Annotated in this window: 56 protein-coding genes (2 of these 56 running past the window's edge); 26 read left to right on the top strand and 30 right to left on the bottom strand. The window is 59.1% G+C overall.

Annotated features, from left to right (window positions below; genetic code table 11):
* From C8N31_RS13285 to guaA, 3 genes are all read right to left on the bottom strand, one after another.
* Positions 1–447 carry the start of a DMT family transporter gene (locus tag C8N31_RS13285; RefSeq protein WP_025046178.1) on the bottom strand. Its footprint begins 468 nt before the window's first position, so the window shows 447 of its 915 coding nt (coding positions 1–447); it begins with the start codon at positions 445–447; its stop codon lies beyond the left edge, outside the window.
* 54 nt (positions 448–501) lie between these two features.
* Positions 502–1335, bottom strand: coding sequence for a DMT family transporter (locus tag C8N31_RS13280; RefSeq protein ID WP_025046179.1), 834 nt, complete (start codon positions 1333–1335; stop codon positions 502–504).
* A gap of 61 nt (positions 1336–1396) precedes the next feature.
* Positions 1397–2971 carry a glutamine-hydrolyzing GMP synthase gene (guaA, locus tag C8N31_RS13275; protein ID WP_025046180.1) on the bottom strand — a complete coding sequence of 525 codons (1575 nt, stop codon included), beginning with the start codon at positions 2969–2971 and terminating at the stop codon, positions 1397–1399.
* A gap of 203 nt (positions 2972–3174) precedes the next feature.
* On the opposite strand from guaA, the gene C8N31_RS13270 reads away from it, so the two are divergent.
* On the top strand, positions 3175–4719 hold the full coding sequence (locus C8N31_RS13270) for a trimethylamine methyltransferase family protein (RefSeq protein WP_025046181.1): 1545 nt from the start codon (positions 3175–3177) through the stop codon (positions 4717–4719).
* Here C8N31_RS13270 and C8N31_RS13265 read toward each other — a convergent pair.
* Positions 4674–5033, bottom strand: a complete 360-nt coding sequence (locus C8N31_RS13265) for a DUF6477 family protein (protein WP_025046182.1) — start codon at positions 5031–5033, stop codon at positions 4674–4676. The two genes, C8N31_RS13270 and C8N31_RS13265, sit on opposite strands and share 46 nt — an antisense overlap.
* Before the next feature lie 242 nt (positions 5034–5275).
* Here C8N31_RS13265 and C8N31_RS13260 point away from each other — a divergent pair, with 242 nt between their 5' ends.
* Positions 5276–6412, top strand: a complete 1137-nt coding sequence (locus C8N31_RS13260; protein ID WP_231476646.1) for a DUF6456 domain-containing protein — start codon at positions 5276–5278, stop codon at positions 6410–6412.
* 11 nt (positions 6413–6423) lie between these two features.
* Here C8N31_RS13260 and C8N31_RS13255 read toward each other — a convergent pair whose 3' ends face one another.
* On the bottom strand, positions 6424–6861 hold the full coding sequence (locus C8N31_RS13255) for an ABA4-like family protein (protein ID WP_025046184.1): 438 nt from the start codon (positions 6859–6861) through the stop codon (positions 6424–6426).
* Positions 6862–6945: 84 nt separating this feature from the next.
* Here C8N31_RS13255 and C8N31_RS13250 point away from each other — a divergent pair, with 84 nt between their 5' ends.
* From C8N31_RS13250 to lipA, 3 genes are all read left to right on the top strand, one after another.
* Positions 6946–7392 carry a MarR family winged helix-turn-helix transcriptional regulator gene (locus C8N31_RS13250; protein ID WP_025046185.1) on the top strand — a complete coding sequence of 149 codons (447 nt, stop codon included), beginning with the start codon at positions 6946–6948 and terminating at the stop codon, positions 7390–7392.
* A gap of 90 nt (positions 7393–7482) precedes the next feature.
* Positions 7483–7938: a hypothetical protein gene (locus C8N31_RS13245; RefSeq protein ID WP_025046186.1), complete on the top strand. Its 456-nt coding sequence runs from the start codon at positions 7483–7485 to the stop codon at positions 7936–7938.
* 101 nt (positions 7939–8039) lie between these two features.
* Entirely contained in the window at positions 8040–8993 is a 954-nt protein-coding gene (gene lipA, locus C8N31_RS13240) for a lipoyl synthase (RefSeq protein WP_025046187.1), read from the top strand.
* Here the strand turns inward: lipA and C8N31_RS13235 are convergent.
* The 4 genes from C8N31_RS13235 to hpt all read right to left on the bottom strand — a co-directional run bounded on the left by C8N31_RS13235 (position 8990) and on the right by hpt (position 11152).
* Positions 8990–9880 carry a c-type cytochrome gene (locus tag C8N31_RS13235; RefSeq protein ID WP_025046188.1) on the bottom strand — a complete coding sequence of 297 codons (891 nt, stop codon included), beginning with the start codon at positions 9878–9880 and terminating at the stop codon, positions 8990–8992. The genes lipA and C8N31_RS13235 overlap by 4 nt on opposite strands.
* Positions 9881–9884: 4 nt before the next feature.
* A complete protein-coding gene (locus tag C8N31_RS13230; protein ID WP_025046189.1) occupies positions 9885–10361 on the bottom strand; it encodes a c-type cytochrome in 477 nt (158 codons plus the stop codon).
* A gap of 84 nt (positions 10362–10445) precedes the next feature.
* Positions 10446–10595 (bottom strand): hypothetical protein, encoded by a 150-nt coding sequence (locus C8N31_RS20380; protein ID WP_037907582.1) that lies wholly within the window; start codon positions 10593–10595, stop codon positions 10446–10448.
* Between the two features lie 20 nt (positions 10596–10615).
* Positions 10616–11152 carry a hypoxanthine phosphoribosyltransferase gene (hpt, locus tag C8N31_RS13225; protein ID WP_025046190.1) on the bottom strand — a complete coding sequence of 179 codons (537 nt, stop codon included), beginning with the start codon at positions 11150–11152 and terminating at the stop codon, positions 10616–10618.
* 67 nt (positions 11153–11219) lie between these two features.
* Here hpt and C8N31_RS13220 point away from each other — a divergent pair, with 67 nt between their 5' ends.
* Both C8N31_RS13220 and C8N31_RS13215 read left to right on the top strand, forming a co-directional pair.
* Positions 11220–11672, top strand: a complete 453-nt coding sequence (locus C8N31_RS13220) for a type II toxin-antitoxin system RatA family toxin (protein ID WP_025046191.1) — start codon at positions 11220–11222, stop codon at positions 11670–11672.
* Positions 11672–12952 carry an MmgE/PrpD family protein gene (locus C8N31_RS13215; protein ID WP_025046192.1) on the top strand — a complete coding sequence of 427 codons (1281 nt, stop codon included), beginning with the start codon at positions 11672–11674 and terminating at the stop codon, positions 12950–12952. Before C8N31_RS13220 ends, C8N31_RS13215 begins: the two co-directional genes overlap by 1 nt.
* On the opposite strand, the gene C8N31_RS13210 is transcribed toward C8N31_RS13215, so the two are convergent.
* From C8N31_RS13210 to C8N31_RS13195, 4 genes are all read right to left on the bottom strand, one after another.
* Positions 12934–14115 carry an ammonium transporter gene (locus C8N31_RS13210; protein ID WP_025046193.1) on the bottom strand — a complete coding sequence of 394 codons (1182 nt, stop codon included), beginning with the start codon at positions 14113–14115 and terminating at the stop codon, positions 12934–12936. The two genes, C8N31_RS13215 and C8N31_RS13210, sit on opposite strands and share 19 nt — an antisense overlap.
* 136 nt (positions 14116–14251) lie before the next feature.
* Entirely contained in the window at positions 14252–14731 is a 480-nt protein-coding gene (locus C8N31_RS13205) for a CinA family protein (RefSeq protein WP_025046194.1), read from the bottom strand.
* Positions 14732–15223 carry a phosphatidylglycerophosphatase A family protein gene (locus C8N31_RS13200; RefSeq protein WP_025046195.1) on the bottom strand — a complete coding sequence of 164 codons (492 nt, stop codon included), beginning with the start codon at positions 15221–15223 and terminating at the stop codon, positions 14732–14734.
* Positions 15220–16350 (bottom strand): bifunctional 2-C-methyl-D-erythritol 4-phosphate cytidylyltransferase/2-C-methyl-D-erythritol 2,4-cyclodiphosphate synthase, encoded by a 1131-nt coding sequence (locus tag C8N31_RS13195; protein WP_025046196.1) that lies wholly within the window; start codon positions 16348–16350, stop codon positions 15220–15222. Before C8N31_RS13195 ends, C8N31_RS13200 begins: the two co-directional genes overlap by 4 nt.
* 178 nt (positions 16351–16528) lie before the next feature.
* Between C8N31_RS13195 and dusB the strand changes: the two genes are divergently transcribed.
* From dusB to ntrX, 5 genes are all read left to right on the top strand, one after another.
* Positions 16529–17515, top strand: a complete 987-nt coding sequence (gene dusB / locus C8N31_RS13190; protein ID WP_025046197.1) for a tRNA dihydrouridine synthase DusB — start codon at positions 16529–16531, stop codon at positions 17513–17515.
* Entirely contained in the window at positions 17512–18585 is a 1074-nt protein-coding gene (locus C8N31_RS13185; RefSeq protein ID WP_025046198.1) for a two-component system sensor histidine kinase NtrB, read from the top strand. Before dusB ends, C8N31_RS13185 begins: the two co-directional genes overlap by 4 nt.
* Before the next feature lie 2 nt (positions 18586–18587).
* Positions 18588–19961, top strand: coding sequence for a sigma-54-dependent Fis family transcriptional regulator (locus C8N31_RS13180; RefSeq protein WP_025046199.1), 1374 nt, complete (start codon positions 18588–18590; stop codon positions 19959–19961).
* Positions 19962–20116: 155 nt separating this feature from the next.
* On the top strand, positions 20117–22315 hold the full coding sequence (locus C8N31_RS13175; RefSeq protein WP_037917380.1) for a sensor histidine kinase NtrY-like: 2199 nt from the start codon (positions 20117–20119) through the stop codon (positions 22313–22315).
* Positions 22308–23720: a nitrogen assimilation response regulator NtrX gene (gene ntrX / locus C8N31_RS13170; protein ID WP_025046201.1), complete on the top strand. Its 1413-nt coding sequence runs from the start codon at positions 22308–22310 to the stop codon at positions 23718–23720. The genes C8N31_RS13175 and ntrX overlap by 8 nt, the downstream gene beginning before the upstream one ends.
* Positions 23721–23809: 89 nt before the next feature.
* Here ntrX and C8N31_RS13165 read toward each other — a convergent pair whose 3' ends face one another.
* Positions 23810–24283 (bottom strand): hypothetical protein, encoded by a 474-nt coding sequence (locus tag C8N31_RS13165; protein ID WP_037917423.1) that lies wholly within the window; start codon positions 24281–24283, stop codon positions 23810–23812.
* Between the two features lie 129 nt (positions 24284–24412).
* Here C8N31_RS13165 and trkA point away from each other — a divergent pair, with 129 nt between their 5' ends.
* The 4 genes from trkA (at position 24413) to hflX (ending at position 29035) form a co-directional block, all read left to right on the top strand.
* A complete protein-coding gene (trkA, locus tag C8N31_RS13160; protein WP_025046203.1) occupies positions 24413–25789 on the top strand; it encodes a Trk system potassium transporter TrkA in 1377 nt (458 codons plus the stop codon).
* A 21-nt stretch (positions 25790–25810) separates the two neighbouring features.
* A complete protein-coding gene (locus C8N31_RS13155) occupies positions 25811–27349 on the top strand; it encodes a TrkH family potassium uptake protein (RefSeq protein ID WP_025046204.1) in 1539 nt (512 codons plus the stop codon).
* A gap of 151 nt (positions 27350–27500) precedes the next feature.
* Positions 27501–27740, top strand: coding sequence for an RNA chaperone Hfq (gene hfq / locus C8N31_RS13150; protein WP_007119530.1), 240 nt, complete (start codon positions 27501–27503; stop codon positions 27738–27740).
* The gene (hflX, locus tag C8N31_RS13145; RefSeq protein WP_037917383.1) at positions 27737–29035 is read left to right on the top strand and encodes a GTPase HflX; all 1299 of its coding nucleotides are present in this window, start codon (positions 27737–27739) and stop codon (positions 29033–29035) included. The genes hfq and hflX overlap by 4 nt, the downstream gene beginning before the upstream one ends.
* Positions 29036–29185: 150 nt before the next feature.
* Here the strand turns inward: hflX and C8N31_RS13140 are convergent, their stop codons facing one another.
* Positions 29186–29749, bottom strand: coding sequence for a pseudouridine synthase (locus C8N31_RS13140; RefSeq protein ID WP_025046206.1), 564 nt, complete (start codon positions 29747–29749; stop codon positions 29186–29188).
* Positions 29746–32214, bottom strand: a complete 2469-nt coding sequence (locus C8N31_RS13135; RefSeq protein WP_025046207.1) for a penicillin acylase family protein — start codon at positions 32212–32214, stop codon at positions 29746–29748. The genes C8N31_RS13140 and C8N31_RS13135 overlap by 4 nt, the downstream gene beginning before the upstream one ends.
* Between C8N31_RS13135 and C8N31_RS13130 the strand changes: the two genes are divergently transcribed.
* Positions 32168–33196, top strand: a complete 1029-nt coding sequence (locus tag C8N31_RS13130) for an NAD(P)-dependent oxidoreductase (protein ID WP_269146517.1) — start codon at positions 32168–32170, stop codon at positions 33194–33196. The two genes, C8N31_RS13135 and C8N31_RS13130, sit on opposite strands and share 47 nt — an antisense overlap.
* 52 nt (positions 33197–33248) lie before the next feature.
* Positions 33249–34487, top strand: a complete 1239-nt coding sequence (locus C8N31_RS13125; RefSeq protein ID WP_025046209.1) for a PAS domain-containing protein — start codon at positions 33249–33251, stop codon at positions 34485–34487.
* Positions 34488–34525: 38 nt separating this feature from the next.
* Here the strand turns inward: C8N31_RS13125 and C8N31_RS13120 are convergent, their stop codons facing one another.
* Positions 34526–35092: a lipid-binding SYLF domain-containing protein gene (locus tag C8N31_RS13120; RefSeq protein ID WP_025046210.1), complete on the bottom strand. Its 567-nt coding sequence runs from the start codon at positions 35090–35092 to the stop codon at positions 34526–34528.
* 192 nt (positions 35093–35284) lie between these two features.
* Here C8N31_RS13120 and C8N31_RS13115 point away from each other — a divergent pair, with 192 nt between their 5' ends.
* Positions 35285–36130 carry a DMT family transporter gene (locus C8N31_RS13115; protein WP_025046211.1) on the top strand — a complete coding sequence of 282 codons (846 nt, stop codon included), beginning with the start codon at positions 35285–35287 and terminating at the stop codon, positions 36128–36130.
* 30 nt (positions 36131–36160) lie between these two features.
* Here C8N31_RS13115 and hemB read toward each other — a convergent pair whose 3' ends face one another.
* Positions 36161–37162 (bottom strand): porphobilinogen synthase, encoded by a 1002-nt coding sequence (gene hemB, locus C8N31_RS13110; RefSeq protein WP_025046212.1) that lies wholly within the window; start codon positions 37160–37162, stop codon positions 36161–36163.
* 120 nt (positions 37163–37282) lie between these two features.
* Here hemB and C8N31_RS13105 point away from each other — a divergent pair, with 120 nt between their 5' ends.
* Positions 37283–37810, top strand: coding sequence for a hypothetical protein (locus C8N31_RS13105; protein WP_025046213.1), 528 nt, complete (start codon positions 37283–37285; stop codon positions 37808–37810).
* A gap of 31 nt (positions 37811–37841) precedes the next feature.
* Positions 37842–41306: a transcription-repair coupling factor gene (gene mfd, locus C8N31_RS13100; protein ID WP_025046214.1), complete on the top strand. Its 3465-nt coding sequence runs from the start codon at positions 37842–37844 to the stop codon at positions 41304–41306.
* A 12-nt stretch (positions 41307–41318) separates the two neighbouring features.
* On the opposite strand, the gene C8N31_RS13095 is transcribed toward mfd, so the two are convergent.
* The 5 genes from C8N31_RS13095 to C8N31_RS13080 form a co-directional block, all read right to left on the bottom strand.
* Positions 41319–42548: an MFS transporter gene (locus tag C8N31_RS13095; RefSeq protein ID WP_025046215.1), complete on the bottom strand. Its 1230-nt coding sequence runs from the start codon at positions 42546–42548 to the stop codon at positions 41319–41321.
* An 88-nt stretch (positions 42549–42636) separates the two neighbouring features.
* Positions 42637–43044 carry a nucleotidyl transferase family protein gene (locus C8N31_RS13090; RefSeq protein WP_025046216.1) on the bottom strand — a complete coding sequence of 136 codons (408 nt, stop codon included), beginning with the start codon at positions 43042–43044 and terminating at the stop codon, positions 42637–42639.
* Positions 43041–43208 (bottom strand): hypothetical protein, encoded by a 168-nt coding sequence (locus tag C8N31_RS20375; protein WP_156026828.1) that lies wholly within the window; start codon positions 43206–43208, stop codon positions 43041–43043. The genes C8N31_RS13090 and C8N31_RS20375 overlap by 4 nt, the downstream gene beginning before the upstream one ends.
* 120 nt (positions 43209–43328) lie before the next feature.
* Positions 43329–43976 carry a DsbA family oxidoreductase gene (locus tag C8N31_RS13085; protein ID WP_025046217.1) on the bottom strand — a complete coding sequence of 216 codons (648 nt, stop codon included), beginning with the start codon at positions 43974–43976 and terminating at the stop codon, positions 43329–43331.
* A complete protein-coding gene (locus C8N31_RS13080) occupies positions 43969–45489 on the bottom strand; it encodes a class I adenylate-forming enzyme family protein (protein ID WP_025046218.1) in 1521 nt (506 codons plus the stop codon). Before C8N31_RS13080 ends, C8N31_RS13085 begins: the two co-directional genes overlap by 8 nt.
* A gap of 65 nt (positions 45490–45554) precedes the next feature.
* Between C8N31_RS13080 and C8N31_RS13075 the strand changes: the two genes are divergently transcribed.
* Positions 45555–46178 (top strand): helix-turn-helix domain-containing protein, encoded by a 624-nt coding sequence (locus tag C8N31_RS13075; RefSeq protein ID WP_025046219.1) that lies wholly within the window; start codon positions 45555–45557, stop codon positions 46176–46178.
* Between the two features lie 3 nt (positions 46179–46181).
* On the opposite strand, the gene C8N31_RS13070 is transcribed toward C8N31_RS13075, so the two are convergent.
* Both C8N31_RS13070 and C8N31_RS13065 read right to left on the bottom strand, forming a co-directional pair.
* Positions 46182–46658, bottom strand: coding sequence for an arsenate reductase ArsC (locus C8N31_RS13070; protein WP_025046220.1), 477 nt, complete (start codon positions 46656–46658; stop codon positions 46182–46184).
* A gap of 47 nt (positions 46659–46705) precedes the next feature.
* Positions 46706–48529, bottom strand: a complete 1824-nt coding sequence (locus C8N31_RS13065; RefSeq protein WP_420834940.1) for an extracellular solute-binding protein — start codon at positions 48527–48529, stop codon at positions 46706–46708.
* Between the two features lie 309 nt (positions 48530–48838).
* Between C8N31_RS13065 and C8N31_RS13060 the strand changes: the two genes are divergently transcribed.
* On the top strand, positions 48839–49624 hold the full coding sequence (locus C8N31_RS13060; RefSeq protein WP_025046222.1) for a 3-hydroxybutyrate dehydrogenase: 786 nt from the start codon (positions 48839–48841) through the stop codon (positions 49622–49624).
* Between the two features lie 3 nt (positions 49625–49627).
* The gene (locus C8N31_RS13055) at positions 49628–50659 is read left to right on the top strand and encodes a patatin-like phospholipase family protein (RefSeq protein ID WP_025046223.1); all 1032 of its coding nucleotides are present in this window, start codon (positions 49628–49630) and stop codon (positions 50657–50659) included.
* Between the two features lie 2 nt (positions 50660–50661).
* Here the strand turns inward: C8N31_RS13055 and C8N31_RS13050 are convergent, their stop codons facing one another.
* From C8N31_RS13050 to C8N31_RS13035, 4 genes are all read right to left on the bottom strand, one after another.
* Positions 50662–51405: a DUF502 domain-containing protein gene (locus C8N31_RS13050; protein WP_025046224.1), complete on the bottom strand. Its 744-nt coding sequence runs from the start codon at positions 51403–51405 to the stop codon at positions 50662–50664.
* 104 nt (positions 51406–51509) lie between these two features.
* Complete coding sequence (locus C8N31_RS13045; RefSeq protein ID WP_037917386.1) at positions 51510–52430, bottom strand: pseudouridine-5'-phosphate glycosidase; 921 nt, start codon at positions 52428–52430, stop codon at positions 51510–51512.
* A complete protein-coding gene (locus C8N31_RS13040) occupies positions 52427–53323 on the bottom strand; it encodes a PfkB family carbohydrate kinase (protein ID WP_025046226.1) in 897 nt (298 codons plus the stop codon). Before C8N31_RS13040 ends, C8N31_RS13045 begins: the two co-directional genes overlap by 4 nt.
* 66 nt (positions 53324–53389) lie before the next feature.
* A complete protein-coding gene (locus C8N31_RS13035; RefSeq protein WP_025046227.1) occupies positions 53390–54202 on the bottom strand; it encodes a DUF4198 domain-containing protein in 813 nt (270 codons plus the stop codon).
* Between C8N31_RS13035 and C8N31_RS13030 the strand changes: the two genes are divergently transcribed.
* Entirely contained in the window at positions 54201–55343 is a 1143-nt protein-coding gene (locus C8N31_RS13030; RefSeq protein WP_025046228.1) for a HupE/UreJ family protein, read from the top strand. The two genes, C8N31_RS13035 and C8N31_RS13030, sit on opposite strands and share 2 nt — an antisense overlap.
* A 31-nt stretch (positions 55344–55374) precedes the next feature.
* Here C8N31_RS13030 and C8N31_RS13025 read toward each other — a convergent pair whose 3' ends face one another.
* A complete protein-coding gene (locus C8N31_RS13025) occupies positions 55375–55995 on the bottom strand; it encodes a thiamine phosphate synthase (RefSeq protein ID WP_025046229.1) in 621 nt (206 codons plus the stop codon).
* 139 nt (positions 55996–56134) lie between these two features.
* Between C8N31_RS13025 and C8N31_RS13020 the strand changes: the two genes are divergently transcribed.
* A protein-coding gene (locus C8N31_RS13020) for an RNA methyltransferase (RefSeq protein ID WP_025046230.1) crosses the window boundary here: on the top strand, positions 56135–56558 show its 5' portion. Its footprint extends 329 nt past the window's final position; the window shows 424 of its 753 coding nt (coding positions 1–424); the start codon lies at positions 56135–56137; its stop codon lies off the right edge, out of view.

Here is a 56558-nt window from a genome sequence, read left to right as displayed (position 1 = left end):
AAAGTTGTCCAATCCGATCGCCGTGGCCACCCCGGCAAAGCCAAGACCGACCCCGACCAGCTTGCGCAGGCTCAGCCGTTCATCGGCAAAGAACAGCGCCGCGGCCAGAACCCCAAAGATCGCTGTGGCCGCATTCAGGATCGAGGTCAGCCCGCTTTCGATGTGCAATTGCCCCCAAGCCATCAGGCCAAAGGGGATCACATTGTTCAAAAGCCCCATCATCAAAAAGGCACCCCAAACACGTGGATCCCGGGGGATCTTCAGCCTCATCACAATGACTGCCACCCAAAGGGCCAAGGCGGCCCAGCCCACACGGTGCGCCACCGATGTCAGCGGGCCGACCTCATCCAGCGCGATGCGGATAGAGACAAAGGACGCACCCCAGATGGCGGCCAGCAAAAGCATTTCCGCCCATGCACGTGACGAGACTGTTTTTTGTTCATTCATGGCTTTGATCTAGCCCGCCTGCGTGACTGTCATCGACCCGAAACCTGCGCATTGTCACGCGGTTTTGCGGGTCTCGTGCCAGATGTTGAAATAATTGCCCGCAAAAATGATCACAGCCCCGACAAATACCCAGATATCCAAGGCCTCGCCATAAAACAGCATAGCAACAATTGCGATGATCGGCAGGCGGGCAAAATCAATCGGCACCACGACGGTCGCTGGCGCGATGGTCAGCGCCTTGGTGATACAGAAATGCGCCACCAGACCGCAGATCCCGATCAACACCAAAAGCGGCATGTTGGACCAGCCGGGCAGGGCGATATCGCCGTCATATCCGGCGCAAATGATGCCAAAAACCAGTTGCATAACAGTGAGATAGAACAGGATGCAGGTGATGGATTGGCTGCGGGTCAGACGTTTGGTTAACATCGCCACGAGGGCAAAGAAGATCGCGCAACTGGCGGCGGCGATCATGCCGCTGTTGATCCCGTCCATATCAGGCCGCGCGACGATCAAAATACCAATGAACCCCATCACAGCGGCGGTCACACGCACCCGCGTCATCCGTTCGCCAAGGATAAAGGGCGCCAGAACAATCACCCAAAGCGGGCTGGTAAACTCAAGCGCAAAAAGCTGCGCCATGGGGATCACTGTGACCGCGTAGAACCACAGGTTTTGCCCCGCAAAATGCGCAATGTTGCGGATGAAATGCAGGCCAAGAGCGTCCGTTTTGATCTCGCGCCATGTGCCGCTGCCAAAGGCGAGCGCCACCACGATAATCACGCCAAAAAACGAGCGATACATCATGATTTCAAAAGTATCTAGGACAGGACCAAGCTCGCGCCCCGCAACCGCCATGGCCGAAAACGATCCGATAGCGCCCAGCATCCACAGGGCCGCACCCAATACGCGGGTTGGCGGGGCAGATGCGGCCAGTGTCACGGGGTGATCATTCCCATTCGATGGTGCCCGGAGGTTTGGACGTGATGTCATAGGTGACGCGGTTGATACCCGGCACTTCGTTAATGATCCGAGTTGCGGTTTCGCCCAAAAACTCATGGCTAAAGGGGTAATAATCCGCTGTCATCCCATCAACCGAGGTCACTGCTCGCAATGCGCAGGCAAAATCATAGGTACGGCCATCGCCCATCACGCCAACGGTGCGCACAGGAAGAATCGCCACAAAGGCCTGCCAGATTTCATCATAAAGACCGTGCTTGCGGATCTGGTCGATATAGACCGCATCGGCCTCGCGCAGGATCTCAAGCTTTTCGCGGGTGATCTCACCGGGGCAACGGATCGCCAGACCCGGACCGGGGAAAGGATGGCGGCCAATAAAGCTGTCTGGCAGACCCAACTCGCGGCCCAATGCACGGACCTCGTCCTTGAACAATTCGCGCAGCGGCTCGACCAGTTTGAGACCCATCTTTTCAGGCAGCCCGCCAACATTATGGTGGCTTTTGATCGTCACCGAAGGACCGCCGGAAAAGGACACCGATTCAATAACATCCGGGTAAAGCGTGCCTTGGGCAAGGAATTCCGCGCCTTCAATCTCATTGGCGTATTTCTGGAACACGTCAATGAACAGACGACCGATAATCTTGCGCTTGGTTTCAGGGTCTGATTGCCCATCCAATTCGCCCAAAAACAATTCGACTTCATCGGCGTGGATCACATGCAGGTTCATGTGATCGCGGAACATGGTGACGACCTCTTGGGCCTCGTTCTTGCGCAACAGCCCGTGATCGACAAACACGCAGGTCAGCTGATCGCCGATGGCCTCGTGCAGCAGCGCGGCGGCCACAGAGGAATCAACACCGCCGGACAGCCCGCAGATCACCTTTTTGTCGCCAACCTGTTCTCGGATCGCGGCCACGGCCTCTTCGCGGTAGGCACGCATGGTCCAATCGCCCTCAAACCCGGCGAGTTTCACAAAGTTCTCATAGAGCTTTGCGCCATTGGGTGTGTGATGCACCTCGGGATGGAATTGCACCGCATAAAAGTTGCGGCTGGTGTCAGCGGTGATCGCAAAAGGCGCATTCGGCGATGTGCCAAAAACCTCAAATCCGGGCGCGATGCGGCTGACGTGATCGCCATGGCTCATCCAGACCTGTTCGCGGTCGTCTTCGAACCAACCCTCCAGCAGCGCCAGCTTTTCCGCGCCGGGGGTCACATAGGCGCGGCCAAACTCGGCGGTCCCGTGGCCACGCTCAACCTTGCCGCCCAACACTTCCATCATCACCTGTTGGCCGTAACAAATGCCCAGGATCGGCACGTCCAGTTCGAACACTTTGGATGGGGGGCGCGGAGAGCCGTCGTCAATCACCGAGGATGGCCCGCCCGAAAGGATCACGGCCTTGGGTTTGAACTCTGCCAGAAAGGCGTCATCAACGCTGTTGAACGGGTGAATTTCGCAAAACACGTTCAGCTCGCGCAGGCGCCGGGCGATCAACTGGGTTACCTGGCTGCCAAAATCAATGATCAGCAGGCGGTCATGGTCGGTGGGGGATACGATCTCTGTCATAGCGCCTGATTAGGCGCGGTTGATCTGCGTGGCAAGGGCGGATGGGGGCCAGCCCCCAAACCCCCGGAATATTTTGGGCCAAAAAGGGGCGCGGAGAGACAGGCAGATGTCGTTTTTTGCCCGAGCGGGACGTTATCTGCGCGAGGGTCCTGTCGGGAATCCGATAGGCACTGTTTCAACAATCGTTGTGAAGGATAAAATCAATGGCGGAACAAGCACGGCGCGGACGGACACGTGGGGGCGGCGGCGCAGCACGGCGGGCAGAGCGCAGCGCGGTTTCTTTTGAGACAGCACGGTATATCGAGCGCAACATTCCCAACTTCGAAGTGCTGACCGAAGAGGCGCTTGAGATCATCGAACAGAACGCAGAGACCATTCTGGAAGAGGTCGGCGTGAACTTCCTCGACAATCCGGCGGCCTTGCAACGCTGGCGTGATGCAGGTGCAGACGTAGACGGGGAGCGCGTGCGCATCCCGCGCGGTCTGGCCCGGAAATTGTGCGCAACAGCACCGTCGCAGTTTACCCAGCATGCTCGCAATCCTGAGCGGTCTGTCGTGGTTGGCGGGCGTAATCTGGTGCTTGCCCCGGTTTATGGCCCCCCCTTCGTGCGCGATGCCGCGGGCGGGCGCCGCTATGCGACGATGGCGGATTTCAACAAGTTTGTGAAACTGGCCTATATGTCCAAGTGGTTGCACCATTCGGGCGGCACGGTTTGTGAGCCAACAGATGTGCCAGTCAACAAGCGCCATCTGGACATGTTGTTTGCCCATATGACGCTAAGCGACAAGCCGTTTATGGGGTCGGTGACAGAACCAAGCCGCGCACAGGATTCGGTGGATATGGCCGGACTGTTGTTTGGCAAGGATTTTGTCCAAGACAACACCGTGATGACCTCGCTGATCAACATCAACTCTCCGATGACCTTTGATGATGTGATGATGGGGGCGCTCGAGGTTTACGCGCAGAACAATCAGGCCTGTATCATTTCGCCCTTTATCGTGGGCGGCGCGATGGCGCCGGTCTCTGTGGCGGGCACGCTGACGCAGGTTCTGGCCGAAACACTGGCCGGCATTGCCTATAGCCAGCTGATCCGTGCGGGCGCCCCGGTGATCATGGGGGCCTTTGTGACCTCGATTGATATGAACTCCGGCGCACCGACATTCGGCACGCCCGAGGCTGCGCATATCACCTATGGTGCGGGCCAATTGGCGCGGCGTCTGGGCTTGCCTTACCGATCAGCGGGGTCGTTCTGCGGCTCCAAGCTGCCGGATGCGCAGGCGGCCTATGAGACCTCGAACAGCCTGAACATGGGTCTGCTGTCCGGTGTGAACTTTATGCTGCACTCTTGTGGTTGGCTCGAAGGCGGGCTTGTCAGCTCATTCGAGAAGTTTGTCATGGATGCCGATCAGCTTGGCACATTGCACCATTTGGCCAAAGGCGTGTCGGTAGATGACAATGCCCAGGCGATGGACGCCATTCGTGAAGTGGGGCCGGGCGGCCATTATCTTGGCTGTGACCACACCCAACAGAACTTCAAATCGGCATTCTGGAAATCAGATTTGCTCGATTACAAACCGTTCGAGACATGGGAAGATGAAGGCGCACGGGACACCCAAGCCCTTGCCAGCCTGCGGGTCGAAAAGATGCTGGCCGACTACCAGCAGCCTGCGCTTGACCCTGCGATCCGCGAATCCCTTGAGGCCTATGTCGCGGAAAAGAAAGCAGCGGAGCCTGACAGCTTTATGTGATCCGGGTCCGGCTTTTGGGCCGCTGAACGATCAAGTGAGGCGCGCAAGATTTGCGCCTCACCCACCACGGCGATCAACACGTCTATATGGCGCAGTAAGTGATAGCCGGCATCGGATGTTTTCCGGTATTCATCCAGTTCTGCCTCCAGCTCAATCAGTTTAAAAAGCGCCGCCCCATGGCGCGGCAACGCCCCGTAGCCCAGCAATCGGGGCAGGTGGATCTGGCGTTTGTAATCTTGCGCACCAATCCGCGCCGCCCGCATCAATAGGGCCGGGCGGTGCAATGTGGCCAGGATGGATAGGGGATCTCTCATTCTTAATGTCCTCCGGGATCGGCGCAGCTGACAATCAGGCCCGCGCGGGGCGCATATTGACGGCAAAACCCATGTGTTGCGCGGGTTTGACCAGCGCCGGACGGGGCGTTTCCAATTGTTTACGATTTGGAGACAATCCTTAACAAACGGGCAGATTTTAACGATCGTGTAACCAATGCACTTTTAAGTTGTGTGGATAACACTGTGGATATCTGCTGCCAGAGATCATGGAGGGGGATGGCATGAGTGCATCAAACGAGATGGGCAATCTGCGGGTTTCACGGAAACTGCCAGAGTGGGTGCCAATCGGCGCACGTAACTATCTGGCCCATACCGAAGAGGGCGCCCCGATCCGCGTTTTGGCGCGTGAGGCGGGCTGCCATGCTTCGACCATTTTGCGCCGCATTCGCAAGATCGAGATGCGCCGCGATGACCCCCTCATTGATGCGGCTCTTTGCAGGCTTGGCGCTGTGCGTGCCAAGCGCCCGACGACCAGACCCAGACAAAAGGATACAACCGCAATGGCGCAACCGCAGATGACCCCAATTCCTGATCAACCAACCTTGCAGCGTGAGGCGTTGCGGGTGCTCCGGCGATTGGCGGAGACGGGTGCGGTGTTGGCGGTGGCACCCGAGATGGAAAAGGCTGTTGTGGTGCGCGATATCGCAGGGGGTGGCAGTACCCGCACTGCGGTGGTCGATAGCGGTGTGGCGCAGGCAATGGCGCTGAAAAACTGGATCACATCGATCAGCACGGGGCGCGTTACGCGGTATCAGATCACCCGCGCCGGACGGGCCAAGCTGACCGCGATGCTGAAACATCCGCCCAAGGCCGCCAACGGTTTGGCCGAGGCGCAGGCCCCGTTCGAACATGCCGGTCCCGGCTGGCAAGACAGCCATGATCCCGAGCAAGACGCCCCACGCCGCCAACGCATCCGGTATTGTCTGGCTGAAAGCCCGCTGTCGGCCCTATCGCGGCGCAAAGACAAAGACGGACAACCGTTTTTGAGCGAGCCCTTGGTACAGGCCGGAGAGCGCCTGCGCGAGGATTTTGAGCTGGCGCAGATGGACAGCAAAGTCACCCAGAACTGGGAGGGGTTCTTGACCGCTGGAACATCGACCAGCCGCAGCGCCCCTCAGGGCGGCGACGGTGCCCCCCATGAGGCCCGCGCCCGTGTGTCGGCGGCACTGGCGCATTTGGGGCCCGGACTGTCAGATGTTGTTTTGCGCTGCTGTTGCTACCTCGAAGGGTTGGAGACCACCGAAAAACGTCTTGGGTGGTCCGCGCGGTCGGGGAAAGTGGTGTTGCGGATCGCCTTGATCCGCCTGCGCAGGCATTATGACGAAACGATTGGGGCAGGCGGCCCTATGATCGGCTAGGCGAGAGAGCCCTACAATGAATGTGCCGCCCTCGGTTTGCCCCGCACAATGAGGCGCAACAGCAAGAACGCCAGGAATCCGGCCGGACCGAACAGAAAAGTCAGCGGCAGGCAGGGGATAACAAACCAAAATCGGATGTTCTCCTGTCTGGCGGTTTTGCAGATCCACGCGCCGATAAGAAGATCGAAGGCAAGATAGTGGATCCAGCCTGCCAACAATGCGCTCGGCTGGGAGAACAGGGCGCTGACCTCGGCAAGGCTATTGAACCCGCCATTGCCTTGTGAGGGAAAGAAGACGGCCAGCACGACATATCCCACAGACAACAAAGCCGGAATGATCAGCCCGGCGATGCGATCCGACCAAACCGGAATAAGCGGCGACACCAGCAATATGGCCCAGCCCGCCATGGCCAGCACGCCAGCCAGCGAAAAAATGAGTTCCAGATCCATCGCGCGCGTCCTTCACATTATAATCATTGGCCCGATCTATTGCAAACAACTTGCATGCGCAAGCGATTCGGATACAATTGGAACATGGAAGATTTATGCCTCAAGAACACCCTGCGCCTTTTACAATCGGCAGATCAGATCAAAGCCCGCCTTTCAGGTGATTTTTCATCGGTCCACGGCTTGTCCGTGAACGAGGTCTTTTTGCTGATGCATCTGGAGCAGGCACCGCTGCACCGTCTGTCGCGGGTCGAACTTGCAAAACGTATGCATGTCAGCGCCTCTACCGTCACAAGAATGGCCGCGCCTTTGGAAAAAATTGGCGTTGTGGCGCGTCAGGCGGACAGCAGGGATGCACGCTTGGCCTTTGTTGTGTTGACCCAAACGGGCCTTGAAAGGGTGGCCGAGGCGCGTATGACCTTTGCAAAACAAGCGGGCTATGTGTTCCGCGACCGCTGGACGGATGAGGACCTTTGCCAGCTTTCTGACCTGCTGCACCGCTTGATCGCGGATGCGCCGGGTGATCTGACATAGGGTCCGGACATTACTTAATGTGATTTCCCAAAACCGCGTAGAATTGTAGGGTGTGGCCGTGGAAATTGAACTTCTTGCAGGAACCTTGGCATGACATCACAAGACCGGCGCGACGCCGCCGCACTGTTGGTTCTGCGCCTTGGACTGGCGTGGTTCATGTTTCTGTGGGCCGCGCATAAACTGATCACACCCAAGCAATATCAACAGCTTGCCAAACACTTTGACGGGGTGACGGTAGAGATCAGCCAGATCTATCTGGCAGGATCGGTTCAAATATTGCTGTGCCTCTTGGCGGCCTTGGGGATCTTTCGCTTTGCCAGCTATGGCGCATTGGCGGTGATGCATTTCTACACCATCACCCGCCGTTGGGAGGGGTTCTTTGACCCCTTTGCCCTGAACGGCAAAGGGTTTCCGATCCACCGCAATCAGGTGATTGATCTGGCGGTGATGGGGGCTTTTGTTGCGCTTTTGTTGATGATCGCCCGAGATCATTGGTCCCTGGGCGGTTGGTTGCGCCGCCGGATGGGGCCGCGTTGGTGGCAATAATTGCGCCATCATGACGCGCCGCGTGCATGGCAGCCTTGCAGCGGGTGGGGTTTTGCACGCCCAATTTTCTGTTACATAAGGCAAAATGCCCGGAGGACATCATGCGTGATCTGAAGATACCCGAACAGCGCCACCCCGAAAAAGCGCGCAAGCCTGACAATGCCCAGCCCAAGAAACCGGCTTGGATCAGGGTCAAGGCACCGGGCGGCAAAGGCTATGCCGACACCGCAAAGATCATGCGCGACAACAAGTTGGTCACGGTCTGCGAAGAGGCCGGATGCCCGAACGTGGGCGAATGCTGGTCCCAAGGTCACGCCACGATGATGATCATGGGCGAGGTCTGTACCCGCGCCTGTACCTTCTGCAACATCGCAACCGGCAAACCGCCCGAGGCGCTGGATAGCTTTGAGCCGGGGCGCGTTGCCGATGCTGTTGCCAAGCTTGGGCTCAATCACGTGGTGATCACCTCCGTGGACCGCGACGATATCGAGGATGGCGGCGCCGAACATTTCGCCCAGACCATCCGCGCCGTGCGCCATCGCAGCCCCGACACCACAATCGAAATTCTGACGCCTGATTTCATCCGCTGTGATCCGAAAGTTCTGGAACAAGTGGTTGAGGCGCGGCCTGATGTGTTCAACCACAACCTTGAGACCGTGCCGGGCCTGTACCCGGAAGTCCGCCCCGGTGCGCGATATTTCCATTCGCTGCGCCTGTTGCAGCGGGTCAAGGAAATGGACCCCTCGATGTTTACCAAATCCGGCATCATGGTGGGACTGGGCGAAGATCGTCAGTCGGTCATTCAGGTGATGGAAGACATGCGGGCCGCCGACATAGATTTCCTGACCATCGGCCAATATCTGCAGCCAACCCCGAAACACCACCGGGTGGATCGTTTTGTGCATCCTGATGAATTTGCCGCCTATGAAAAGGCGGCCTATGGCAAGGGTTTCCTGATGGTTTCGGCCACACCGCTGACCCGTTCCAGCTATCACGCAGGCGATGATTTTGCGAAGCTGCGTGACGCACGCAACGCAAAGCTGGCAAAGGCCTAAGGGATCGCAGGCACTGCCTTGAGATAGGCTGCGATGGCTTCGCGGTCGCTTTGCGGCAATTGGGCAAGGTTGCTGACCACTTCGGCCATCTCGCCGCCCGCGCTGTCATAATCTGGGGTGAAACCGGTTGCGAAATAGGCGACCAGATCACTTTCGGACCAGTCAAGCTTGCCCGGTGTGATGTTGGGAATGCGCCCCTTGCCCGAGGGATTGGGCGCGCCTGCCAGCCATTGCGACCGGTCTAAACCGCCCAAGGCGTTGCGCGGCGTGTGGCATTCGCCGCAATGGGCCAGCCCTTCGGCCAGGTATCGCCCGCGTGTCATTTCGGTCGAATGATTCCCGGACAGCACAAATTCATCCTTCATAAACAACAGCTTCCATCCGCCCAAAGACCGGCGAATGTTGAACGGAAAACCGACGTCATGCGCCTTGCTGGGCGTCGGATCAGCAGGCAGCGTTTGCATATAGGCAAACAGGTTCACAACGTCCTGATCCTGCATGTGTTGGTAGGCCGCGTAGGGAAAGGCGGGGTAATAATGCTGTCCCTCGGGAGATACGCCGCGGGTCACGGCACGGGCAAAACCGGGCAGGGACCATGCACCAATACCGGCATTGGGATCTGGCGAAATGTTGGGCGCATAGAATGTCCCAAAATCACTAGCAAAGGCCAATCCACCGGCAAGCACTTGTTTATCATCACCTTCCGCGCCCGGCGCCGCATGACAAGAGACGCAGCCACCTGCCGCAAACACCAATGCGCCCGCCTCTGGGTCGGCTGTCAGCCTTGCCCCGAAAGCGGGATCAAGCGGATCAGGTGCGGTTAGGAACCAACCCAACCCCGCGCCAATCACGGCGCAGGCCCCAAGAATTTTTACCAACCCCCGCAAAAGTTTAGTTTTTCGGACCGCGATAGGTCTCATGGCAGGCTTTGCACGCACCGCCAATACCGCCCATGCCAGCGCCAACGGCGGCGGCATCACTCGCGTTCATCATCTCCATGCTGGCCTTTTCAAGCGCGGCAAACTTGGCGGCAAAGCCTGCCGCATCGGTCCAGATTTCCGCCTTGGCGCGAGAACCGTCTACCTCACCTTGCGCGGTGCCTTCGAGCCAAAGCGTGGATCCATCCATCTTGGCCAACGCATTTAGATTGCCAGCGGCCGCCTTGACCGTGGCGGCATCAAATTCCGCCTCACCCTTGGCAATCGCGCCCAGAACGCCAGTGTGATAGCCGATCATCTGCATCTGGGCATGCCGCGCCGCGACTGCCTTGTTGCTTGATTTCGCCGCGTGACTGGCGGCATATCCCGCCGTTGCGATCAAAGCGGCGCTCAAACCTAGAACAAGTGTTTGTTTTTTAAGCGATTTCATGGTGTTCTCCCTTATACAAAAACAGCGTAACACAGCACCCGTCAGACGTGTCTAAAGTTTTTGTGAACAGGCAGAAACCCGCAGTTAAAATTTGCGTGGAATACGCTCTGCCGTGGCCCAATCCGGCCAGTATCCCAGCCATTCAATACCCCAGATCACAAACGCCAATGCGATGATACCAAATACCAGTTTGACCCGCTTGGCCGAGGGCGGATTGCGCGCCCATCTGGACATGCGAAACAGCCAATTTGGGTTCACACGAACCGCACTTTCCCGATAAACGGCAAGTTCCGGTTGCGTTGGGCAAAATCAATACCGTAGCCCACAACAAATTCATCCGGAATTTCAAAGCCGGTCCAATCGGCCTTGAGATCAACCTCGCGGCGGCTGGGTTTGTCGAGCAATGCAATCGACTTCAGCCGCCCCGGCTCGCGGGACTTTAGCAATGCGGTGACGTGATGAAGCGTGTGCCCGGTATCAACAATATCTTCAACAACCAACACATCGCGCCCTTCAATTGCGCCGCGCAAGTCTTTGAGAATGCGTACTTCTCTGCTGCTTTCCATGCCGTCGCCATAGCTGGAGGCCTCCAGAAAATCGACCTCGATCGGCAGGTCCAATTCACGCACCAAATCGGCAATAAACACAAAAGATCCGCGCAGCAGCCCCACAACCACCAGTTTATCGGTGCCTTTGAACTCTTTCTGGATTTCTTTGCACAAATCCTCGATCCGCGCCGCGATCGATTTGGCAGAGATCATTTCATCAATCACATAGCGACGATCTGTCATGGCTTCGCCCTTGAATTTACAGCCTCAAGCAGAGACATAGGGCTAACGTGACAAGACCCGGATAGCAATGCCAACCCATTCTGAAACCCGCCAATTGCCCTATAGCGCCCAGCAGATGTACAATCTGGTGGCAGATGTGGCGAAATATCCAGAATTTCTGCCCTGGACTGCCGCCGCGCGGATCCGGTCCAACGAGGATCGCGGCGATCACTGGGTGATGGACGCCGATCTGGTGATCAGTTTCAAAGTGTTCCGCGAACGATTCACCAGCCGCGTTGTGCTGTGGCCCGCGCAGCACAAGATCGACACCGAATATTTGGATGGGCCGTTCAAATACATGCATTCCAACTGGAAATTTGAAGACATTGAGGGCGGTTGTGCCGTTCAGTTCCATGTCGATTTCGAGTTTCGCAATGCGATCCTGCAAAAGATCATCGGCGTGGTGTTTAATGAGGCCATGCAACGGGTTGTGCGGGCTTTCGAACAACGGGCAGAGGCGCTTTATGGGGTGCAGGGGTGATGGACAAGACCATCACGGACCAGCTGTTGAAGTTTCGCAAGGCCACCGTTCCTGATGACGCATTGGCGATGATGCGTCTTTCACTTTTCGACTGGGCCGCCTGCGGGATCGCGGGGGCGAAGGAGCCGGAATTTGGCGATTTTGTGAAGATGCAGAAACGGCTTGGCACGGGCCAAAGCTCGGTTCTTGGAGGCGGTCATGCCCCTGCGGCGACAGCTGCGCTGATCAACGGCACGCTCAGCCATGCGCTGGATTATGACGACACGCATTTTGCCCATATCGGCCATCCCTCCGTGGCGGTTCTGCCGGCGGTCATTGCCTTGGCCGAAGACGTCGGCGCACCGCTGGATGTCGCCGTGGATGCCGCGGCAATTGGTGTAGAAAGCTCCATCTTAACAGGGCTTTGGCTGGGTCGGTCCCATTATCAAATCGGCTACCACCAAACCGCAACAGCAGGGTCATTTGGGGCCACAATGGGGGCTGCGCGGCTGCTTGGGCTGGACAAGGATGAATTGCGACATGCGCTTGGCCTGTGCGCGAGCATGGCCTCTGGTATCAAGGCGCAATTTGGCACGATGGGCAAACCCTTGAACGCCGGATTGGCCGCCCGCAGCGGGGTTGAGGCCGCGCTTTGGGCGCAGGGGGGCATGACCGCCGCGCAGGACGGATTGGCCGGACCGCTTGGGTTTGGCGCCACGCATCATGGCGAGGCGGCAGAGATCAAACCGGGCAAAGGCACTTGGCATTTGCTGAGCATCAGTCACAAGTTTCATGCATGCTGTCATGGCCTTCACGCGATGCTTGAGGCGCTTGGCACATCCGAACTGGCCCCAGATCAAATCGCATCGGTGCATATCCGCACCCATCCGCGCTGGATGTCGGTGTGCAACATTGCCGAGCCGACCACCGGTCTTGCCGCCAAGTTCAGCTATGCCCAAACCGCCGCGATGGCACTGCTTGGCCATGCGACGGGCGCTATTTCAAATTTTACAGACGAGATTACCAAAGACCCACAAGTGGTTGAACTGCGGTCTAAAATAAGGATCAGCGAAGAAGAACGGCTGAGCGAAACCCAGACAGAAATTTCCGTCAGCCTCACGGGCGGTGGGATGCGGCGGCTGCGTCATGACCTGATGGCACCGATGAGTTTCGAAGACCGCAGTGCCAAATTGCAAAAGAAAACCGCGGACCTGCTGGGGCAGGACCGCGGCGAGATGTTGTGGAAGGCGGCGCAGGGTGATGACCTGCGCGCGCTTTGTGATCAACTGGTGATGTCGTAGGCGCGTTCGCCATGAACGCTGAGATCAAGACCATTGGTTTCGGTTTCCAGATCGACGCGGATGGGCAAGATCGCTTTGCAAACGTAGATCAGAACCACGGTTACCACGGTGGTGAACACCCCAACAATCGCCAGTGATCCGAGCTGCGCCGCCCAAGAGCCTGCGCCCAAAGCCGCGATCATGATCGTCCCGAAGATCCCGCCAACCCCGTGTACGGCAAAGACATCCAATGTATCGTCGATTTTTACCCGGTTGCGGATCAAAACCACGGCCTCTTGGCACAGGATACCAGCCACCGCACCGATCAAAAGCGCCGCCCAAGGACCAACAAAACCGGACGCTGGCGTGATCGAGGCAAGTCCCGCAATGGTGCCTGTGACGATACCAACCAGTGAGGCTTTGCCAAATTTGATCCGCTCCCAAAGCGCCCAAGACAGCGATGCCGTGGCGGCAGAGATATGGGTCACAGTGATTGCCATCGCCGCGCCGCCGTCAGCCGCCAATTGCGAGCCGCCATTAAATCCGAACCAGCCAACCCACAGCATCGCAGCACCAATCATCACCATGCCGGGGTTATGCGGCGGTGTCGTTTGATGCTTGCGCGGGCCAAGCACGACCGCAAGAATCAGCGCGGCCAGACCCGCGGTTTCATGCACCACAATGCCGCCCGCAAAGTCCTTGACCCCTGTTTCGCCAAAGATCCCGCCATCGGCCAGCATCCCGCCACCCCAGACCCAATGCACCACAGGGGCGTAACAGATCAGCATCCAAAGAGCCGAAAACAATAGCATAAAGCCAAAGCCGATACGCTCGACATAGGCGCCCACGATCAGCGCCGGTGTGATGATCGCAAAGGTCATCTGAAAGGCAAAGAACAGAACCTCGGGCAGGGTGCCAGAGAGGCTTTCAGCGGAGACACCGGCCAGACCGACCTTAGCCAGCCCGCCCCAGAGACCGCTTTCACCGGGGCCAAAGGCAATGGAATAGCCGACAAAGAACCACAGCACCGACATCAGACAAGCAATGGCATAACAATGCATAAACACGCTCAGCACATTGCGCGATCGGACGAGCCCGCCATAAAACAGGGCCAGCCCCGGCAGGGTCATAAACAATACAAGGGCGGTGGCGGTCATGATCCAGGCGGAATCAGCGGCGTTCATCGGGCTCTCCAACAGAAATTTCAGCTCTGCCCGCAGATTGCGCAGCCCCGCCGCCCAGAACAGCGCTGGCTGCGGAAAATTCGGTCAGTTTTGGTTTTTGATGAGGATTTGAGCGCGCCGCCGGGGCAATTGCCCATTAATCGGGCAGTTTTTGAAGTTCTTCGAGCAACAAGGCCAAAGCATGGTCCCGCGCTGCACGCCGCACGGCGTCGCGGCCCTGCGGTCCAAACTCAATGGTTTGTGTTGCGGTGCGGCGGCGGCTTGCCACGCCAAAGCACACGCGGCCTTCGGGCTTGCGCTCTGACCCGCCGGGGCCGGCAATGCCTGTGATTGAGACCGCCAATGCGGCTTCGGAGCCATTTAACGCGCCCTCTGCCATGGCGGCGGCCACTGGTTCGGACACCGCCCCAAAGTCAATCAACGCCTGTTCCGGCACGCCCAGCAGATCCATTTTGGCCTGATTGGTATAGGTGACAAACCCCCGATCAAACATCGCCGAAGACCCCGGCAAATCGGTCAAGGCGGCCGCCACCATGCCGCCCGTACAGCTTTCTGCGCAGGTGAGCATAATCTGTTTTTTTACAGATAAGGTAAGGAGTTCAGCGGCGATGTTCATCTACGTTACACCGTGAAACAGCGCTGCAAGAACCACCACGCCTATGGCCGCAAAGACACCCGCAATCACATCATCCAGCATCACGCCCAAGGCGTCGCCGCGCCGGTCGGCCCAGCCGATGATCCAGGGTTTGGTGATGTCAAACAAACGGAACAGGATAAAGGCCGCGATCCAACCGGGCCACATGTTCAGAATGCTGATGCCCATAGATCCCGCCGCATAACTGAGCGGGATCAGCGCAATCCATTGGCCGATCACCTCGTCCACCACAATCTCGGATGGGTCATGATCATCACTGCCTTTGGTCATCTGCGCCGTCGCCCACCACCCCTTGAGAAAGCCAACGACGATGCCGACCAACAGCAAAGGCAAGCCGCCAATCACATGCAGCAGCCAGCCATAGGGCAGCGCCGCCAGCGATCCCCATGTGCCGGGTGCAGGACGGATATATCCGACGCCCATGAATGTGCCGATCAGTTTTGCAAGTGTCATGATTTCACCAATGTTGCTGTGGCCATACAAGCGATCCCTTCACCGCGCCCGGTAAAGCCAAGCCGCTCTGACGTCGTGGCCTTGACCGATACGCGGGTCACGTCGATCTCAAGTATATCCGCCATCACCTGCCGCATCTTGGCTGCAAGAGGCCCGACCTTTGGGTGTTCGCAAATCAGCGTACAATCCACATGGGTCAGATCAAAGCCCATTTCCCGTGCCAGCCCCACGGCATGGCGCAGAAACACGTGGCTCTCTGCGCCTTTCCACTGCGGATCTGAGGGCGGGAAATGTTGGCCAATGTCGCCCATCGCCAGGGCCCCATAGATTGCATCGGTCACGGTATGCAGTCCCACATCTGCATCGGAATGCCCCACAAGCCCATGATCATGCGGTATTTTTACGCCGCAAAGCATCACATGATCGCCGGGGCCAAAGGCATGCACGTCAAAGCCGTTGCCAGTGCGAATGTCCATCGTGTTCTCCAATATGCGGGCCGCGCGGGCAAAATCGGTGGCGGTGGTGATCTTGATATTATCAGGGTGGCCCGCTGTGATCCGCACCGGAATACCAAAGGCGCGGGCGACCTCCACATCGTCGGCGGCAGGGCCCTGATAGGCCGCATGGGCCTGTTTGATCACCGCCAAATCGAACCCTTGCGGGGTCTGCGCGGCAAAAAGACCGCTTCGGTCCTGCGGGCCAGTCACGTGACCCTCCGCGCCGCGCCATAAAGCATCGGTCACGGCCAGCCCCGGCGCTGCGGCGCGGGTATCGCTCAAGGCGGCCAACACATCATCGATCACCTGCGCCGGCACACAGGGGCGCGCTGTATCATGGATCAGCACCTGACCGGCCTCGGGCAACATCGCCAGCCCATTGCGCACCGATGTCGCCCGATCTGCGCCGCCCACGGCCACAATCAGCCCCGCCACATCAAAGGTCTGCGCCAGATCCAGATCGTCCGGGTGCAGCACCACAGCGATCTGATCAATCTTGGGATGGCGGTCAAAGGCGGCGATCGTATGGTCGATCACCCGCGCAGCACCCAGCGGTTGCCATTGCTTTGGCAGCGCCCCGCCAGCACGGGTGCCGCGCCCGGCGGCAACGATAAGGGCAGTGATGGTCATAGGCTTGTCCGCAGTTTCTAGCACCTGTCTAGGCAATGGCAGCGGCACAGGCAATCATTCAGGTGGATGCACAAAAATTAGGCATATACCCTCGTGCCGCAGGGGAAATACGTCTGTTTTTATTGAGTAACGTCAGGGTTACCGCTAAACCCTTCGTAACTGCACAAGGATTAAGCACATGCGCCCGCCGGTCTGGCCCATTGATCTCAACCCACCGGTTTTCCTCGCGCCGATGGCTGGAATCACCGATTTGCCCTACCGCACATTGGTCGCCCGTTTTGGTGCGGGGCTGGTTGTGTCTGAAATGGTTGCCAGTCAGGAATTACTGTCGCGCCGTCCCGGCACCCGCGAAAAGGCCGAGCTGGGTCTGGGCGTCGAAGGCACCTCCGTCCAGATCGCGGGCCGCGAAGCCGCCCCGATGGCAGAAGCCGCCCGGATGATCGAAGCGCAGGGTGCACGGCTGATCGACATCAACATGGGATGCCCGGCCAAGAAAGTGACCCAAGGCGCCTCCGGTTCGGCCCTGATGAAAACCCCAGATCACGCGCTGCGCCTGATTGAGGCCGTGGTGGAGGCGGTCAATGTGCCTGTCACCCTGAAAACCCGGTTGGGCTGGGATGATCAGATGCTCAACGCCGCCGATATTGCCCGCCGCGCCGAATATGCGGGCATCAAAATGATCACGATACACGGGCGCACCCGATGCCAGTTCTACAAAGGCACCGCCGATTGGCAGGCGATCCGCGCCGTGCGCGATGCGGTCGATATTCCTGTGGTGGCCAATGGCGACATCGTGAGCGCCAATGCGGCGCAGCAGGCCTTGGATCAATCCGGCGCGGATGGGGTGATGGTCGGGCGCGGGGCGCAAGGGCGACCGTGGATTTTGGCCGAGATCAGTCACGCGCTGTTTGGCACCCCATCGCCGGATGTGCCCATGGGCGATGCCTTTGCCGCGATGGTTGAAGAGCACTACGATGAGATGTTGCGGTTTTATGGCGCGGATCTGGGCAGTCGTGTAGCCCGCAAACATCTGGGCTGGTACATGGACACTTGCGCAACGCCAACCGGCTTGCGCCGCGATGTGTTAACTAGCAAAGACCCGAGCGAAACCAAAGGCTTGATCCGGCAGGCCATGCAATATGGCGCAGGGGCACAAGCCGCATGACCCATGATCGCAACATCTGGGTGTCCCTGCCGGTGCCCGCCATTCTGATCGCCCCGGACGATGGCATCGAAGACATCAATCCCGCCGCCGAAGGGTTTTTGAACGTTTCGGCCAAATCGGTGATCGGTGTGCCGGTTTGGGACATTATCGCGGTCAACGACCCACTTGAGGATGCATTCGACCGCGCCCGCGCCAGTGGCACGCCGCTGTTTGTCAATGACGTTGATGTGGGATCAGGCCAACGGGCGCCGCTGCAATCGGCCCTGCAAATTGCCCCCCTCAGCGGGGCGGAGGGGCATATGTTGATGATGATCTCGCCGCGGGAGTTGGCGGGGCGGATGACCCAGAACCACTCAGTGAAATCAGCGGCCAAATCGGCGATCGGCATGGCCGAAATGCTGGCGCATGAGATCAAGAATCCGCTGGCAGGGATCACCGGCGCGGCGCAGCTGTTGTCGATGAACCTGCCCGCTGATGAGCTGGAGCTGACCGATCTGATCGTCGCGGAAAGCCGCCGGATCGTGAAATTGCTCGAACAAGTGGAGCAGTTTGGCAACCTCAACCCGCCACAACGCCAAGCCGTCAACTTGCATGATGTGCTGGACCGCGCGCGGCGCTCTGCCTTGCTGGGTTTCGGCGCCCAGATGAAAATCATCGAAGATTACGATCCATCACTGCCGATGGCGCTAGGCGACAAGGATCAATTGCTGCAAGTGGTTCTGAACCTTCTGAAAAACGCCTCCGAAGCCGCGGGCGAGGGTGGTGGAACCATTCGGCTGCGCAGCTATTACGAACATTCGTTCCGTCTGCGCCGCGCTGATGGGACGGGTCAGGCACTGCCGCTGCAAATTGAGATCATCGATGACGGGCCGGGCCTGCCTGACCACATCAAGGGGGATGTTTTTGATCCCTTTGTTTCGGGCCGCGAAAATGGCACCGGGCTGGGGCTGGCGTTGGTCAGCAAGATCATTTCCGAACATGACGGCTGGATCTCGGTCACCTCGGTTCCGGGGCAAACCGTGTTCCGCATCTCACTGCCCCGCGCGGCCGCACAAAAAGAAGAGGAATAATCATGGATGGCACGGTATTGGTCGCCGATGACGATCGCACAATCCGCACGGTTCTGACCCAAGCCTTGACCCGTGCAGGCTGCAAGGTCCATGCGACGTCCAGCCTGACAACGCTGATGCGCTGGGTGGGCGAAGGCAAGGGTGACGTGGTGATCACAGATGTGGCAATGCCGGACGGTAACGGTCTGGAAATGCTGCCGAAAATATCCGCCGACCGGCCCGGACTGCCAGTGATCGTGATCTCGGCGCAAAACACCATTATGACAGCGATCAAGGCCGCAGAGGCCGATGCGTTTGACTACCTGCCCAAACCGTTTGACCTGCCGGATTTGATGAAACGCACCGCACGGGCATTGGAAAAAGGGGGCACCGCCACGCGGGCGTCCGCCGCCAAAGCGCCGGAGGAAGACCGTGATGATCTACCGCTGATCGGGCGCACGCCGGTGATGCAGGCGCTTTATCGGCTTGTGGCGCGGGTGATGAACACCGATCTACCGGTTCTGATCTGGGGCGAAAGTGGCACAGGTAAGTCATTGATCGGGAAGGCCATTCATGATTTTTCAGACCGCCGCAATCTGCCCTTTGTCACGGTCACGGGCACCGAGTTGGTGGATATTGATGCGCCTGCACGTCTGTTGGCCAAGGTGCGTGGCGGTACCCTGTTGATTGACGAAATCGCCGATATCCCGCCTGAGGTACAGGCGCGAATTTCGCGGATGATGGATGCGCCGGGGGAATACAGCCCGCGTTTTCTGGCCACCAGCCAATCGGATCTGGCGGCCGCCATGAAAGAGGGCAAGTTGCGCCGCGATTTGTATTATCGTCTGTCGGGCGCAACCTTGCACGTGCCAACCCTGCGCGACCGGGTTGAGGATATCCCGCTGCTGGCGGACCATTTCCTGCAACAGGCCGAAGACAGCGGTCTGGGCGTCCTGCGCCAGTTGTCTGATGCGGCAGCCAAGGTTCTGTCGAACTATGCTTGGCCGGGAAATGTGCGGCAATTGGAACATGCGATGCGGCAACTGGCCCTGACCAGCCGCGCCAGCGAAGTGAGCCAAACCGAGGCCGAACAAGTACTGGGCGCACAGCCCACAAGCGAGCCGTTGCAGGCCCATGCCAGCACCGAACGTCTGGGCGCCAGCGTGGAACGGCATCTGCGGCGCTATTTTGACCAACACGGGAATATGCTGCCGCCGCCCGGCCTTTATGCGCGGATCCTGCGCGAAGTGGAGGCGCCGTTGATCGAAATTGCCCTCGGTGCGACCGCCGGAAATCAGGCAAAATGCGCAGATTTGCTAGGCATCAACCGAAATACATTGCGCAAGAAAATCACCGACCTCGATATAGAGGTGACACGGGGTCGCAAAATGATGTAAAACCGCCACATAACCGTGGCCATCGGGTATCACGCCTGATCAGGACCACAAAATATGGCGGTTGGTGCCATTGCGCACCACATCATGAGTGAGGGCAACGGGTGGCAACCCGGTCACGCAGTTTCACATTGGATAGGCTGGGGCGATTCCGGCGAATGCGCCGTGTGCGCAACCTCGCAACCTTGTCTTTGGTTGTTTTGGGGCCGGTTCTGGCCATGGCCACCTATCTGGCGCTGGGTCCGTTGGGGCAGGGCGCCAATACCTTTGGGCTGCGCCTCATCCTGCTGACCGATCTGGTTTATGTTCTGCTGGTCGCGGCATTGGTTCTGTCGCAAGTCGCCCGTTTGATCGCGGCGCGGCGGGCCAAATCCGCCGGATCGCGCTTGCACCTGCGCCTCACCGGTGTTTTTGCCCTGATGGCCCTGATCCCGACCGTCAGTGTTGCGGTGTTTGCCGGTCTTACAGTGAATGTCGGGCTCGAGGGCTGGTTTTCGGACCGTGTGCGCAGTGTGGTTGGCAATTCGCTGGCCGCCGCTCAGGCCTATGAAACCGAACAACGCGAAGATCTGGTTGAGGACGCACGCAGTCTGGCCCGTAGCATCGACAACGCCCGCAAGAATGGCATCAACCTCAGCGACAGCGCCCTGCTTGGGGAAGGCCAGCGACAAATTCAAAGGGGTCTGCGCGAGGCCTATCTTATTGATGGAACGGCCCAAATTCGGGCCCGCGGAAACCGGTCTTACCTGTTTGACTACGAAGAGCCCAATGCAGACCAGATCGAGATCGCCAGCGCGGATGGCGTGCTGATTATCGAAGACTGGACCAACAACGAGTTTCGCGCACTGGTCCCAATGGAAAGCTTTGTCGACCGTTATCTCTACGTCAGCCGCGAGGTCGATGGAGAGATCCTGTCACTGCTTGACGAAACCAAAGAGACGGTGCGGCTCTATCAACAGCTCGAAGCAGATCGCGGGCGGCTCCTGTTTGAATTTGCCCTTGTTTATCTGGGCTTTGCGGTGATCCTGATATTGGCCGCTGTTTGGCTTGGGCTGTGGTTTGCCGAACGGCTTTCTGGTCCTGTCGGGCGGCTCACGGGGGCGGCGCAGCAGGTCGGCGCAGGGGATCTCTCCGTTCAGGTCCGCGAAGAGGAGGGCGACGACGAGATCGCAATGCTGGGCCGGTATTTCAACCAGATGACCCGCCAGCTTAGCGGTCAGCGTGAAACCCTGCTCGACAACACCCGCCAGATCGAACGCCGCCGCCGGTTGTTTGATTCTGTGCTCAGCTCGGTCACGTCCGGGGTGGTCGGCCTTGATCCCGAGGGGCGGGTGGCCTTTGTTAACCGCTCTGCCAAACGTCTGCTGGATTGGCACGAGGATCAGCAGTCCTTGGCCTTGGCCGTCGCCGTTCCTGAATTTGGCCCCTTGTTTGAGACGCTGACCTCCGGCTCCGGCACAGCTGTACAGGGCGAGGTCAAAGTTTCACGGCAGGGCGCGCAGGAGAACCTGCTGGTGCGCATGGCACCGCGCCGGTCCGACGACGGACGTCTTGAGGGCTATGTGGTTGCCTTTGACGATGTGACCGATCTGGTCAGCGCGCAACGGATGGCCGCATGGGGCGACGTGGCCCGCCGGATTGCCCATGAGATCAAGAATCCACTGACCCCGATCCAGCTCAGCGCCGAACGTATCCGCAGGAAGTTTGCTCCCAAACTGGGCGAAGAAAGCGATCAGCTCGAACAAATGACAGGGGTGATCATCCGCCAGACCGGCGATCTGCGCCGCATCGTCGATGAGTTCAGTAAATTCGCCCGCATGCCAGAGCCGGAAACCTCTGATCAGAACCTGACCCAACTGGTGCGCGATGCCGTGTTTTTGCAGCAGGCAGGGCAACCGGAGGTCAAGATCGTATCAGACCTGCCAGATGCCCCAGTGGTGGCGGAAATTGATGCGACAATGATCTCTCAGGCGCTCACAAACCTGATTAAGAACGCCGGAGAGGCCATTGAAACATTGTCTAAAAAGGGCACTCAGGATGATCTGATCCCAAGGATCGAAGTGACCCTGAGCCAAACAGACAACAGCGCCCGTTTGACCATCGCCGACAACGGCATCGGCCTGCCCGAAGATCGGGCACGCCTGTTTGAGCCCTACGTCACCACCCGCAGCGAAGGCACCGGCCTTGGCCTGCCCATTGTTAAGAAGATCATAGAAGAACATGGCGGAACATTAACTCTCGAAAACGCCCCGATATTTGACGGACAAACCCATTTTGGTGCGATGGCGGTGATTACTCTGCCCATCGGTCCAACACGTGACAGTAATGAGAATAGAATGGAGACAACGCATGAGTGACATTCTGATTGTAGACGACGAACGCGATATCCGCGAATTGATCTCGGACATCTTGATAGACGAAGGTTTTGCGACCCGGCTGGCAGGCAATTCCGATGATGCCATGGCCGAAATCACATCAGAGCAGCCCGCATTGATGATCCTCGATATCTGGCTCAAAGACAGCCAGATGGATGGCATCGATATTCTCAAGGCGGTCAAACGGGACTACCCCGATGTGCCGGTGGTGATCATCTCTGGGCATGGCAACATCGAGATCGCTGTTGCTGCGATCAAACAGGGCGCCTACGATTTTATCGAAAAGCCGTTCAATATTGATCAACTGCTGGTGGTGATCCGCCGCGCCATGGAAACCTCGCGCCTGCGCCGCGAGAACCTGACGCTCAAGAAACGCGACGTTTCCAGCGCCGAAATGCTTGGAAATTCAGCCGCTTATCGCGGTTTGATCGGCCAGCTTGACAAGGTGACCAAATCCAATGGCCGGGTCATGCTGACCGGCCCGGCAGGGGCAGGCAAGGAAATCGCTGCGCGGTATATCCATGCCCATTCCAACCGCGCGGCGGCGCCGTTTATCACCGTCAATTGCGCGGGCATTGAACCCGACCGCATGGAAGAGATGCTCTTTGGCCGCGAAGGCGGCGATCGCGGGATCGAACCGGGATTGCTCGAACAGGCGCACGGCGGGGTGGTCTATTTTGACGAAGTGGCGGATATGCCGCTGGGCACCCAATCCAAAATCCTGCGGGTGCTGGTGGACCAGCAATTCACCCGCGTCGGCGGCAATGACAAACTGCGCGTGGATTTGCGGGTCATTTCCAGCACCAACCGCGACCTAGCAGCCGCGATCCGTGATGAAACCTTTCGCGAGGAACTCTATCACCGCCTCAACGTGGTGCCGATTGCGGTTCCGTCATTGGAAGAACGGCGCGAGGACATCCCGCTCTTGGCCGAACATTTCATCGCCGAATGCAACGCCACCCAAGGTCTGCCGCTGCGCAGTCTGTCCGAAGATGCCATTGCGTTGATGCAGACCATGATCTGGCCTGGCAACGTGCGCCAGCTTAAAAATCTCGTGGAACGGGTGCTGATCCTGGGCGATGGCACCGGCCCGATCGAGGCCCGCGAACTGCCCGGCGAAGAGGACAAAGGCGAGGATGGCGGCCGCGTGGTCCTGTCCGGCGCTCTGGCAACCCTGCCGCTGCGCGAGGCCCGCGAGGCCTTTGAGCGCGAATACCTGCTGACCCAGATCAACCGGTTTGGCGGCAATATTTCGCGGACGGCAAATTTTGTCGGCATGGAACGCTCCGCACTACACCGCAAACTCAAATCGCTGGGGGTGGTCACCTCCGCCAAATCCGGGGTGCGCGTGGCCCATGTGGATGACGACGGCGAAACAGAGGACTGATCTTCCCCCTTTTTGGCCCTAAATATTCCGGGGGGTGCGGGGGGCTGGCCCCCCGCCGATCGGCCCCAAGCGCTCACATTTCTAGAAACTCACCCGCGCGAGACGATCTGAAAGCTGCCATCGCGGTTGCGGATCACACAGGATTTTGGCGTCAATTTCGGCAGGGTCCGCGTTTTGCCAACCGGCGCGGCATTGGCCACATGATCCGGGCAGGGCGGGATCGTCACCGGCGCATAGCCCTTGTCGGCCATACATTGCCCTTCGACCCGTTTGCGCAACCCATCATTGGGATCAAAGGTGATGGTCTCACCGGGGATCACATAACCGGGCACAATCGTACAATTGCCCGCAGAATCGCAGCTCTTGTAGGCGGGCACAAACTCCGGCGGAATGCGCCGCACCTGCACCGATGCGGGCACATCGCGCAGGGCCTTTACCTCACAAGTCGTGGTGTCCCGGTTCAGCCGCTCAACGCTCACGCCAGCGCGGTAATAGGTGTTCAGCGGCGCACAGCCCGCCACAGCGGCCAGCGCGATCACCAGAAGGGTGGTTTTACGTTGCATCTGTGCAGTTTGCACCGGACCGCGCGTCATGACAATCGCTTGACCCTTGCTTTGGGCGCTGTCATGCCCTCTAACCGACATTAGACCTGTGCAGCCCAAGGGCCGCACAAACAGCGTGAGGACGCCATCATGAAAGTGATCATTTGTGGTGCAGGGCAGGTGGGCTGGCAAATTGCCCGCCATCTGAGCGGCGAACGCAATGATGTAACCGTTGTGGACAACAACGCAGATCTGGTCCGCCGCGCCACCGATACGCTTGATGTGCAGGGGATTGCGGGCTTTGCCAGCTATCCCGATGTGCTGGATCGTGCCGGCGCACGCGATGCCGAGATGATCATCGCTGCAACCCATTCGGACGAGGTCAACATGGTGACCTGTCAGGTTGCCCATTCGGTTTTTGGCATCAACCGCAAGATTGCCCGCCTGCGCAGCCAATCCTACCTTGATGCGATCTATTCCGATCTCTACCGCCGCGATCACATGCCCATCGACGTGGTGATCAGCCCCGAAAAGGAAGTCGCAAACGCCGCGCTGCTGCGCCTTTCGGCCCCGGCGGCTTTCGACACCGAGGTGTTCATGGACGGCAAGGCGCATCTGCTGGGCATCACGCTGGATGGCGATTGCCCGGTGGTCAACACGCCGTTGCGCCAGCTGACAGATCTCTTTTCCACACTGCGGGCCGTGGTTGTGGGGGTGCGCCGCGATGGCACATTGTTTGCGCCCGAATCCAAAGATCAGCTGTTTGTCGGCGACGATTGCTATCTTTTCTGCCACCGTGATGACATTCCGCGCACGATGGAAATCTTTGGCAAGAAGACCTCCAAACAGGAACGGGTGGTGTTGGTTGGCGGCGGCAATGTCGGCCTGACCGTGGCGCAACATCTCGAATCCGACGCGCGCCGCATCCGCACAAAGATCATCGAGAAAAGCCGCCGCTGCGCCGAAAAAGCCGCCGAGGCGCTGGAACGCACCATCGTTCTTAATGGCGATGGACTGGATGCGGCGCTGTTGGCTGAGGCCGGGATTGCCCGCGCCGATGCCATGCTGTCCGTCACCGATGATGACAAAACCAACATGCTGGCCTGTGTGCGGGCCAAAGCCGAAGGGTGCGATTACGTGATTGCGCTGATCAATGATCCGACGCTGGTGCCTTTGATGACACCGCTGGGCATTGACGCCTATATCAACCCCCGCGCCACCACCGTGAGCTCGATCCTGCGCCATATCCGCCATGGCCGGGTCCGTGCGGTCTATTCCATCGGTGATGCAGAGGCCGAGGTGATCGAGGCCGAAGTCTTGTCCACATCGCCCATGGCGGGCAAGCTGGTCAGCGAGATTGACTTCCCCGAAGGGGTGCTGATGGGCATGGTTCGCAAAGGCGATGAGGTGATCCGGCCCAAAGGCAGCACCCGCATTGACGAAGGCGACGTGATCGTTCTGTTTGCCTTGGCCAAGGACGTGCCGCAGGTCGAACAACTGATGCAGGTCTCCATCGACTTCTTCTAACCGCAAAAGGACAGAACGCCCTTGCGCCGCCAAAGCTACATCCGCGCTGAACTCTTGAAACTGCCGCTGTTCCTGTTGTTGTTCGGGGCGGCCTCGGTTTCGATGATAGTGCCGGCCCTGCATGGGCTTGTGGTGCATGATCACGAGGCGTCGCGGGCATTCTTTTACGCAGGATTGCTGGGCACAGTTGTTTTTGTGTTGCTGGCGGTTGCCCTGTCCGGGCGGCCATCCCGCTCCACCGCTTTGGGGCCGCTGATCTCGCTGTTCTCAGCCTTTGTTTTCCTGCCCTTGGTCCTTGCCGTGCCCTTCATAGAAGCCTTGCCCACCACGCGGTTTCTGCATGCCTATTTTGAGATGGTCAGCGCCATTACCACCACTGGCGCGACGATGTTTGATGATCCGGGCCGGCTGAGCGGGACATTGCACCTATGGCGGGCGCAGGTGGGCTGGATGGGTGGTTTGCTGATGTGGGTGGCAGCATCGGCCATTTTGGCACCGCTGCATCTGGGCGGTTTTGAGGTGACGGCACAGGCAGAGCCGGGCCATATAGACCCCGAAGCCAGCGGCCGCATGGCCCCTATCGACCCGCGCGAGCGGCTGCTCAGGGCGTCGCGGGCGCTGTTGCCGATCTACGCCGGGCTGACCTTGCTGTTGTGGGTGCTGCTGCTGGTCGGGGGTGCCACGCCGCTGACCGCGCTGTGCCATGCGATGTCGGTGATGGCGACATCGGGCATCTCGCCTGTGGGCGGTGTAGAGCACGCGCAAACCGGCCTGTCCGGCGAGGCGGTGATGGTGCTTTTTATGCTGTTCGCCCTGTCGCGCCTGACCTTTTCCAAGGACACAGTGACGGCCACCCAAGGTGGGCTGCTGACCGACCCGGAATTTCGCATCGGCATCTTTGTGGTGATTGCGGTCCCGCTGCTGCTGTTCGGCCGGCACTTTCTGGGCGCCTTTGATGTGGCCGCAATGGAAAACCTGACCCAAGCCGGTTACGCGCTTTGGGGGGCGGTCTTTACGGTGATGTCCTTCCTGACCACGACGGGGTTTGTCTCTGAATACTGGGGCGAGGCCAAAAGCTGGTCGGGGCTCGCCACGCCCGGGTTGATCCTGATGGGACTGGCCCTGATCGGCGGCGGGGTCGCGACAACCGCAGGCGGGGTGAAACTTTTGCGGGTTTTTGCACTCTACCGAAATGGCACCCGCGAGATGGAGCGGCTGGTGCATCCCTCATCAGTCAGCGGCGCGGGGCTGTCGGGCAGGCGGCTGCAAAGCAACGGCGCGTTCATCGCCTGGATCTTTTTCATGTTGTTTGCCCTGTCGCTGGCCGCAGTGACCTTGCTTTTGACCTTGGCAGGTACAAAATTCGAGGCCGCGCTTGTGCTTTCCGTGGCCAGCCTTTCGACCACCGGACCTTTGGTGCAATATGCCACCGATACACCCATTCATCTCATTGAACTGAGCCTGACGGCCAAGGCCGTGCTGTGCGGGGCGATGGTTTTGGGGCGGCTGGAAACCCTTGCGATTATTGCACTTTTGACCCCGGATTTGTGGCGCACCTGACGGCCCACCTGTGGCGCACGTGACACGGCAATGCGCGTGATAGGCAAAAATCCCTGATATGGGGCTGGAATCTCCGCTTTGGGCGCTTCATACTGATCCGAATGGGGGGGTCCATGCGTGGACGCCAGCAAGAAAAAAAGCGAGAAAAACCATGGCGTCAGACAGACAGAACCTTCAGGATGCTTTCCTGAACCACGTACGCAAGACCAAAGTACCGGTTACCATTTTCCTGATCAACGGTGTGAAACTGCAAGGCGTCATCACATGGTTTGACAATTTCTGCGTGCTGCTGCGCCGCGATGGCCAGTCGCAGCTTGTCTACAAACATGCGATTTCGACCATTATGCCCAGCCAGCCGATCAGCCTTTATGAGGGCGAAGACGCTTCTTGAGCCGCACACAATTTCAAATTGACGACACGGATGGCCCGCGGGTGACCCGCGCTTGGGTGCTGCACCCGGACATCCGGTCCAATCCCGATCGCCGTGATCCCAAACCCGCCTTGGAAGAGGCGGTGTCGCTTGCACGCGCCTTGCCCCAGCTTGAAGTTGTGGGCGCCGATGTTGTGCCGCTGCGCAGTGTCAGTGCAGGGATGCTGTTTGGCTCTGGCAAAATCAAAGAAGTCCATGACTTGCTGGAGGCCGCAGAGGTCGAGCTGGTGCTGGTGGACGGTCCTGTCAGCCCGGTGCAGCAACGCAATCTGGAAAAAGCCTGGGGCGTGAAGCTGCTTGATCGGACCGGTCTGATCTTGGAGATTTTCAGCGACCGTGCGGCAACCCGAGAGGGTGTTTTACAGGTCGAAATGGCCGCGCTGAACTATCAGCGCACCCGGCTGGTGCGGGCCTGGACCCACCTTGAACGCCAAAGGGGCGGCTTGGGCTTTGTGGGCGGCCCCGGCGAAACCCAGATCGAGGCGGACCGCCGCGCCATTGACGAACAATTGGTGCGCCTGCGCCGCCAGCTTGAGAAGGTTGTGAAAACCCGCGCATTGCACCGTGCCGCACGGGCCAAGGTGCCTTATCCAATTGTTGCGCTTGTGGGGTATACCAACGCCGGAAAATCAACGCTTTTCAATCGGTTGACTGGCGCTGAGGTGATGGCGAAAGACATGCTTTTTGCCACGCTGGACCCAACCATGCGGTCCTTGGTGCTGCCCGATGGACCGGAGATCATTCTCAGCGACACGGTTGGGTTCATCAGCGATCTGCCCACCGAGCTGGTCGCGGCCTTTCGCGCGACGCTAGAAGAGGTTCTGGCCGCCGATATCATTTGCCATGTGCGCGATATTTCCCATGCCGAAACCGAAGAGCAGGCCCGCGATGTACTGGAGATCCTGACCTCACTTGGCGTGCCGGAAGAGACCCGAACCTTTGAGATCTGGAACAAGATTGATCAGCTGACGCCCGAGGCCGCAGACGCCATGCGCCAGCGGGCCGAGCGGGACGAGAATGTTCTGGCGATCTCTGCGATCACGGGTGAGGGTCTTGAGGGGTTGCAAGCCGCCGTGGCCGAGGCCCTGCAGGGGGCGGTGCGCGATGCAGACCTGACGCTAGGCTTTGCCGAGGGCAAGAAACGCGCCTGGCTGTTTGCGCAAGACGTGGTGCAAGAAGAGCGCCAGACCGATGACGGGTTTGAGTTGACCGTGCGCTGGTCGGCCCAGCAAGAGGCGCAGTTTCAGCGTTTGTGAGCCAAGAATTTTGAAAATTCTTGTTCGGAAAATTTGAAATTTTCCGGCGTCTTGAGATTTTCTGACGTTTTAAGGTGAGAGCGGGCTAGGGGGCCAGCCCCCGTCCTGCGGACTCCCCCGGAATATTTTGGGCCAAAAAGGGAACGGGGGTCAGGCGCCTGTTTCGCTGGCCCAACGCCATGTTCCGGGGCGCATCTGGTTGAGGCGCCAGTCACCGATCCGGCTGCGGATCAGCCGCAATGTGGGCAGGCCTACATGGGCTGTCATCCGGCGCACCTGTCTGTTGCGGCCTTCGCGGATGGTGATTTCCAGCCAGGCATCCGGCACGGATTTGCGAAAGCGCACAGGGGGATCACGCTCCCACAGGTCTGCGGGCGGATCGATCTGGGTGATGGTGGCTGGCGCGGTTTTGCCGTCTTTGAGCGTTACGCCTTTGCGCAGAGCATCCAGGGCGGCGGCGTCTGGTGTGCCTTCGACCTGAACGAGATAGGTTTTGGGGCGTTTGTACTTTGGATGGGCGATGCGGGCCTGCAGGGCGCCGTTGTCGGTAAGAACCAGCAGCCCTTCGCTGTCTTTGTCGAGGCGTCCGGCGGGGTAGAAGCCCGGCTCATCTATGAAACCCGAGAGCGTGGGACGGGCACTGCCTTGGGTGCCTTTGTCGGTGAATTGGGACAGCACGCCAAAAGGTTTGTTGAAGAGGATCACGCGGTTCATGGGGTCTCCGGCGTCAGGATTGTGATGCCAACCGAGGCTGCGCGGGCCAGATCGGCGTCCAATGACATGGGGATATATTCACCGCGCCGCCAGAGTTGTGCCAGATCGTCATAGTGGCGCGACAGAAAATGCCCCGATTGTCCGGTGGAGGTGACAAAAACCGAGCTGTCCGGATCGGCAAAGTCATAGACCCCGCGATAGCCCGCCCCATGCACATTGTGAAACGGGTCTGGGTCACTGCCTTTGGTGCGGCCGCGCAGCAGGGTGTTATCGCCGCCCGAGGTGGATTGGCGAATGTTCATAAAGTAGCGCAGCACCGGCACATCGCCCAGCACTTGATGGTCATGGGTGGCTTGGTGCGCATCACCCCAGCGCAGGCTTTCCAGCTCTCCGCCCCAGGTTTCGCTGATCCACAGCAGGGCGTCATCGAGGGCAAGGCGGGCCATTTCCGGGCAGCTTTCGGTTTGTGCCGATTGCAGCACGTCGCACCATGCCGCCGCGCCGTTCACGTCGCGGAACACCCGTTCGATAAACAGCGGCTCCACATGGTCAAACTCCGCTGCCAACGGGCCCAGTTCGTCCTGGATCAGACGGTCCTGAAGCGCCCGGAGCCATGCCATGTAGATCAGCGGTTCTGGCAGGTGTTCGTTCATCTCGCCGGACCAGGCCGCCAACAGGATCAGCGCCCGCTGGCGCTGGCGTTCGGCGGTGCCATCTGCGGCGGCCTCTCCGGTGAACCACAGTTCGGCCCCGATCAGCGGCAGAAGCGACCGCGCGGTAAAGCTCACGGTGTCAAGCTGCGCCTCGATAAAGCTGTCGCGGGTGTGGACCTGCCGCGTTTGCATCAGCCGGTTCCAGCGTTGCACCCGCTGTGTGTCGCCCCAGACAAAGGAAACGTGATTGGGAAACGGGCGGTCCACGGTTTTGTTGTTGGTGTTGCCCAGAATACCGCCAGCGGGGGCGATAAATTCGGGGTTGGCGGTGTAAGGCAGCATGCCCTGCCAACGGTTTGCGCCGATCCAGCCGGGGGCAGGCATCCGCCCCTGGCTTTGATGGTTGGCATCGCGGCGTGGCATCGCGCCGATGGTTTTCATCGCGATGGTCTTGCGGTCCACCAAGGTCAGGTTTTGCGCCGGTGCGATATAGCTTTGGGCAGCATCAATCGCTTGCCCTACGGTTTTGGCTTCCATCACGCCCATAGCTGCGTCCAGCGTCGTGTCGCGGCCGCTGAGCACGGTCCAGTTGACAGAAGCCACATGGCCGGGCGGGGTGATGGCCGCCAGATTGTAGTGACTGCCCGGCAACAGCGGCCCATTGTCTGTCCAGCGCAGGGTCAGGGTGACGGGATCGGCATCCTTGACCGTGATGATGGAGGACCGTGTGCGGAATTGTTTGAACCCTGTTGGCGTGCGGTATTCCTGCGGGTTCTCCGGGTTCAGCTCTTCGATATAAACGTCTTGGTCATCGACATAGGCGGAGGTCAGCCCCCAGCCAAGTTCGGCGCTGCGTCCGGTCATCACCGCGGGCATACCGGGGATGGTGCCGCCGATCACGCCGCCCGATTGCAGCTCAAGCCGGGCCAGATACCAGATGGCCGGGGCGGTAAAGCCAAGATGCGGATCGTTGGCCAGCAATGTGCCGCCAGAGGCCGACCGGGAGGGCGCGGCCGCCCAAGCATTGGACGCGCCGGCAAAGGCCATATGCTTGAACGGAGACAGCGGGTGCGGATCAAGCGGCAGATTGGCGGAATATCGTTTGGTGCCGGGCACCAGTGCCGCATATTCGGGCAGGGCCGCCACGCCGGTGCCGGGGGCATCGGGCAGGATATCGGACAACCGGTCCGCGTCCGGCAAGGCCAGCGAGCTGCGCGCGCGGATCACTTCGGCCTCCAGATGGCCCGACAACTGCAACCCCATCAGCTTGCCGATGGCGACGGAATCAGCCGGTCGCCATGGGGCCATGGGCGCATTAAACAACAACATCTCAGGGGCGCCGCGCCCCAAAGCTTCGGTATTGATCTGCGCCAGGCGGGCATTGACCCCAGCGGAATAGGCCTCAAGCGCGGCACGGGTTTCGGGCGCCAATGCCTCAACCGATTGCACGGAAAGTGTATAGATATCAAAGCGTCGCAGCAGTTTATCAATGTTGAGCGTCGCGCTGCCGTAGACCTCGCTCAGCCGCCCTTGCGCGGTGCGGCGCAGGTTGATCATCTGCCACATGCGGTCTTGGGCATGGGCAAAGCCGAGACCAAAAAAGACGTCCGCATCGGACTGACCAAAGATATGCGGCACATTGGCATTATCGCGCACGATCTCAACCTCTGCGCCCAACCCGCGCACCGCCACCTTGTCATCGTAATCGGGCAAGGATCGGGACGCGATCCAATAGATCAAGGTCACGCTCAGCACGCTCATCACGATCAACAAAACAGCAAGCCGGACCAGCCAGCGAAAGATGAGGGCCATTGAACGCTCCGATATGGCGGCACCGATTGACCAAGGCGCACGAGGTGTTAGGTATCTTGTCGCAATAGCGCAACTGACAGACAAGGAAAAGCAGATGGCAAAGCTCGCATTTTTGGGACTTGGAGTAATGGGCGGACCCATGGCGGGGCATCTGCAAAAGGCCGGGCATGAGGTGACGGTCTACAATCGCACAGCCTCCAAGGCGCAGGATTGGGCCAAGACCCATGGCGGGCAGGCGGCAGCGACCCCGCGTGCGGCCGCCGAGGGGGCAGATTTTGTGATGGCCTGCGTGGGCAATGATGATGATCTGCGCTCTGTTTGTTTGGGCGAAAACGGGGCCTTTGCCGGAATGGGTGCGGGGGCTATTTTTGTTGATCATACAACCGTTTCCGCGGCCGTGACACGAGAGCTTTATGCAGCGGCGGATGCGGCGCAGATCTCATTTGTGGATGCGCCGATCTCTGGTGGACAGGCAGGCGCGGAGAACGCCCAGCTGTCCATCATGTGCGGTGGCGATCAGGGCGCCTTTGATCGCGCGCTCCCCGTGATGGAGGTTTATTCCAAGATTTGCCGCCGGATTGGCGACAGTGGCGCGGGCCAGATGACCAAGATGTGCAACCAGATTGCCATCGCCGGTGTGGTGCAGGGCCTGTCTGAGGCGTTGCATTTTGCCGAAAAAGCCGGGCTGGACGGGCGGGCCGTGGTCGAAGTGATCAGCCAGGGCGCCGCTGGATCCTGGCAAATGGCAAACCGCTATGAGACCATGCTGGACAACGAATTTGACCACGGGTTTGCAGTGGACTGGATGCGCAAGGATCTTGGGATCTGTCTGGCGACAGCCGATGAAACCGGGGCCAGCCTGCCGATCACTGCGCTGGTCGATCAGTTTTATAAAGACGTGCAAAAGATCGGCGGCGGGCGTTGGGACACCTCCAGCCTGATCCAGCGGTTGCGGGCGCTGGATGGATCGCAAGACACTTAACTGTTTGAAAAGGTTTCTTTGACATCACGGGGGCAGTTTCGGGAGATGATCCATGACCGCTGCCCCCACTCACGCTTCGCTGGACCCAAGCGGGTTTGAATCACGGCAATTAGGCATCGACGATATCTTTTATTCCCGCACCGATGGGCGCGGGATCATTCTGGCGGCCAATGCGGTGTTTCAGCGGGTCTCGGTCTATGATTGGTCCGATCTGATTGGCGCGCCGCACAATGTGATACGCCATCCCGACATGCCCCGCGGCGTGTTTCACCTCATGTGGTCAATATTGGGGGACGGCAAACCGTTCTGCGGCTATATCAAGAACAAGGCGGAGGACGGTAGCCATTATTGGGTGCTTGCAGTGGCCTGTCCTTCGGAAGACGGGTTTCTGTCTGTGCGGATCAAACCGGGCACCGAGATGTTTCGCCAGGCACAGCAGATTTATACCGATCTGCGCCACCGCGAGCGCAACGAAAACCTGCCGCCGGAGGCAAGCAGCGACGCTCTTTTGCAGGCTTTCGAAAGCACAGGTTACAGCGATTACGCCAGTTTCATGACCAAGGCCCTGACCGAAGAGACAAAACATCGCGACATTGCATTGCAACGGCCTGCGGATTGGCGGCTCAGGTCGATCCTCTCCATCAAGGAGGGTGTGAAGGAGATCGAAGATCATGCCGGTGATGTCGTGCGGATCTTTAAGCAAACCAACCAGATCCCCTATAACATGCGCCTTCAGGCCGGGCGGCTTGAGGGGACAGACGGGCCGATCAGCGTGATCTCGAACAATCACCGACAAATGACCCAATCACTGGCCGACGCAGTCGCCACATTTAGCGAGAAATCGTTGCTCGGGAATGATTACCTGATGCAGGCAGAGTTCTTGCATGGGGTTTCACGGGTGCAGTATGACCTTTTGCAATCATTCGGGCTGGAACCGGTGATTGACGGGCAAGACAAGGCACAGGAAAAAGCCCTGTTGTCCCGTCAACAAATGGAATTTGTCAGCATGGCCCATAAAGCCGTGGTGGAAGTGTCTGATCGGGTCAGCGCTTTTTCAAAAATCTGCAATGATGTCAGACGGCTAAAGGCCGGTCTGGAAATGACTCGGGTGATGTGCAAAATCGAACGATCCCGCATCGCAGAACGGGTCGATGGTCTGGACGAGATTGTTCAACAGCTGGGCAAGGCGCAAACTGATCTTGATCATTTGCTCAGCAAGATGGACGGCGCCGTTCAACAGATCCTTGAGGCCGCCGAGCGCCTGACGCAATCTCGGCAACGGGCGGCATAGCGCCCATTGCCAGTTGTTTGTTCGGCCAAAGCGCCCCCTTAGGGAATGATGCGGGTGTATTTTGTGCCTTCAAGGGTGGCCCCGATCCGCAGACCGGCGCGGCCAAAGACCGCTGCCAACACTGGCGCAAGTGCCGTTGTGGTTTCTGCCGCAACGCTGTCGCCCTTGTCAGAGATCACATATTCCAGATCCGCCCCAGCGGCCCAACCGGGCGCACGTCGGAAATCGCCAAGCGCTTCTTCGGTCATGAAAAACAAAACATGCGCGTATTGCTGTGCGCCGATCTGCAACCCGCCAGATGCCTTGGCGACAGAATAATAGTCCACCGTGATGTCATTGACCCGCAATGCGCCGCGCCCGTAGGCCCCGCCGAGGCCCAAACCGGCCTCCGTGACCAGTGGCATCACCAGCATCCCGTTGGCCTTGGCCGCCAGTTGCTGTGTGTTGGGGAAACTGCGGTACATTTCGTTGATCGTGGCGTCGACCCGCGCGTCAATGGTCTGCGGCCCGCGCCCGCCAATGCCGTTGCCGCAGGCCGAGACGGCCCCGACAGACGCCATTGCGCCGAGGGTAAACGCACGCCGTGAAAAAATCGGATTGCTCATTTGATTTGCCTGTTTGTTGCCTGTTGCCGGTTTTCCCGACTTAGGCGCAATCATAGGCGGGTTTTCGCCCCTTGTCATGCGCTTTAGCCTCATGGGCGAAATGGTGCCAAATGCACGGCCAGAAAGACGAGAGTTTACCTCAAATGCGGATCATGACACCAAGACTGCATCCAAAAGATCGGGCGGTTCAACATGTCCACGAATTCCCAAGCCATTTTATGGGCTCTGCTGGCCGCGGCTTTGTTTTCTGCGGTGATCGCTTTGGCAAAGGTGGCTGTGGTTGACTATCACGTTTTGCAAATCCTGCTGTTTCGCCAGATTTTTGTGTTTATGTCTTCAGTGCCTGACATCCTGAAGGCCTTTCCCCAAAGCCTTAAGACACAACAGCCGGGTCTGCATGCCTTGCGCCTGATCGGCGCATTTGTGGCCCTTTCCACCGGCATCTGGGCCGTGGCTGTTTTGCCTTTGACAACGGCAACAACCCTTACCTTTGCACAGGTGTTTTTTGTGGCGGTTCTAGCGGCATGGTTCTTGAAAGAACCGGTTGGAGTGCACAGGCTCGGGGCCGTCATGGTCGGATTTGTCGGGGTGATCGTGGTCATGCGGCCCGGCGTTGACGGTTTGATTGATTTGAATTCCCTGATCCCTGTCATTGGGGCATTTGGCGCAGCCGTCGCCATTATTGCCGTGCGGCGCCTCTCCAAGACGGAGACAACCGCGACGCTTTTGGTCTACCAATCTGTCTTTATTGGCGCGGCGGCGGCTCTGCCAATGTTCTGGTATTGGAAAACACCGGATCTTGCAGGGCTGGCGCTTTTGGTTTCGATGGGCGTATTGGCAACCGCAGGTCAATGGATCGGCGTGCGAGCCTTGCGACTGGGAGAGGCCAGTGTGGTTGGCAACATCGAGTATTCCAAATTGATTTATGCGGCGTTGCTCGGTTGGGTGATTTTTGCAGAGGTGCCTGATAAATATACTATTTTTGGCGCAGCAATCATCATTTCATCATCACTTTACATCTATCACCGCGAAGCTTGATAGCCCGGAAACAGGCCGCGAGGCCAATGTTCACCCGCCGTTCAGGATCCGCGCTGCTGCCGGGGCGAAATAGGTTAATATCCCGTCACAACCGGCCCGTTTGAACGCCATCAGGCTTTCAAGCATAACCCGCTCTTCGTCGATCCAGCCGTTTTGCGCGGCCGCCTTGATCATGCTGTATTCACCCGAGACCTGATAGGCAAAGGTCGGCGCACCAAACTGATCTTTGACCCTCCGGCAAATATCGAGATAGGGCTGGCCCGGTTTGACCATGACCATATCGGCACCCTCTGCCAGATCCCGCGCCACCAGCCGAAGGGCCTCATCGGAATTGGCCGGATCCATCTGATAGGTTTTCTTGTCCCCGGTCAGCGCACCGGAGGCACCCACCGCATCGCGGAACGGGCCATAAAAGGCCGAGGCATATTTGGCGGCATAACTGAGGATCGCGACCGAGGAATGACCCGCGCCCTCAAGCGCCTCCCGGATCGCGCCAATCCGGCCATCCATCATATCCGAAGGGCCAATGATGTCTGCGCCCGCTTCGGCTTGTGACAGCGCCATCTTCACCAAAGCCTCAACCGTGCGGTCATTGACGATAATGCCATCCTCAACAAAACCATCGTGGCCGCTGATGTTATAGGTATCGAGCGCCACATCGCTCATCACGGCGATATGGGGATAGGCCTGTTTGATCGCCGCGATGGCGCGGTTGGCCGGGTTTTGCGGATCCCATGCGCCGGCGCAATCTTCTGTTCGGTCCTCAAGCCCTGTATAGGGAAACACGCAAATCGCCCCGATCCCCAGTGCATCCGCCTCGGCAGCGGCCTCCAGCACCTTGTCCACGCTGCGGCGCATCACACCGGGCATAGAGGGCACAGGCTCTACAATGCCCTCACTAGCCCGCACAAAAATTGGCCAGATCAGATCACCAACCTCAAGCGCATTTTCCCGCACCAAGGCCCGCATCGCAGGGGAGACGCGGGTTCGGCGCAGGCGCGTGGCGGGGAAGGGGGCGTGGACAGGGTGCATGCAAAAATACCTCAGATTGTCTTCCCCAAGGCTTGCCATGAAAAATCTGCCTCCTCAAGGCTAGGAATTGCCGGGCGGCTTGGGTATGTCCTGCCCATTCTGCCAAAACGGATCAGCGCCTTGGACTGGTATCAAACCCTCTTTGAATTGATTGACATGCGGTCGTTCTCGAACCTATGGTTCTGGATTGTACTGGCTGTGGTCTGGTCTACGGCCAGCCATTGGGTGCTGGGCGTGCCTTATGACATGGTTCTGCGGGCACGGCGGCACGCAGGGCAGGCCGAGGTTGATCTCGAAGATATGGTGCGGATCAACGTCAATCGGTTGCTCTATATCGGGCGGGTGTCCGGGCTTTGGCTGCTGGGCTTTGGCTGCTTCTTTTTGACGCTGCTGGTCTTGATGGGTTTTGTTTATGGTATGGAATTTGCCCAAGCGGTGTTTCTGCTGGGTTTTCCTCTGTCGCTGATCGGATTGCTGAGCCTCTCGACAGCCCGTTTGATCCAGGTGGAAGACGCCGCTGGCGATCTGTTGCACAAACGGCTGATGCGGCACCGGCTTTACACACAGATTATTGGCATGATCTCGATTTTCGTGACCGCGCTTTGGGGCATGTACCAGAACATGACCATTGGCGCGCTTGGCGGTTGACAGCGCGCCCGCCCGCGCCAAGTGAGACGGTATGGCACAAAAGAGCAAACTCACCCTGTCCGGGGTTCCCGAAGGATTTGACGCTCAGGCGATCCTGACCGAAATCGGCAAAAGCGATGCGCCGGTCTTGCACGTGGCGCGCGACGACAAACGCATGGCTGCCACCAAGGCTGCGCTCAGTTTTTTTGCCTCCGATATGCCCGTTGTCACATTCCCCGGCTGGGATTGCCTGCCTTATGATCGGGTCTCGCCGAATGCTGATATCTCGGCACAGCGTATGGCGACATTGGCGGCGCTGGTGCATGGCATGCCAGAGAAGTTCATTCTGCTGACCACCCTAAACGCCGCAACACAGCGGGTGCCTGCCCGTGCCATCCTGCGCGATGCGGCATTTTCGGCCCGCGTTGGTGACCGGATTGACGAAGCCGCGCTGCGCAATTTTCTGGTGCGCATGGGCTTTGTGCAAAGCCCCACAGTGATGGAGCCGGGCGATTATGCGTTGCGCGGCGGGATCATTGATATTTTTCCGCCCGGTGATCTGGGTCCGGTGCGGCTTGATCTTTTTGGTGATGTGCTGGACGGCGCGCGCCGCTTTGATGCAGCCACCCAGCGGACCACGGAAAAGCTTGATCTGGTGGAGCTGGCCCCCGTGAGCGAGGTCATTCTGGACGAGCCAGCAATCACCCGGTTTCGGCAAAACTACCGGATCGAATTTGGGGCGGCGGGGACCGATGATCCGCTGTATGAGGCGATCAGCGCAGGCCGCAAACATCAGGGCGCGGAACATTGGTTGCCGTTCTTTCATGATGGGCTGGAGACCCTGTTTGACTATCTGCCGCAGGCCACGATCACGTTGGATGATCAGGTCACACCCACACGCATTGCCCGTTGGGACAGCATCGCAGATCAATATGAAACGCGCCGTCTGGCTATGGCCAACCGCAGCAAGATGGACAGCGTCTATAAGCCTTGCCCGCCAGAGGGGCTTTATCTGACAGATGACGCCTGGCTCATGGCCACGCAGGATCACCGGATGATCCAATTCAATCCGTTGCCGCAACCGACAGGGCCAAATGTTCTGGACGCGGGCGCACGGATTGGCCGCAACTTCGCACCTGAACGCCAACAGGAATCCATCAGCCTTTTCGGGGCGTTGGCGTCCCATGTGAAAGCAAAACTTCAAGACGGGCCGGTGTTGATCGCCAGCTATTCCGAAGGTGCACGCGAGCGCCTCACTGGGTTGATCGAAGACGAAGGTCTGGCCGAAGCGATCCCGGTGCCCAATGGCACACGGATCGGCAAACGTGGGCTGCATCTGGCCGTTTGGGCGCTGGAACACGGGTTTGAGGCCCCCGGCCTGACGGTGATTTCAGAGCAAGACGTGCTGGGCGATCGGTTGATCCGCGCCCCCAAACGCAAACGCCGCGCCGAGAATTTCCTGACCGAAGCGCAAAGCCTAAGCCCCGCTGATCTGGTTGTGCATGTCGATCACGGGATCGGGCGATATCTGGGCATGGAGGTGGTCACCGCCGCCGGTGCCGCCCATGAATGTCTGGTGCTGGAATACGCCGAACAGGCCAAGCTGTATCTGCCGGTTGAGAACATCGAACTGCTGTCGCGCTACGGCCATGAAGAGGGGTTGCTGGACCGTCTGGGCGGCGGCGCGTGGCAGTCCAAGAAGGCCAAGCTCAAAGAGCGCATTCGCGAGATGGCGGACAAGCTGATCCGGATCGCCGCCGAACGCGCCCTGCGCAAAGCGCCGGTGCTGGAGCCGCCCGAGGGCATGTGGGACGCATTCTCGGCCCGCTTCCCCTATACCGAAACCGATGATCAGTTGCGCGCCATTGGCGATGTGATTGACGATCTGACATCCGGCAACCCGATGGACCGTTTGGTCTGCGGCGATGTTGGATTTGGCAAAACCGAAGTGGCGATGCGTGCGGCCTTTGTTGCGGCGATGTCGGGTGTGCAGGTGGCGGTGATCGCGCCGACCACGTTGTTGGCCCGCCAACATTACAAAAGCTTTGCCGAGCGGTTTCGCGGATTTCCGATCAATGTTCGGCAGCTCAGCCGTTTTGTCACCGCAAAAGACGCCGCCTTGACCCGTGATGGGATGACAAAGGGCACGGTTGATATCGTGATTGGCACCCATGCTCTTTTGGCAAAAAGCATTAAGTTTCAAAATCTTGGCCTGTTGGTGATCGACGAAGAGCAGCATTTTGGTGTCGGCCACAAAGAACGGCTCAAGCAGCTGCGGTCTGACATTCACGTTCTGACCCTGACCGCAACACCGATCCCGCGCACGTTGCAATTGTCCCTCACTGGCGTGCGCGATCTGAGCATTATCGGCACGCCGCCCGTGGACCGTCTGGCGATCCGCACCTACGTCAGCGAATTTGACGCCGTGACCCTGCGCGAGGCGCTGCTCCGTGAACATTATCGCGGTGGGCAAAGTTTTTACGTGGTGCCGCGCATCAGCGATTTGCCTGAAATCGAAGAATTTCTCAAAAGCCAACTGCCTGAACTGACTTATGTGATTGCGCATGGGCAGATGGCAGCGGGGGAACTCGATGACCGGATGAATGCCTTTTACGATGGTAAATTCGACATACTACTGGCCACCACGATTGTGGAATCCGGTCTCGATATCCCGACCGCCAACACCATGGTGGTGCACCGCGCCGATATGTTTGGCTTGGCGCAGCTTTATCAGATCCGAGGCCGCGTAGGCCGCTCCAAAACCCGCGCCTATGCCTACTTGACCACCAAACCGCGCGCGCGGCTGACCACCACAGCCGAGAAACGTCTGCGCGTGCTTGGATCGCTTGATACGCTTGGCGCGGGCTTTACGCTGGCCAGCCAAGATCTGGATATTCGCGGGGCAGGGAACCTCTTGGGCGAAGAACAATCCGGCCAGATGCGTGATGTCGGCTTTGAGCTCTATCAATCCATGCTGGAAGAGGCGATTGCCAAGATCAAAGCTGGTGAGCTGGAAGGTCTGTCAGAGGCCGACGATCAATGGGCGCCCCAGATCAATCTGGGCGTGCCTGTCCTGATCCCCGAGGCCTATGTACCGGATCTGGACGTGCGTCTGGGTCTCTATCGCCGTTTGTCCGGTCTGAGCACCAAGGTAGAGCTGGAAGGGTTTGCCGCCGAACTCATTGATCGCTTTGGCAAATTGCCGCGTGAGGTGAACACGCTGATGCTGGTGGTGCGGATCAAGGCCATGTGCAAACGCGCGGGCATTGCCAAGCTGGATGGCGGGCCGAAGGGGGCCACGATCCAGTTCCACAATGACAAATATGCATCCCCCGAAGGTCTGGTGAAGTTCATCGAGGATCAGCGCGGGCTGGCCAAGGTGCGCGACAACAAGATTGTCGTGCGGCGCGATTGGAAGAAAGACAGCGACAAAATCAAAGGCGCTTTTGCCATCGCCCGCGATCTGGCCGAACATGTCATCGCCAAGGAAAAGCAGCGCAAAAAGGCCAAGGCCTAAGGTGCGGGTGGCTTACTCCGCCGCCTGCATCTGCGTCTCGATGCGCCCCAGTTGCAGCATCAACGCGAAACCGACCACCGCCATGGCCATCACAGCGGCAAACAAAAGCTGCACCCCGCCATCAAAGTAGATGTCGATCAGTGAGGCCACAACAGCGGCAATCACCGTCGAAAAAGACCCGATGACAGAGGCGGCCATGCCCGCAATATGGCCCATCGGCTCCATCGCGATGGCGTTGAGATTGCCAAGGGTCAGCCCGGCCTGAAAGAAACAGCAGGTCTGCCAAAAGAGGAACGCGGCAAAGCCGTAGGGTTCGGCCATATCTGCAACCCCGCTGAGCAGCAGCGCGGCCGAGATGATAATCTGTGCGCCAAGGGTCATCGTCACCATTCGCCGCATCCCAAATCGCATCACCAGCGTGGCGTTCAGCAAGCTGGAGCTGCCCGCGACAAGGGCAATGGCGCCAAACCAGAACGGGAAGGTTTCTGCCCGGTCATAAGTTACATCATAAATCGATTGCACCCGCATCAGCGTCAGGAACAAAATGCCCATCGCCAGCGACTGGACAAAGATCGAAATGCGCACACCGGGATGGGCGAACATCTCCTTAACGGCGCTGCGCATCAGGTGAAATCTCAGCGGCCTGCGGTTTTCTTCAGCCAGCGTTTCCGGCAGGCGCAAACCCATCCAAACCACTGAAACAATGGAGAAAAGTATAAAGGCGACAAAGATGCCGCGCCATCCGACGCCGGCAATGATCACCGCACCCATGGCGGGCGCAAACGCAGGAACCAGCGTAAAGATCAGCATAACAATCGACACGATCCGCGCCATCTCGCGCCCCGCATAGAGATCACGCACAACCGCCACCGCAACGATCCGCGGACCAGAGGCGCCAAGCCCCTGAAACAGCCGCGCAACCAGCATCACCTCAAGCGTGGAACTGGCCCAGGCCACCGCCGCTGAGACAATATAGAGACCTGCGCCGATAAAGATGATCCGCCGCCGGCCAAAAGCATCTGACAATGGGCCGCTGATGAAGGTCCCAAGCCCCATGCCGAGGACAAAACTGGTCAGAATAAGGGCCGCGTTTTCGGGGGCATCGGGGGCAAGTTCGGCCCCCATAACAGGCAGGGCGGGCAGCATTGCATCAATCGAAAACGCGATCGTTGCAAACATCATCGCAATGAGCGCAACAAATTCGGCGCGGCCCATGGCAAACCGGTCTGATTGCTCTGTCACGAAATGCTCCCTCAAAGTGCACAAGGCATAACTCAAGGTTGCAATAGCGGCAATCGGTATTCCAAATTGTGCAAAGTTTGATGTGTGATTAGGCTGTAAGCGACATCACATTGTCGAAACGCGACACCTCCGCCCCGTCGTGGCGCAAAATCTGTGCAATATCCTGCAACCCCTCAAAAGGCCCTGCGCAATTCGGGGCGGCAATGAGGGCGCAGATGTCATGGTTCGCAATGTCGGTCCGGATCTGCGCAAAACTGTCTTGCGCGATCACTTTTGACACAAACCGGCAGCTTTCCAGCATGCTGCGTCTCTGAGCAAAATCGCGGGTGCAGGGCAGGCCGCAATGGGCGCTGAAGCTGTCTGTGCGGCAACCTACGATTACATCAGTGCCCAGCCGGGTCAGCTGTTGCAGAAACCGGATCTGATCGGGGCCAAATGTGTCATATGCGCCATAGGTCAACACAGAGCGGTAGCGGGCAGGGCGCAGCTTTATCACGCTGGCCGTTCCAATTGCGGGGGCGCTGCGCCATCGCTTTCATTGCGCCAGATGGCCTTGATGCCGGTGGTGTCCACTCTGGTCAGTGATGTGAAAATTTGCCCTGCTCTGCCAAACACTTGCACTGTGTTTGGGGCAGGCGCATTTGCCTGTTTGTCTGCCATTTTACCCGCTCTCTTGCCGGGGTCTAACGCCCCTTATGGGGTGAACTCTACGTCAGCTTGGGCAGATAGGCAAAAGGGCTGGGGCCGCTGGGCCACGCAACTGTACCCCAAACGCCACAGTCAGGATGGATCAACACCGGTCAATTCGTCGATCACTTTGAGCCAAAGCGCAGGCGGCTGTGCGCCCGGAACCGCATGTTGATTGCCCACAATGAAGGTCGGCACAGAGTTGATGCCCATCTCACGGCTGTGCGCATCGCGGTCCCGGATCGCTTGCGCATCTTCGTCAGATTGCAGCAGCTTGGCCACAACCGCCGCATCCATTTCGATGCTGTCGGCAATATCCGCCAAAACCTCCACATCCCCGATGTCCCGTGCATCCACGAAATAGGCTTTGAACAAGGCCGAAACGGCAGCGGTTTGTCGCCCCTCAATGCCCGACCAATGGATCAAACGATGCGCATTGAGGGTATTGGGTGTGCGTTGCATCGCCTCAAAATTGATGTTCAGCCCGGCCTTTTCTGCATGTTCAACAACAGGGGCATAGGCCCGCACCGCAGCTTCCTTGCCGCCAAATTTGCCTTCAAGGTAGGCGCGCCGGCCCATTCCGCCCGCAGGCATATCGGGGTTGAGCTGGAACGGATGCCATTCGATCACAAAGGGATGATCCGGCCGTTCTGCCAGTGCCTTGTCCAGATGGGCCTTGCCGATATAGCACCATGGGCAAATCGGGTCTGACATAATGTCCAGTTTGATCGGATCACGCATTGTTCTTGCCCTCATAATCAGCCCGCAACGCCCGGCGCAGCAGTTTGCCATTCGCGCCCATCGGCAGCTCTGGCACGTGTTGAAAGAGACGCGGCTGTTTGTAACGCGCCAGTTTGTCCTTGGCATACGCATCCAGCGCCTGATCGTCCAGTGGGGCGGGCGCGGTATAGAAGGCGGCGATCACAGAAACGCCGTCTTTGACCGTGACCTCGGCCACACCAATGCCGGTGATCCCCGGTGCGCCTGCAAGCGCCGCCTCAACCTCAAGCGGCGAGACGCGAAAGCCGCCCGCGTTCATCATATCGTCATTGCGCCCCAGATAGGTGATTTGCCCGTCCGCATCCATTTGCGCCTGATCGCCGGTCAGAAACCATTCACCGCGGTATCGGGCGGCGGTTTGGTCCGGCGCATCAAGGTAGCCCAGCATCAAGCCCGGATCGGAGTTATGAACGGCGATGGTGCCGGGTTGGCCGTTTTGGGCCGGTCCCTCTGCACCCATCAGGCATACCTGCCGCCCCGGTTGCGCCCGCCCCAAGGCGCCGGGGGTCGCCGGATGGTTCGGGCAGCCCGAAATGAAAGTGGAGCATTCAGACATGCCAAAAGCCTCATAGATCGCGGTGCCAGTGGATGCGTTCCAATGGCCGCGCACCGCATCCGCCATTTTCTCTCCGGCGCTGAGCCCGTGGCGCAGATGCGGGAGTATGGGTGTCTTGTTTGACTTGAGCATTTGCCGGTAAACCCCCGGCGCCGCTGCAAAAATGGAGGCATCATGATCGTGCAAGAGTTGCCACAGTCCAGATGCATCTGTGCCTGCCTTGGGGATCAAGGCGGTTGCGCCACAGGTCCATGGGTCCATCAAACCAGTGCCCAAAGTATAGGTCCAGTTGAACGCGCCGGCATGCAGCACGCGGTCTTGCGCCCGCAGCCCGTACCAGCCGTCAAACATCATCCGCCGCGCCCAGATGGCACGATGCGCATGCATCACGGCGGAGGGTTTGCCAGAGGTGCCAGAGGTATAGATGATATAGCCCAGCCGGTTAGGATCGCCCCGGTGCCAATCGGCAGGCGGCAAATCCCGCATCCCGCGCAGGCTTTCCAATGAAACCTCCAAAGAGGTTGCGGCACTTGCCACATTCGGGTCTCGCAGAATCGCGGCGGGCTTGAGCAGCGGCAACATCTTTGCCACTTCCGCTTCGGTCAATGCGGCGGCGGTGGGCACAGGCACCAATCCGGCGGCCAAAGCGCCGAGGTACGCCAAAGGGAAATCCGGCGTATTGCCAAGACGCATCAAAACGCGGTCCCCCGGCACCAACCCCAGTTGCTGCAGCCCTGTCGCCGTACCGCGCACCGCCGCGCGTAGACGACCATAGCTCCAGCTGTCCTCATAAGCACCGGACACAATCTTCAGGGCCGTCTTATCTGCTGTCGCGCCGCCAGAGGTCAGCACGTATTCGGCCATGTTAAACGGTGCAGGGCAGGGCGGAAAACCTGCGGTATCGGTGGCGTGTTCCATATATCCGCGCTACCGCGTCCGCGCCGCCGTTGCAAGGTGGCCAGCCTGCCGATATAGCATGATCCATGACCAAAGATGCCCCCGAAAGCCTGATCCAGATTGCCCGCGCCAGCGGCGAAAGCGACGAAACCCCGCCCGTTGATCTGGGCGCGAGGGTCCGCGAGCTGCGCAAGGGGCGCAACTGGACGCTGGAACAAGCGGCCAAGCAGGCGGGGTTGGCCCGGTCCACCCTGTCCAAGATCGAAAACGGGCAGATGTCACCGACCTATGACGCGCTGAAAAAGCTGGCGGTCGGACTGGAAATTTCGGTGCCGCAATTGTTCACGCCGCCCGCCGCAGACAAGATCAACGGGCGCATGGCGGTGACCAAATCGGGCGAGGGGGCGGCCAAGGCGACCACCACCTATGAACATGAACTGCTTGGCGATACATTGCGCAAAAAACAGATGTTGCCCTATCGCGCCCGCATCCGCGCCCGCAGCATGGATGAATTTGACGGCTGGGTACGCCACGACGGCGAAGAGTTTTTGTATGTGCTGACCGGCGTTGTGCAGCTGTTCACCGAGTTCTATGAGCCGGTTGAGCTGCGCCGGGGCGACAGCGCCTATTACGATGCAACGATGGGACACAATGTGATTTCGACCAGCGCCGAAGATGCGATGATCCTTTGGGTGACGTCGCTGGCTTGAGGGTTAGAGGATCAGAGCGCAAGCGTTCAAATGCGCCCGCAGGGTTGCGGTGTCCATCTGTTCAACCGGTTCGGCCAGAAATGCGGCGGCACGGCGGTGCAAAATCTCATAAGCCTCTGAAAACGCGCCGGTAATGGCGTCTCCTTGCGCGGCGGCGGGATCTTCGACACCCCAGTGCGCCCGCAGCGGCGCACCCGGCCACATTGGGCAGGTCTCACCGGCAGCAGATCCGCAGACCGTGATCACCGCATCCATCACGGGCGCGTCCGGCAAGGCAAATTCATCCCAGCTTTTGGAGCGGGCATCAGAGACATCCATACCTTTTTCGCCCAGCAGAGCGATGGATTGCGGATGCACGCGGCCCGCAGGCTGGCTTCCGGCGGAATAGGCCCGCACACGGCCTTTGCCCAGATCATTGAGGATGGATTCAAGCAGGATCGAGCGGGCGGAGTTGCCGGTGCATAAAACGAGTATATTCATAAGCCTTGCCTACAAGAACGATGTTTCGGTTTTATGACACAGACAGGTCAGTTGACCGTATCCTGCCACCACCAGACCTGCGGCATGTAATAGGACCCATCCCCATAAAGCGGCAGTGTTTCTGGATAGACCATCCGCGCATCATGGGCGATCAACCCTTCGTTAAATTGCCAGAACGGAATGACATAGCGCCCTGCGGTCAGCACCCGGTCGAGCGCGCGGGTCGCGGCGGTAAACCCTGCGCGGTCACGGGCAGACAACATCCGGTCAATCAATCCGTCAATGGCCGGGTTCCTGGCCCCCATCAGGTTGCGCGAACCCGGTTGATCTGCGGCAGCGCTGCCCCAGTAATAGCGTTGTTCATTGCCGGGGCTGAGCGACAGGGCGCGGCGGAAATGGGCCAAATCAAAATCAAACTCGGAGGTCCGCGCCACCAGTTGGGCGTTGTCCACCACCTCAACCGAGGCCGCAACACCGAGACGTTTGAGCGCCTGAATGTACAGTTCGGCAATCTTGGTATGTTCGGCGTTGTTCTTGGACAGCAAGATCCGAAAGTTCAGCGCTGTGCCATCGGCGCTTTGCATCACCCCGTTCTGGGGCGCGTATCCGGCGGCCTCAAACAACTTCATCGCAGCACGGATGCCTTTCCGGTTGCGGGCCGTGCCATCCGAGACGGGCAGTGAATACCCCTCGATCGTGCCGGGCAGCAGGTGGTCTGCATAGGGCGTCAACGCTTCCAAAACCTGTCCCGTGGCGGGGCCGGGCCGCATCGCCAGTTCGGAGTTGGAGAAATAGGAAGAGATGCGCGGCAGCGATCCGCCCGTTAGCGCATCATTGATATATTCAAAGTTGAAGGCCTCAATCATCGCCTCGCGCAGGCGCCAATCATCGAAAGGCGCGCGGCGGGTGTTCATCACAAAACCGGTCATGCCGGAGGGCTTTTGATGGGCAAAGGTGGATTTCACGACCTCACCGCGATCAATCGCCGGAAAGCTGTATTGCGTCGCCCATGTCTCGGCGTTGAACTCGCGCACCGCCGAAATCTCGCCGCCCTTGAAGGCTTCAAACAGCACATTGGCATCGCCATAAAAGTCGATTTTGATCTGGTCAAAATTGTTGGTGCCGCGCACCACCGGCACCTCAGCGCCCCAATAGTCAGGATTGCGGGTCAAAACCACCTGTGCGCCGGCCTTGAAATCGCTGACCACATAAGGGCCGCTGCCCATCGGGATGTCCTGCAAGGTGGCATTTGCAAAATCCTTGCCGTCCCATTGTGCCTTGGACAGAATCGGACGCATCCCAGCCAGCAGAGCCAATTCGCGGTTGTCAGTGTTAAAGGTCATCCGCACCTTGCGCGGGCCGGTTTGTTCGATGGTTTCGATCTGTTTGCGCAGCCCGTGGTATTTGGGATGCCCCTGCGTGCCGAGCAGGTTGTATGAGAAAATGACATCCTCAACGGTTACCGGCGATCCATCCGAAAACCGCGCCTCGGGCCGCAGTGTGAATTCAACCCAAGACCGGTCATCAGGGGTCTCAACCGATTCGGCGAGCAGGCCATAAAGCGTAAACGGTTCATCCCAAGACCGGCCCATCAGGCTTTCGTGGGTCAGAAACGGCAATTGCCATGGCTTGTTGCCCTTGCGGACAAACGGATTGAGACTGTCAAAACCGCCATTGTTGCCCAACGTGATCTGCCCGCCCTTGGGGGCATCCGCGTTCACATAAGGCAGCGACACAAAATCAGGTGGCAACGCAGGCGCACCATACATAGATATCCCGTGTTTTGGCTCCGCCTGCGCGATTGCGGCAAAGAGAATCAGTGAAGAAGCGCCCGCAACGCCCCGCAACTTTTGGAAAAACTCCATTGCCATTTTCGCAACAATCCCGATCTGCCCTTGTTTTATTGAGGCCATGAATAGCGGGGGTTAACGGGGAGTTGCAACTTTTAGCTTGGCCTGAGGCATCGAATTGCTTATAAAGGGGTCACTGCTCGATAGGTTTCTTGCCTGTATGAAACCTGCCTCAATAACTTAACGCCCGCTTCGTGCGGGCGTTTTTTTTTGGCAACAACGGGGTCGCGCTTTGGTCGGAGCGTGCCGGAACCAAATCAGAAATAGGGCGTTTCCTTTGCAGTCGCAGCACGGCAAGATGCGCGCGCAGCATATTCAAGGAGACATCCCATGGCATTCACGATTGATCTGTCCGGCAAAACTGCCGTCATCACTGGCTCAAACTCGGGCATTGGCCTCGGGATCGCCTGGGAACTGGCCCGCGCAGGCGCGGATGTCGTTCTCAATTCCTTTACCGACAATGACGAAGATCACGCTTTGGCCAAGACCATCGCGGATGAAACGGGCGTCACTGCACGCTACATTCAGGCGGATATGTCCAAGGGCGATCAATGCCGCGATCTGATCACCAAGGCCGGGCGCTGTGATATTCTGGTCAACAACGCGGGCATTCAACATGTTGCCCCGATCCCGGATTTCCCGGTTGAAAAATGGGACGCGATCATCGCGATCAATATGTCATCCGCCTTCCACACCACCGCCGTGGCGCTGCCGATGATGCGCAAGGCCGGATGGGGCCGGGTGATCAACATTGCCTCGGCCCATGGGTTGACAGCATCGCCGTTCAAGGCCGCCTATATTGCGGCGAAACACGGGGTCGTCGGCCTGACCAAAACAACCGCGCTGGAAACCGCCAAGGAAGACATCACCTGCAACGCGATCTGCCCCGGTTACGTGCTGACCCCGATTGTGGAAAAGCAGATCCCCGATACGATGAAAGAATATGACATGACCCGCGAAGAGGTCATCGAAAACGTCATGTTGACGCGCCAACCAAGCAAGGAATTTGCCACTGTAGAACAGATGGGCGGGACGGCGACGTTTCTGTGCTCCTCTGCGGCGGCGCAAATCACCGGCACCACCATCAGCGTCGATGGCGGCTGGACCGCGCTGTAATCCATGGCAAAGAAACGCATCAATCTGGCGCTTCAGGGCGGCGGGGCGCATGGCGCCTTCACTTGGGGGGCGCTTGACCGGTTGTTGAAAGACGACGAGGTCGAGATCTGCGGCATTTCCGGTACCTCTGCCGGGGCGCTGAACGGTGCCGCGCTCAAGGCCGGAATGGTGCAAGGCGGCAAAGACGGTGCGCGGGACAATCTGTCATGGCTTTGGGGACAGGTCGCGGGCGTCACCGATATGCGTCTGGCCCATTGGATGGCCCCCTTTGGCATCGGGGCGCTGAGCCAGGCCATTGAATACAGCTGGCCGGTCGCGCTGTCCGATGCGGTGTCAAACCAGATGTCGCCCTACGCCTATGGTCCGTTTTATCGCAATCCGCTGGCCGATATCGTGGAACGGTTCGACTATGACAAAGTGTGCAACCACGTCGCGCCACTGTTGTTCATCTGCGCCACGCGGGTGCGCAACGGCAAGATCAAGATATTTGAGGGCGATGAAATTGGCCCTGATGCCTTGATGGCGTCGGCCTGTTTGCCAACGATCTTTAAGGCGGTCGAACTCTTTGACCCGGAAACCGGACGGGATGAGGCCTTTTGGGATGGCGGCTACACCGGCAATCCGGCGCTGTTCCCACTGTTTCAAAAGGATCTGCCCGATGACATCGTGATCATCAATATCAACCCGCTGGAACGGGACGAGCTGCCGGTCACGCCCAAACAGATCCAGAACCGGATCAACGAGATCAGCTTTAACTCAAGCCTGTTTCGCGAGTTGCGGGCCATCGAATTTGTCCAACGCCTGTTGGATGATGGCGCGGTTTCCGAAGGGCACATGAGCCGTGTGCGAGTGCATATGATTGCCGATGATGAATTGATGGCTCAGCTGTCTGTAGCGACCAAACTGGTGCCCAACGCGGCGGTCATTAAAACCCTGCGCGATGCCGGGTATGATGCCGCGGATCAGTTCTTAACCAATCACAAGGCGGATTTGGGCCAGCGCAGTTCTGTCGACTTGCCGCAGATGTTCGGCTGAGATCAGTTTTTGTTCGGGATTTTTTCAAGCAGATCGGTCAAAGCGCCGGTCTCGCTGTCTTCACGATCAGAGGGATAGACCAGCCCTGCCGAAATCACCAATTTGGCCGCGTCTTCCACAGTCATATCCAGCTCAATGACGTCCTTGCGCGGGAAAAACAGCAGAAAACCCGAGGTCGGGTTTGGTGTGGTTGGCAAAAAGATCGATATCATCTCGTCTGAAGGATCGGTTTTGGCGGCAACCTCGCCCTTGGCAGTGGTGGAGATAAAGCCCAATGCCCAGATGCCCCGGCGCGGATATTCGATCAGGCACGCGGTTTCAAAACTGCGTTCGGATTGGGCAAAAATGGTCTCGGAAATCTGTTTAATGCCTGAATAGATCGATCGCACTACCGGTGTACGTTCTACCAGACCTTCGGCAAACCGGATCAGGGACCGGCCCATGATCCCCTTGGCCATCCAGCCTACGATGATGGTGAACAGCAGAAAAATCACCACGCCAAGACCGCGCACGTTGATCTGCACCGATGGATCAAGGCCAAGGTAATCCTGCAACATCCGGTCGGGATGATAGACCTCCGGCACCAGCGGCAGAACAAAGCCGTCAATCCAGCCGACAACCGTCCAGATCAGCCAAATGGTCAGCCCGACAGGCGCAATGACCACCAATCCGGTCAGGAACGAAGCCCGAAGACGGGCCAGCATGCCGCGCTTGGGTGTGGGTTCAATGTCAAAAGGCGTGTTCATGGTTCGGAGTTCCAAAAATCGATCTGGCTATAGCTAGTTCCTTTGCCGAGGTCCGACAATGGCTGCACCTGTAAATGGGGGCTGATCACCTGATTTTTATGAGGTCAAACGGGCAGTGCGGTCAATTCGCGGGCAATATCCGCTGCCAGACGGGCATTGTTGCGTACCAGTGCGATATTGGCGGTCAATGAACGCCCCTCTGTCAGCTCAAAAATCCGCTGTAGCAGATAGGGTGTGACGCCTTTGCCTGCAATCCCGTGGGCATCTGCATCAGCCTGTGCCTGCGCGATCACCGGGGCAAGCTCGGCGGCGGGAATCTCATCTGCGGGCGGAATGGGGTTGGCGATCAACTGCCCGCCGGGCAGGCCCATCGCGCCGCGCATCCGGTGGGCGCGGGCGATCTGCGCGGCATCATCCATCCGCAGGGGCGCCGGCAAGGGTGAAGTCGCGCTCCAGAACGAGGGAAAGCTGTCTTGGCCCACAGCGATCACTGGCACCCCTTGGGTTTCCAAGACCTCTAGCGTTTTGGGCACGTCCAGAATGGCCTTGGCCCCGGCGGCAACCACGGTCACAGGCGTTTGCGCCAATTCCATTAGGTCAGCCGAGATGTCAAAGCTGTCTTCTGCGCCTTTGTGCACCCCGCCAATGCCGCCTGTGGCAAAAACTGCAATCCCTGCCAAATGCGCCGCGATCATCGTGGCGGCCACCGTTGTGGCGCCGGTGCCGCCCGTGGCGATGCAAACCGCCATATCGGCCCGGCTTAGCTTGGCCACGCCTTTGGCCTGCGCCAGTGCGGTCAATTGTTCAGGGTCCAGCCCGATGTGCAAAGTGCCATCCATCACCGCAATGGTCGCAGGCACCGCACCGGCGGCGAGAATATCGTCCTCAACCTGGCGGGCGACCTCCAGGTTTTGTGGATAGGGCATGCCGTGGGTGATGATCGTGCTTTCCAGTGCAACAATCGCAGCGCCCGATGTGCGGGCTTTGGCCACTTCGGCGCTGTAAGTCAGGGGCAGGGTGGTCATATCTTTGTCTCTCCGGACACATAAAGGGCGGCGGCCTCAAGCGCATCGGACAGGGCCGATTGCGGATCGCGGCCACGCAATTCTGCGGCGACATGGGCCGCCATAAAAGTATCACCCGCACCGGTTACGCGGGCCACATGGACCTGCGGCGGCGTCATGGTGATCGGGGCATCTGATTGCCCGACGGTGGCCGGATTGCCGCCATCGGTCACAACCGCCCGCGCCGCACCGCGCGCGAGCAGGCCAGCCGCCGCATCGGCAGAGCTTTCAAACGGCGCTTCGCACAACAGCCCGGCCTCTTCGAGGTTCACATAAAGCGTGCCGCGCCCTGATTGCACAAACGGGCTGAGCCGGAGCGCCTTGCCGGGGGAGGCAGGCGCAACCCGCAGATCGGCCTGCGCCAACAACGGGCTTTGCGCCACATGGGCCAGCAGATCCAGCGTTAGATTGCCGTCCAGCGCCACCGCCCCGCGATAGGGCGCGGCCAGACTGCCGTCAGAGAGGGGGCGCAAAATCTTGTCGCCCGCCGCCTCCAGCGAATGGGCATCGGCAATCGCCGCGATCAGCCCGTTTGCCCCTTCAACAGCCATATATTGATCTGTTGGCAAATCATCCGAGCGATAGATGAAGTCCGTGTTTAGCCCTCGCAGGGCGCAGGCCCGGATCAATTCATCCCCTTCGGTGTCGCGGCCCACCGCGCTGAGCAAAGCAGGTTTCAACCCGAACCGTGCCAGCGCCATCCCGATATTGAGCGCCACACCGCCCGGCAGGCGGGTGATCCGCCCCGGCATATCGGAGCCTTGGCGCATGGCGGTCTCGGACCGGCCAATCACGTCCCACAGAACGGAGCCGATGCATAAAATATCGGGGGTTTTGGATTTTGTGTCAGACATGGGCCGGATGTAGCCGCTGTTGCCGCTCAAGGGCAAGCCGCGAGATGCGGCAAAGTGGCCTTGCCCCTACGGCACCGCAAAGGTCAGTGCCGCCCAAAGGGTTTCCCAAACCGGATCCTTGCCAGGATCAGCCATGTCAGCGGCGGGGCGTAGAACCACCGCATCAAAGATATAACTGTGGCCAGAAACAACGGGGATTGCCACCTCTCCCTGCGCGTCGGTCCGGTGCAGGGTTACGGTGACATCGCCCGCGCGGGCGCGATCAAACACCTCCACCTGTGCATCGGGGCGGACAGCGCCCTGATAAAGAACCCGCACCCGCATCTGGCCATCAAAATCCGCCGCATAGGGATTGCTAAGCGCGACAAATTCCGTTTGCATTCCGGTGCTTGCGTCCGCACCTGCGCCGGACCCAACCGCCATCAAGGATTTTGCGTGGCGGGTATACCGTTCTTTGAACCCTTCCATGGGCCAGCCCGCCGCCGCATGATCCGATGCGGCAGTTTGAAAATCCTTATGCGCGGCAAATTTCAGGAACTTTGCCCATTCCTTGTAGGTCAGGGTCGAGGGGGCGGTTTCGTGGATCACCACCGCCAAAGCGTCCCGGTCCGGCGCCGGAACACTGAGCGCAGGCCGATCACCGGCACGCGGCATCAACTCTGAACGGTTGCCGTTTGTGATCAACGCATAGGTTTCAGACCGCCGATCGAAAAACGCCAGCGTTGTGCCGCGAAAATTCTGGCCGTTTTTGAAATCCGCCTGTAGCGTGCCGCCAATTGGCACTTGATATTGATCCGGTTCGATCCAGAATTCATGGGCAGCGACCGGCACGGCCAGTGCCACAAGAAACGGCAAGAGCAGAAGGCGAGACAGAAACATGCGACATACCTTTAGTGGGACCAATATCAAGCTGACGCTGGCGGCGTTAATGTCAAGCCTGCTGATGTTGATGGCATCCGTGGTTCGCGCCCATGAGGTACAGCCGACCATTGGTGATTTCTCGGTTGCGGACGGGCAATTGGAACTGACCCTTCAAATCAATCTTGAGGCGTTTCTGGCCGGGATCGATCTGGATGAGTTGGACGATACCAACAATGCGCCCAATGCGGCCGATTACGACACATGGCGCGGGCTCAGCGCAGCGGAGGTCGCCGAACGTGCGCCCGTGCTGCTGCCCGGCTGGAACGCTTTGCCCCTCATGATGTCCGGTGATCAGGCCGTGCCGCTTGTAACCCGCGATCTGCAGGTGCCGGAAGATGTCGATCTGGCATTGCCGCGGCTGTCCACATGGACCTTCACCGCCGATCTGCCCGCCGATGCCCGCAGTATCACCGTGAACTGGCCGGATGGTGCGGGCGCAATGGTGCTGCGCCAGCAGGGGGTAGAGGCGCCCTTTACCGGGTATCTGAACGGCGGCGAAAGCTCTGGCGCGATTGCGCTGGCGGGCGGCGGTGCGCAAACCCAGATGCAGGCTTTCATGAGTTATATTCCTGTGGGTTTTGACCACATCTTGCCAAAGGGGCTGGATCATATCCTGTTCGTATTGGGGCTGTTTTTCCTCTCCACCCGGTTGCGTCCACTGATCTGGCAAGTTTCTGCCTTTACTCTGGCGCATACCGTGACGCTGGCCTTGGGGGCGCTGGGTTGGGTTTCTGTTCCGGGCGAGATCGTTGAGCCGCTGATTGCTGCCTCGATTGTCTATGTGGCGATTGAAAACGTCTTTGCCTCCAAACTCAACGCATGGCGGCCCTTGGTGATCTTTGGATTCGGGCTGTTGCACGGGCTTGGCTTTGCCTCAGTGTTGGGCGAATTTGGCTTGCCCGAGGGGCAGTTTATTCCCGCCCTCATCGGCTTTAACGTTGGTGTCGAGCTTGGACAACTGACTGTGATCGCGCTGGCCTTTGCCGCCGTGGGTTGGGCGGCAAATCACGCATGGTATCGCAGCCGCATTGCGGTGCCGGCCTCTTGCGTGATTGCAGCAGTCGGGGCCTATTGGTTTGTAGAACGGGTGTTTTTGTAACGGTTATATTTGTTATGGGCGCCGGCGCGTATTAGCCAATTGCCTTGATCAAATCACCAAGAGCGGCAGCGGGGTTTTCCTGCTGCCAGATCTCATCACCCACTCCAAAGAAATCGGTATAGGGCGTCAACGTACGGATCATCGCCGCATCCAAGGCGCCCTCTGCCACAACCGGCACTTCGATCATCTCGGACCACCACTGAAACACGTCCAACTCGGCAAAGCTGCCGTCATCCAGAGGTGAGGCCTGCACCGGACCAAAGCTGACGTAATCTGCGCCAGCCTCGCCAGCGGCCATACCATCATGGCGCGAGATGCCGCAGAAACTGCCAACGATTGCATCCTCGCCCAGCTCTTTGCGGGTGTAACGCACGGACCGCGCCGCATCGGACAGATGCACACCATCCAGCCCCAGACGTTCTACCAGCAACATGTGATCTGAAATCACCAGCGCCACGTCGCGGGCGTGGGTCACTTCGCGCAGGGCATCTGCGGCACGCGACAGGCGGTCCTCGTCACGGGTGGACAGGGCAAGACGCACGCAGGCGATGGGATGGGCATCCAGAACACTGGCCAAAACATCGGGAAAGCTGCTCAGTTCAATTTCTGGCGGCGTGATCAGATAGATCTGCGGCTGTTCTGGCTGGTCCATGGCGCGTCCTTTTCAAAGTCTTGAGCGCCTGATTATCGGATGGGGCGGCAAATGCAAAACCCTATCTGGGGCAGGTGGATTTTTCCTTGCGCCGGGCCGCCGTCTTGCAGCCCAGAGCGGCGGCGCGTAAGAGGCGGGAATGAGCGATGATATTGGCAAATTGAACATGCCTGCCGTGGTGCTGGTGCGCCCGCAGATGGGCGAAAACATCGGCGCGGCGGCGCGGGCGATGTTGAACTTTACCCTTGATCACATGCGTATTGTTGCGCCGCGCGACGGCTGGCCCAATCCGGCAGCGGTTGCGATGGCCTCTGGCGCAGGCCGGGTTCTGGATGCGGCGCAACTTTGCCCTGATCTGCCGGATGCCCTGGCCGATTGTGATTACGTTTATGCCACCACCGCGCGGGGCCGCGATCTGACCAAGCCGGTGTTCAGCCCCGAAGCCGCGATGCGCGATGCCGCCAAACGGATCAAGGACGGGCAGCGCGTTGCGGTTCTGTTCGGGCCGGAACGGGCAGGGCTGGAAAACGATGACGTGGCCCGTGCCAATGCCATTGTGACCG

The organism is Sulfitobacter mediterraneus, assembly GCF_003054325.1.
Classification (GTDB): Bacteria; Pseudomonadota; Alphaproteobacteria; order Rhodobacterales; family Rhodobacteraceae; genus Sulfitobacter; species Sulfitobacter mediterraneus.
This window is presented reverse-complemented; position numbering and strand designations above follow the sequence as displayed.

Coding starts and splice junctions, on each gene's coding strand:
- C8N31_RS13180 (WP_025046199.1), top strand. CDS start 18,588: ATGGATGGCACGGTATTGGTCGCCGATGACGATCGCACAATCCGCACG.
- C8N31_RS13085 (WP_025046217.1), bottom strand. CDS start 43,976: ATGCGTGATCCGATCAAACTGGACATTATGTCAGACCCGATTTGCCCA.
- C8N31_RS13260 (WP_231476646.1), top strand. CDS start 5,276: ATGAGTGCATCAAACGAGATGGGCAATCTGCGGGTTTCACGGAAACTG.
- C8N31_RS13200 (WP_025046195.1), bottom strand. CDS start 15,223: ATGACACTTGCAAAACTGATCGGCACATTCATGGGCGTCGGATATATC.
- C8N31_RS13250 (WP_025046185.1), top strand. CDS start 6,946: ATGGAAGATTTATGCCTCAAGAACACCCTGCGCCTTTTACAATCGGCA.
- C8N31_RS13140 (WP_025046206.1), bottom strand. CDS start 29,749: ATGAACCGCGTGATCCTCTTCAACAAACCTTTTGGCGTGCTGTCCCAA.
- C8N31_RS13115 (WP_025046211.1), top strand. CDS start 35,285: ATGTCCACGAATTCCCAAGCCATTTTATGGGCTCTGCTGGCCGCGGCT.
- C8N31_RS13035 (WP_025046227.1), bottom strand. CDS start 54,202: ATGTTTCTGTCTCGCCTTCTGCTCTTGCCGTTTCTTGTGGCACTGGCC.
- C8N31_RS13265 (WP_025046182.1), bottom strand. CDS start 5,033: ATGAGAGATCCCCTATCCATCCTGGCCACATTGCACCGCCCGGCCCTA.
- C8N31_RS13220 (WP_025046191.1), top strand. CDS start 11,220: ATGCCAACCCATTCTGAAACCCGCCAATTGCCCTATAGCGCCCAGCAG.
- ntrX (WP_025046201.1), top strand. CDS start 22,308: ATGAGTGACATTCTGATTGTAGACGACGAACGCGATATCCGCGAATTG.
- C8N31_RS13255 (WP_025046184.1), bottom strand. CDS start 6,861: ATGGATCTGGAACTCATTTTTTCGCTGGCTGGCGTGCTGGCCATGGCG.
- C8N31_RS13060 (WP_025046222.1), top strand. CDS start 48,839: ATGGCATTCACGATTGATCTGTCCGGCAAAACTGCCGTCATCACTGGC.
- C8N31_RS13195 (WP_025046196.1), bottom strand. CDS start 16,350: ATGACCATCACTGCCCTTATCGTTGCCGCCGGGCGCGGCACCCGTGCT.
- C8N31_RS13210 (WP_025046193.1), bottom strand. CDS start 14,115: ATGAACGCCGCTGATTCCGCCTGGATCATGACCGCCACCGCCCTTGTA.
- C8N31_RS20375 (WP_156026828.1), bottom strand. CDS start 43,208: ATGGCAGACAAACAGGCAAATGCGCCTGCCCCAAACACAGTGCAAGTG.
- C8N31_RS13230 (WP_025046189.1), bottom strand. CDS start 10,361: ATGAAATCGCTTAAAAAACAAACACTTGTTCTAGGTTTGAGCGCCGCT.
- C8N31_RS13175 (WP_037917380.1), top strand. CDS start 20,117: ATGCGCCGTGTGCGCAACCTCGCAACCTTGTCTTTGGTTGTTTTGGGG.
- C8N31_RS13050 (WP_025046224.1), bottom strand. CDS start 51,405: ATGAACACGCCTTTTGACATTGAACCCACACCCAAGCGCGGCATGCTG.
- C8N31_RS13215 (WP_025046192.1), top strand. CDS start 11,672: ATGGACAAGACCATCACGGACCAGCTGTTGAAGTTTCGCAAGGCCACC.
- C8N31_RS13135 (WP_025046207.1), bottom strand. CDS start 32,214: ATGGCCCTCATCTTTCGCTGGCTGGTCCGGCTTGCTGTTTTGTTGATC.
- C8N31_RS13045 (WP_037917386.1), bottom strand. CDS start 52,430: ATGACCACCCTGCCCCTGACTTACAGCGCCGAAGTGGCCAAAGCCCGC.
- C8N31_RS13280 (WP_025046179.1), bottom strand. CDS start 1,335: ATGCTGGGCGCTATCGGATCGTTTTCGGCCATGGCGGTTGCGGGGCGC.
- C8N31_RS13070 (WP_025046220.1), bottom strand. CDS start 46,658: ATGAATATACTCGTTTTATGCACCGGCAACTCCGCCCGCTCGATCCTG.
- C8N31_RS13205 (WP_025046194.1), bottom strand. CDS start 14,731: ATGAACATCGCCGCTGAACTCCTTACCTTATCTGTAAAAAAACAGATT.
- guaA (WP_025046180.1), bottom strand. CDS start 2,971: ATGACAGAGATCGTATCCCCCACCGACCATGACCGCCTGCTGATCATT.
- mfd (WP_025046214.1), top strand. CDS start 37,842: ATGGCACAAAAGAGCAAACTCACCCTGTCCGGGGTTCCCGAAGGATTT.
- C8N31_RS13120 (WP_025046210.1), bottom strand. CDS start 35,092: ATGAGCAATCCGATTTTTTCACGGCGTGCGTTTACCCTCGGCGCAATG.
- dusB (WP_025046197.1), top strand. CDS start 16,529: ATGCGCCCGCCGGTCTGGCCCATTGATCTCAACCCACCGGTTTTCCTC.
- C8N31_RS13245 (WP_025046186.1), top strand. CDS start 7,483: ATGACATCACAAGACCGGCGCGACGCCGCCGCACTGTTGGTTCTGCGC.
- C8N31_RS13270 (WP_025046181.1), top strand. CDS start 3,175: ATGGCGGAACAAGCACGGCGCGGACGGACACGTGGGGGCGGCGGCGCA.
- C8N31_RS13025 (WP_025046229.1), bottom strand. CDS start 55,995: ATGGACCAGCCAGAACAGCCGCAGATCTATCTGATCACGCCGCCAGAA.
- hfq (WP_007119530.1), top strand. CDS start 27,501: ATGGCGTCAGACAGACAGAACCTTCAGGATGCTTTCCTGAACCACGTA.
- C8N31_RS13075 (WP_025046219.1), top strand. CDS start 45,555: ATGACCAAAGATGCCCCCGAAAGCCTGATCCAGATTGCCCGCGCCAGC.
- lipA (WP_025046187.1), top strand. CDS start 8,040: ATGCGTGATCTGAAGATACCCGAACAGCGCCACCCCGAAAAAGCGCGC.
- C8N31_RS13065 (WP_420834940.1), bottom strand. CDS start 48,529: ATGGCAATGGAGTTTTTCCAAAAGTTGCGGGGCGTTGCGGGCGCTTCT.
- C8N31_RS13080 (WP_025046218.1), bottom strand. CDS start 45,489: ATGGAACACGCCACCGATACCGCAGGTTTTCCGCCCTGCCCTGCACCG.
- C8N31_RS13125 (WP_025046209.1), top strand. CDS start 33,249: ATGACCGCTGCCCCCACTCACGCTTCGCTGGACCCAAGCGGGTTTGAA.
- hemB (WP_025046212.1), bottom strand. CDS start 37,162: ATGCACCCTGTCCACGCCCCCTTCCCCGCCACGCGCCTGCGCCGAACC.
- trkA (WP_025046203.1), top strand. CDS start 24,413: ATGAAAGTGATCATTTGTGGTGCAGGGCAGGTGGGCTGGCAAATTGCC.
- hpt (WP_025046190.1), bottom strand. CDS start 11,152: ATGACAGATCGTCGCTATGTGATTGATGAAATGATCTCTGCCAAATCG.
- C8N31_RS13030 (WP_025046228.1), top strand. CDS start 54,201: ATGCGACATACCTTTAGTGGGACCAATATCAAGCTGACGCTGGCGGCG.
- C8N31_RS13185 (WP_025046198.1), top strand. CDS start 17,512: ATGACCCATGATCGCAACATCTGGGTGTCCCTGCCGGTGCCCGCCATT.
- C8N31_RS20380 (WP_037907582.1), bottom strand. CDS start 10,595: ATGTCCAGATGGGCGCGCAATCCGCCCTCGGCCAAGCGGGTCAAACTG.
- C8N31_RS13165 (WP_037917423.1), bottom strand. CDS start 24,283: ATGCAACGTAAAACCACCCTTCTGGTGATCGCGCTGGCCGCTGTGGCG.
- C8N31_RS13055 (WP_025046223.1), top strand. CDS start 49,628: ATGGCAAAGAAACGCATCAATCTGGCGCTTCAGGGCGGCGGGGCGCAT.
- C8N31_RS13040 (WP_025046226.1), bottom strand. CDS start 53,323: ATGTCTGACACAAAATCCAAAACCCCCGATATTTTATGCATCGGCTCC.